Here is a 57,381-nt window from a genome sequence, read left to right as displayed (position 1 = left end):
AGTTTTCATTGGTCAAAATGCGGCAGTCGCGGCTAACCCAGCTCGTAAGCGAAGGGAACAGGCTTGCCGGCTTTGCGCTAAAGGTCAATCAGAAGCTGGACGCCTATCTGTCGGCTACGCAGCTGGGGATCACGCTCACCTCGCTGGGTCTCGGATGGATCGGAGAGCCTGCGATATCGGAGCTTCTTGTCGCCCCGATCATGCACAGCATAGGGTTTACGGATGAACGAGTCATCACCACGATCTCGGTTGCGGTCGGCTTCTGCATCATCACGTTCCTGCATATTGTATTAGGGGAGCTTGCGCCGAAATCGCTGGCCATTCAGAAAACCGAGGGCACTGCGCTGATTCTGTCGGCGCCGCTGCTCTGGTTTTACCGGATCTTTTTGCCCGTGATCTGGGTGCTTAATGCATCGGCGAACCGCATCTTGAAGCTGGTCGGAATCGAGCCTGCCAGCGAGGCGGAGGCTGCGCACTCGGAAGAAGAGATCCGCATCCTGATGAACGAGAGCGCGAAGAGCGGCGTTATCGACCAGAATGAAATGCAGCTGATGGACAACCTGTTCGATTTCTCCGATTTGAAGGCCCGTGAAATCATGCTGCCAAGAACCGACATGATCTGTCTGTTCACGAATTACTCCCTAGAAGAGAATCTGCGAATTATCACCGAGACGAAACATTCCCGCTATCCGGTCGCAACCGACAACAAGGACCGCATTATCGGATTCGTCCACATTACCGATCTTCTGCTGGCCGAGCCTGACAAGCAGCGCAATCTTGCGGCGCTGGTCCGACCGATTATGGACGTTTCCGAGTCGATGGAGATCAGCCAGGTTCTGCGCCAAATGCAAGCCAGACACGAGCAGATGGCCCTTGTCGTGGATGAATACGGAGGAACGGCAGGGATTCTGACCGCCGAGAAGATTCTTGAGGAGATCGTCGGGGACTTGTATGATGAGTTTGAGGACGAGCGCCCGGAAGTGGAAGTGCATGACCATTATATCTCCGTAGATGGACGCATGCTTATTGAGGACGTGAATGATTTGACGGGGCTCTCGATTGAAGAGCAGAATATCGACTCCATCGGCGGTTGGCTGTTCAACGAGCTGGAAGGCAACCCCGTCGTAGGGAGGAAAGCAACGTTTGACGGCGTTGTGTTTGAAGTCGAGGAGTCTACCCGTCTGCGCGTAACCCGAGTCATTATTCATCAGAAGCCGGAGGGCAGTCTCTGATAGCACGGCTAGATTCTATGGATTAGGAAGTGGACTATGTCGATTAAGCAGCTGATATTTATCGCGCTGGGGCTCTTGTTGTTGTACGGTATGTTTACGGTGGGAGCGCCGTTTTTATTGGCGATCGTCATTGCGATTTCCCTGGAGCCGCTCAATCGGCTCCTGATCAATCGGCTTCGATTCAAGCGCCTGGCTGCAGTGACGGTGACAAGCACGCTGTTCCTGCTGCTCCTGCTTGCACTCGCGTATTTGATCGGAGTGCAGGTGTTCAGCCAGCTCGTCGAGTATTGGAGCCGGGCACCGCAATATTTTGAAAGTGCGAACGAGTTTTTGCAGCATACGATTATTCAAGCACAGGACGCGTTAAACGGCATTTCGCCAGGGCTGGCGGACAGCCTGACACAGTTTATGTCGAATATTTCATCTTATGTCCAGTCGCTGGTCAACTCGGTATCTTCGGCCTTTTTGTCCTTCGCCAAGTCCTTGCCGAATCTGTTTGTCACGTCCATCGTATTTTTTGTCGCTGTGTATATGTTCGCCTACAGCCTGGACACGATGCGCGAAAAAGTACTGTCTCTGTTTGACGAGTCGTCCCAGTCGCAGGTGAATGAAGTGCTGCTCAGCTTGAAAAAATCCATTTTCGGATTTTTAAGGGCACAGCTTATCCTCAGCTTGTTCACATATGTCATTACATTGCTCGGACTATTGGTGCTGGGGATCAATTACCCGCTCGCCATTGCGCTCCTGGTTACGATTGTCGATATCCTTCCGATTCTCGGCGTCGGCTCCGTCTTGGTGCCGTGGTCGATCTACCAGCTTGTCGTGGGGGATATCTTTACGGGAGTCGGCCTTATCCTTCTATTTATCCTGATTACGGTCATTCGCCGGGTACTGGAGCCGAAGGTGATCGGGGATGCCGTGGGCATCGGCGCATTGCCTGCGCTGATCAGCATGTATGTCGGCTTTAAGCTGGTCGGCGTGATCGGGTTCTTTATCGGCCCGCTCGTTATCATTATTTACGCCGCTATGCGCAAGGCCGGCTTGTTCCAAATTAAAATCAAGTTTTGACACAGCTGCACCAATAGACAACCCTTTTCGCGGTAATTTTTCGCGGGAAGGGTTTTTTTGTCATTTTGAAGTTCATTTTCTGGGCGATTGACATATGTTAATTACGAAGAACCCTATAAGAAGAACCGCTACCGTAAATAGAGAAGGAGGTATCCCCTTTGAAGGCAAATCCAGAGGAGCGTGTATATTCCGTATTCCATTCCCCGTTTGATCCTTGCCCCCCCAAACCGTACAGAACGTATGTCGTGCCGGTCAATCAATTTATTGTCTTTCAACCGCCGGGCCTGCCGCAGTTCAGTCCGGCCGAGGCGTTAAGGCATGGAACGCTGTGGCCCGCACTGTACAGTCCGTACACATCACGTAAATTTAAAGGAGAGTGAAAGGCCGTGACTGATGGAAGACCTCAGGCCGGAGATCCGAAGTACTACGAATTGCTGGAGCAGCTGCAGGCATTGGACTTTGTCCTTGTCGAGCTGAACCTGTACCTAGACACCCATCCTGATGATCTTAAAAGCATTGAACAGTTCAATAAGCTGACACAGGAGCGAACGATCCTCGCGAAGCATTTCCAGGAGTTGTACGGACCACTCCAGAATTTTGGCCGTGCTTACTCCAAATATCCGTTCGAATGGGCTCAAGGGCCATGGCCTTGGCAGGTGTAGGAGGGTATACCAACGGGCTGCAGCCGATGGTGTGCCGATTGTTGCATGCAGCCCGTAGAAACGCGTAGAGCTAATGAAGGAGGCGTAAAAGAGTCCATGTGGGTATATGAGAAGAAGCTTCAATATCCGGTGCGGGTAAGTAAATGCGATCCGAGAATGGCGAAATTTCTGATCGAACAGTACGGAGGAGCGGACGGAGAGCTTGCAGCGGCGCTGCGTTATCTCAATCAGCGTTATACCATCCCGGATAAGGTGATCGGCTTGCTCAACGATATCGGGACGGAGGAATTTGCCCATCTGGAGATGATTGCCGCGATGGTGTTCAAGCTGACGAAGGATGCGACCGTGGAGGAGCTTGAGGCGGCAGGTCTCGGCGCACACTATGCGAATCATGACAATGCACTGTACTATGAGAACGCAGCCGGGGTTCCTTGGACCGCAAGCTATATTCAGGCCAAGGGTGATCCGATCGCCGATTTGTATGAGGATATTGCGGCGGAAGAGAAAGCGCGCGCTACATATCAGTGGCTCATCGATATGACAGATGATGTGGATTTGCAGGACAGTCTTAAATTTTTGCGTGAGCGCGAAATTATCCACTCGATCCGGTTCCGTGAAGCGGTGGAAATCATTAAGGATGACCGAGCGACCAAGAAAATCTTCTGAGGATAGGGCTGCATGCAGGGTATGAACAGAACGCAAAAGACAGGCCGGAGGGCAAATATGCCCCTCATGCAGCCTGTCTTTGTCATGTGCATAGCGTTAGCGGTATTTTCTTAGACGATGGCACCAGTCTCAAAGCCCAACTGAATCAATCCGGTCAGCTGGCCGGGTGGAGATAGGGCAAGCTGACTTTGAATGTCGTCCCGCGTCCGAGCCGGCTCTCCACCTCGATAGCCCCGCCATGGGAGTCAACCAGCTCCTTGGCGATTGCAAGCCCCAGCCCCATGCCGCCCTGGTGACGGGCGCGCGCTTGGTCGGTACGGTAGAAGCGATTAAAGAGATACGGAAGATGTTCCTCGTCAATCCCCGGGCCCGAATCCCGGATATCGATACGAAGCCGCTTCGAGTCCTCGTCTTCATGAAGCGAAACGTAGATGTCCCCGCCTTCCGGCGTGTACCGGATCGCGTTGATCAGAAGATTCAGAAATACTTGGGTGATCCGGTTCGGATCGACCGGAACCGTCGTATTGGCCGTAGTGCTCGTGAATCGTACAACCAAAGCCTTGTCCTCGGTTTCGGGCGAGATCCGTTCGATAAGCCGCTGCAGCAGCTTGGTCATATCACAAGGCTTCACGTCCAACGGGAGCTTGCCTGCCTCCGCAAGGGACAGCTGATGCAGATCACCTACCAGCCGGGTCAGTCGAATCAACTCGTCTTGAACCGGAAGCAGGCCTGTAGGCTCGATCGGTTGTCCGGACTGCTGCAGAAGATCGAGCTTGCCGCGGACGATGGTCAGCGGGGTGCGAAGCTCATGGGCGACATCCGCAACCAAATTGCGGCGGACAACCTCGGCCTGATTCAGCTTGGAGGACATGCCGTTAAAGGCAAGCGCCACCTTTCCGTATTCATCCTTCGAGACAACCGGAGCCTGGATGCCGTATTCGCCTTGGCCCAGGCGGTCAATGAACGGGATCAGCGCCCGAAGCGGCGACGTCAGCCTTCTGGATATCCAATAGGCTGCACCGAGTGACAGCAGCACGAACAAGAGCGCGCCGCCTCCCAGCAAAATCGCGATGGAGGTCGGCGTACCGATCCGCAGCTTGGTCAGATTGGCCACATCCGTATCATAGTAATAGAGCTTCCCGATGAGCTTTCCGTCGGCCGTAAGCTCCCGCATGACGCCCAGGTTCCGGATCAGTTTTGGCTGGGCTGTCCCTTGGTGCAGCAGTAAGGTTTGGTCCGGCGATACGAGCAGAATGCTTTCCTGGTGACCGGTTTTCCGCACGGGCTCCTGCGCGCTTGCCTCGGTCTCTACACCGGCGAAGCTCCCCCCGTTCTCTGTATAGTAACGTGTCAGGCTCTCCGATATTTCCAAGAGCTCCTCCTTGCGGGAATGCTGCAGCATCACGTCCATGGAGTCGCGTATTACGATATAGGTCAGCATAACGAATACCGCGCTCATCCCTACGATGAACGAAGCAATGACGAAGAAGATTTTACGTCCTGCGCTCATGGCTGCTCAAACCGATAGCCGAATCCGTATACGGTTTTAATATAGACGGGGGCTGCCGGGTCATCCTCGATCTTTTTACGAATCCGGCTGATATGGGCATCCGCGGTTCGCTCGTCATTGTAGATGTCATCTTCACCTGCCGCTTGCAGCAGCTGCAGTCTGCTGTATACGACCTCCGGCCTTGCAGCGAGGGTAAGCAATATTTTGAACTCGGTCGGCGTCAGTTGCAGCTCCCTTCCGCCCTTCCACACGCGGCACGAGGATTCCGAGATTGTGAGCTCTCCCCGTACCAGCTTGTCTTCATGCACCATGTCCTGCTGATCCATTCGGCGCAGCACCGATCGAATTCTGGCCGCAAGCTCCCGTAAGGAAAACGGCTTCGTCACATAATCGTCTGCGCCGACCTCCAGCCCGATCAATTTATCCGTCTCCTCGATCCGGGCCGTCACCATAATAATACCGACCCGGCTCGTTTTTCGAAGCTCCCGGCATACCTCGATCCCGCTCATTTCCGGCAGCATCCAGTCGAGGATGACCAGGGACGGCTTAAACTGCTTGGCTTTGTCAAGCGCTTCTTTCCCGGAGGCAGCCGTTATAATCCGAAATCCCTCCTGACGGAGGAAGGGCTCCATAAACTCGATAACCTTGCGTTCGTCATCCACGAGCAGCAGCGTGTGCGACATTGTGCGTTTCCCCTCCTATGTTGGGCCAATGGTAGGCGTAACCTTGATTTTCCCCCATTATATACGGTTTCCAGCCGACTTTGGAAAATTTCACGCAACCCGCAAAGGATCGTCACAGGTTCGCAACATGACGGTGATAGGATGATGGCATGAATCATACCGATGATCAAGAAAAGGAGCAGGATGATGAAGGAAAAAGTGGTTTCAAAGGGAAGGGAGACCTTCTTTGGCGGGACGTTCGTCGGATTGGCCTGGCTGCTTACGGTCTGTATCGCGGTTCAAACCTTGCTTGCAGGTCTGGCGCTGTTTCGTGATGGATCGATGTGGAGAAGCCATGTCATGTTTGTTCATATCTTTGAGATCGTGCCGCTGCTCATGCTGATCGCCGGATTCGCGGGGAGCATGGCGGCTCGTTACAAGTGGAGCTCGCTGGCGCTGCTTTTGCTCGTTTTCGCACAGTATTTCACGGCCAATGTTCCGGCAGCAGGGGCATTGCACCCTGTCATGGCGATCTTCATGTTCTGGCTTTCGGTAGAGACGGCTCGCGCTGCCAGACGAAGCCTGCGAAGGGGGAAGGAGACCGGGGCATGAGAGGCTTTCCGCTTCTAATCATGGCCTTGGCTTGCGGGTTTGCAGGAGGTGCCGCATTGAATCATATGATTGCGATTGCCGGCCGCCTGCTCTTCGAAAGCGATATGCACCTGCCTCGAGGTCTGGGCTTTCTGCCGATGATTACATCGATTCTGTGTGCAGTCACCGTCATGGTCTGGCAGCCGGGCAGGAAGAAATGAATCGGCAAACGAAGGGGGTCATCCCTCTACAGCAAGCGACACCCATACCAGCAAAGCATACACCAGCAGAGGGAGTGCGATCCCTGCAGTCATCAGGAGCCAGATGAACGGGGTTCGAACCATCTCGCCTACAACCTGCAGAGGACTGCGGATATAACGTTCTTTGCGAAGACGGCTGATCATCTTCTTCAAGATGGCGGCCTGTTCGTCTTGTTCGTAGCGGCTAAGCTCCTTCAGCAGCTCCGATTCCAGATTGTGAATGTGCTGGGTCTGGGAAGATTCGTTCTGCAAGGACATCTTCTTCATCCTTTCGTTATTCCTCTATAGGTTATAACCACAACAAGTCCTTTGTAGTTACGATTTTTTTATGCCGTGCGCAAGAAATGTCGTTTGCAGTTGAGAATGCCTTCCTTTATGATGAGGGGAGACAGAGACAAATCATAGGAGTGAAAGGAAGGACCAGACTTGGAAAAAACCGCAACGTTGATCAAACCGGAAGCGATGATTTTCGACATGGACGGAACCCTGTTCCAAACGGAGACGCTTTTGCTGCCCGCCTATCACAAGCTGTTCGACATTTTGCGTGAAGAGGGCCATTACGAAGGCGAAACGCCGGATGAGGAGCTCATGCTTAGCTGCCTGGGGATGCTCCTTCCGGATATTTGGAAGAAAGTCCTGCCAAGCGGTACGCCGGAGGCTCACCGGAGGGCGGACGAGCTGCTGCTTCAGCTGGAGCTTGAAGGCTTGGAGAATGAGGCCGCGGTTCTGTACCCTGGCGTTAAGGAAACGCTGGAGGAGCTGCACCGCCGCGGCGTCCGGCTGTTCGTGGCCAGCAACGGACTGGAGCATTATGTGAAAGGCATTGCCGAAGCAAGAGGAATCATGCCGCTTTTTGAAGGAATATACAGTGCAGGCGAGCATCAAACATCGACGAAGGTCGACCTTGTTAAACTGCTGCTCGATCAGCATGACATCGGACATGCTTGGATGGTCGGCGACCGTTCATCCGATGTTGAGGCAGGCAAGGAGAACGGACAGACGGTCATCGGCTGCCACTATGCCGGATTCGGAGCGGATCAGGAGCTAAAGGGAGCGGATGTTGTCATCCATTCGTTCTCACAGCTGCTCCGTCTGCACGATCAGGCGGAGTAAGACGGACGATGAATCGAAACAAAAAGGCTGTTTCCAAGAGGGTCTTCTTGGACAACAGCCTTTTTGCCGTTCTGCTATTGCTCAATGTCCGCATGATATCCGGTTAAGCATTCTTTGCCGACTTTCTGTGGTTGTATACATACAGCGCATATTCAAGCGGTCTCAAGATGGATACGCGGTAAGCTTCGAGATCTCCGACCTGCGAGAACACTTCCCGGGAAGGCTTCGGGTTGACCTCGATCAGAAGGACTCTGCCCGATTTATCGACCGCCAAGTCGAGGGCGATCTCGCACAGTCCCCCATACTGACCGTCGAGAAATTGCGCGATGTCCACTCCCAGCTGACCGGCATCCTCCCGGACCTTGAGCCGTTTGGCCGGATCCGAGATCCACTTCTCCAGCAGCTCCTCCATCATGGCGGCACGGCCGCCGCCGTGCAGATTGGAGGTTACGCTTTTTGGCGGCCCGACGCGCCCGACGCAGCCGGTCACTTCCCACTGGCCGGATCCGTTTTTCTGAACGAGCATCCGGTAGTCATGCACCCGGCCGTCCGGGAGCTCCAGATGGAGTCCCTCCTGAACCAGGTATCGGTCCTTCACGCCCCAGCCTGACAAGTATTGGCCAAGAAAACCTGAGGGCATCCGCTTCGGCTTGATGATGGTGCGGTTGGCGTTACGGCCGCGGACTTCATAGGTGCCGGGGACCCCGGGAATGCGGGAAATCTTCAGTATGCCGCGTCCGCCGGTGCCGTTGATCGGTTTAAAATAGACCGTATCATGCTCCTTCAGCATTCGGTGGACGTCATTCACGCTCTGTACGATCCGCGTATCCGGCAGATGCGGGCGGAAACGCTTCTTCGTATATAAAATCTGATGAATGGTCCATTTGTTCCGAAGGGGCCGATTGAGAAACAGCAGATGCCTGTAGCGCGCGCGGAACCGCAGCAGCTGCTGGAAGCGGGCGCTTTTTTGAATACGGCATCGGTCGAAGATCATATGCGGAAACGGCCGCCATCTGCGGCCCCACCTGCGGGATGTTGGATCATATTCCATGGCGTTGATCAAGCCTTGCGCCGAATTGACGTCCGCGGGGGTGAACACAAATAGATCGAGCCCGAGCGATTTCCCTTCCTTGATCATATGCTCGTAGATATGCCGCTCTTCCAGTCTTTTTCGGTCATCGAGGTAAAGCGTCATGATTCCTAAGACAGGTTTGGACACAAAAATTCACCTTCTTGAATAGATTCAGACATCACAGCGAAAGGAACTTGAGGGAGCGCCCATGACTCCGTTCAAAACCAGCGTAGGCTTGCCGGTGGGGCCGAGTTCGATTTCAGTCGCTTGGAGCCCTGCCTGAAAGCATATTTTGAGGCTTGCGATATGGTCGGCGGCCACCTTGCAGCGAAGCCGCCCGAGCCGGCTCAGCTGAGAGCGGATCAGGGAAGAACCGATTCCTCTGCTTCGGTAGAGCGGATGAACGGCAATCAGACAGGCGCTCTCCCCGTAATCCTCTGCATAACACATCCCAATCGGAATGCTGCCCACATCGCCGCGAACGGTGGCGGCGATGATGGAGGTGCCGGGCTTCTTCAATTGTTCGTAGGTCAGCGAGCTGAGGCGCTGAACGCCGGTGAGGGTTAAACGCTTATTGCCGTATCGCCGGAAAAAGTCCCGGCACTGCTGCCGGACATACGGCCATTCATCCGGGCGCGAGAGTGAGAGCTGCGTGATCTCCACATGATCCCTCCTTTCGTGGAATCGCCGATTGGTCCGGCGAACCGGACCTATCGTTGATTGATTAGATAGCTGGAGTACTGGAATATTCGCTCCAGCGATTTTTTGCGAATGGCAGGCTCATCAAACTTCATCGGTCTTGAGTTGGCTTCGAAGAACCAGAGGATGCCGTCGCTGTCGATGCCCAGGTCCATAGACATTTCGCCATGTGCATAGCCGGAGCATTTTTCGATTTGCCTAGCGATATGCAGGGCGGCTTTACGGACTTCGCCCAGGATCGTTTCGGCCTGCTCCTGGCCGAATACGATCGGCAGCAGCTTCTCGGGGTCCTCAATCGTTCCTCCGCGCGGAACATGGGTGGTAATGCTCTTGGCGCCGGCCATGCGGGCGCCGATTCCGGTTACAGCCCAATTGCCGGACTCCGTCTTCTGGACGAGTATGCGCAGATCGAATGCCCGGCCGTGCACCTGTGCAAGCTCGATGCCCTGCTGGATCAGATACGAGCTTCCCTTCGTTTCTTGATAGATCCGGTTCCACAGCCGCTCGATGGAGGCTGCCTTGTAGGTCGTGCTGTTCTTGTGGTTTTGAATCTGGATGCGGTAAGGGAGCGGGCGGTTTTTCTGGAATCGTACGCTCATGATGCCTTGCCCGGCCTTGCCGTCCTCCGGCTTCAGATACAGATAGGGCTTTCTCCGGATCATCTCATGCAGCGTGGGGAATCCTTTGAGACGTTTGGTGAGCGGCGTCCATTGCTTGGTCAGGCGCGATTTGTTCAGCCATGAGAACAGCCGCCACTTATTGAAGAAGTACGGATTGTAGAGGTCGATTCGCGGATGCTGCTGGATCTCCTTGATTTTTCGCCGTACCCATGGAAGAGCTTCGTCGTCGCGGTTGGGAATCCGATTATAAATGACCTGGGGCAGAGGACATAGCTTCTGCTCCCAGGATTGATCGGCGCTGTTGAACATATAGCCTTTAACTGTCGGGGACTGAAGCTTGAGATCACGCACGGTCACGACATAGACCAGAAAGCCCATATCTCTGCCGGTCTTGATGATTTCTTGAAAGTTCTGACGGTTGCCCCTGAACAGGTTCTGCGGATCATGCATGGTCAGTATCGCTACGACCGGTTTCCCATCTCCTTCAAGTCGACTGGTCACGAGTCATTCCCCCTGTGAAATCCGGCCAGATGCATACTGTACTCCATCACATGATCAACCGACGCTCTGCCTTCTCCCTTGAGCGCAGGATGATTGAAGATCGATCTGCCCGGCTTGGAATTCGCCTCAAACATCCATATTTTCCCGCTGTCATCAATCCCGATATCAAATCCGATTTCACCCAGCAGATGAGCGTGGTGGTTTTCAATAGCCTCCGACATGGCAATCGATGCTTCTTTGGCCCGTTCAAGCACTTCATTCGCTTTTGAACCGAAGGCTCGGGAGAGCGCTTGCTCCGGGGTCAGCAGGGAGCCGCCGTTTTTGATATGCGTCGTCACGCTGCCTCTTCCCGCTTTCTTGGCTCCAATCCCGACAGGGGTCCAGCGGTTTCTGCCGTTTTTATGCATATGGAACCGGAAATCGATCGGGCAGCCGTCGATTTCGATCAGCCGGATTCCCTGCTGGATCACGTAGCTCTTCAGCTTGGACCCGTGCTTGGATTGAAGCATCCGCATCAGGCTGCCGAAGCTCGGAAACTTTAGCAGCGTATTGCCGCCGTTGCCGTGGTATCTGGCGTAATATCCCTTTTTCGGGAGATAGGTTAAGCGGTAAATGCCAAGGCCCAGGCTGCCGGCGGACGGCTTGTAGTAAACGAAATGATGGCGCTCCATCATATCCTTGATCCGCTCCGGGCTCGGATTGTTATAGGTTTCCGGCAAATATTTGCCGGCCTGCACGTCGCCGTCCAGCTTTGAATAGATATCGGATTTATTAAAGAAGCACCAATTGAAGAATTTGATATTCCGTTTGAGGAACCGGTCTCTTAATTGATTGGTAAAGGGCGAAAAGTCGGTTTTTCGGCTTGGAAGCCGGTTATAAACAACATCCGGCAGCGGCACCGTTTTACGGACAAAGCCGCCGCCCGTGCCCAGCATATAGCCCTGCACGGTATTTCGCTGCCAATTGATGTCCCGCGGGGTGAAGGCATATACGAACACCTTCTTGTTGCCCTCCCGCAGAAGCTGGCGGATATACGAGGTGCGGGCACCGAAGGGATTGGAAGGATTGTGAGGGCCGTCGGACAGCACGCCGACCACCGGGCCGAGCTCGACTTCTCCGTCGCGCGGTGAATGGATATAGACCGGCCCGGACCTCGGTACATGGAGACTGTTCCGCGTGCCGGCACTCACATAGATATGCTTTCCCGATCGGTCAATCGGCTTCACCACCGCGTTCACCGAGTCGGTGCCGATGCGGAGCCTGATCGTTTTCCTGCTCGAGAGCCCCAAACTTTTCATTAAGGAACCGGACAAAAAGACGACTTTTTCGGGCTGCTGCGAGAAATGAATATTACCGAAATTCAAACTCATGTATTTACCCTCCTAAGTTGTCGAAGCAATAAATAACGGGCATATTGAATCGGATGTTCGACGGACCGCCGGGCGGCCTTGGAATCCCCTGTCAGCACGAATGCGCGCCGGCCCGGCTTGGAATTTGCCTCAAGGATCCACACCTTTCCCCGGGTATCCACCCCGAAATCGATCCCGAGCTCTCCAAGCCGGCCGAAGCCTTCCTCAAGAAGAGGGGGAATCCGGGCGGACAAATTCCAGATGGTGTCCATAATCGCCCGCGCCTTCTCTTCACCGAATTCGGATATTAGATAAGGAAGGGCCGGATAGGCTGTGCCGCCTCCATGTAGGTTGGAGGTCATTCCTTGCTCGGCGCCTTGGCGAACCGCAATGCCCGTTATGGACCAGATGCCCCGGTCATTTTTTTGAACGAGTGACCGGACGTCAAAGGGGTTCCCGTCTTGGTTATGAAGCTGCAGGTAGGGTTGAATGATAAACCTGCGCCTTCCGGTAAAGCTTCTCACCCAGGTGTTCAGCTCCTGTGCCGGAATGGTCTGCCGGAATATCGTATTGCTTCGGTCTCTTCCTTGCAGCAAGGCGGTATGGTTCTCTTTCAAGGATATATATAATGAATGGCGCCCATGGGAGCCTCCACTGGGCTTCATAAAGATGCTGCCGTTCAGCGCAAGCAGAGCTCTGCTTAGCGAATCGGCCCCGGTATAACGGATCGTTGCCGGCAAATGAGGCCTCAGCAATGGGGAGCGCTTGAGCAGCTGATGCACCTTCGCCTTGCCCGGCAATCCGCGTGACCATAGTTTGGACCCCTGCTGCAACAATCGGCTGATCCATTCGCCGGCGGCTGCCGATTCTTGGCCGCTGCCGTGCAGGCAACGGTCATAAATGACGTCAGGCAGCGGGAAGCTTCCGCTGATCCAGCCGTCGTCCGGATGGAAGCGGTAGCCCTTGATGCTGACTGCCCGGTTGCCGGCGGCCTGAGCAAGCGGAAGGCCGGCGTCCTCATCCGGACAAAAAACAAATACCTTCATTCCGAGCTTCTCCGCTGCCAAGCTGAGTTCCCTTAAATAATGCTTCTCGGCAAAGGGAGGCGAGCCCGGTCTGCGGCATACCATGACACCGATGGTGCCGTTTATGCTAGAAGACATAGGTTTCTCCTTTTAAAAGCCCGTCAAGTATTGACAGTATTGAACAAGGCGGACGGCCGAGGGCCTTACCTTGGAGGTGGCGCTCAGCGGAGCGTTCTCGCTTTTGGAGGGCTTGGAATTGACCTCCAGCAGCCAAATCTGCCCTTTCGTATCGATCGCCAGATCGATGCCCAGCTCTCCGAAGTGGTACGGGAGCGCCGCCTCTAATCCGTTGGCGATGTCAAGAGCCGCCCTGTTCATTCTGGCGGGCGCGGTCTGCTTCAGTGATTGCGGGATGCCGCTCATCGCCAGCGCATCCTTAACGGGGGATAATGTGCCGCCCCGGGCAAGGTTGGAGACAAAATGATTGCCGCCCGCAATGCGCGCGACGACGGAAGTAACCGCCCATTTTCCGCTTTTGTCTTTGTGGACAAGTGCCCGGAAATCGACATTGCGGCGATTGATTCGGATCAGATCCAGCCCCTGCTGGATCTGGTAACGCGTTTTTTTAATTTTGCCGGATAAGCTGCGGAACAGCTTGGAAAGCGAGGAGTAGGAGTGTTTACTGATCCCTTCAAGGGAGGTGGTCATCGTCTGATAGGTGCCGTTCCCTAAGCGGGTAATCCGAATAATTCCTTTGCCAAGGCTTCCCCGAACCGGTTTGAGGAAGACAGTCTGATAAGCGTTGCACATTTTTTTGAGCATCGAGTAGCCGCCGAGCAAATAGGATTCAGGTAAATATTTTTGCAGCTTCGGGTCAGGTGCAAGCGCCTCGAAGACATCGGATTTATCCAGGAACTTTTCATTGAAGATATGTGTCCCGAATCGCGATTTTACTTCTCTCATAAAATGCTGTACGCTAGGACTGTTCTCCAGTTTGCGGGTAGACAGCCGGTTATTGATGACGTCAGGAGCCGGAACGGTTACCTTTTTCCAACCATCATGATAGGAAACGGCTTCGAGCGTGGAAGGGTTGGTACCGATCATGTCAGGGGTGAAAAAGTACACATAAGCGCCCAGCTTTTTGCAGGCGTTTACCATTTCCAGGCAGAAGGAAGAGATCGATCCGAACGGTTTGGCGGGGTCATCTGGCTGATAGCGGCTGACCATGACGCCGATAAGCGGACCGAGCCTCAGTATTCTTTCCGCGGGGAAGTACTTGACACTCATGAAGGAGCTTGGAAGAAGTCCGGATTTGTTGAATAACGTAGGGTTCAGGCGAAGCGACTTGGATTTTCCTCCCGGACTGACGCGTATTTCCTGCTTGAAGGAGCCGAAAGCAAGCTGTATCGGTGCATCTGTTGGAATTCGGAGCTGTCTAATAAGCCGGTCCCCCAGCTTGATATCGTTCTCCGGCAGCCCGGCTGAATGGATCAGCGATATCGTGGTTCTGGTGCGGGACATGGATTTCGATTTGGACATCTTGGATCTCCTTCCGACAAACAACTGGATGTCTAGGTGAACAGACGAAGACTTCATCTGATCATTTGCATGTAATGCATCATATGAGGACATATATCCCTTGGTGATTGTACTGCTCGTGAAAAAGGAGTGTAGGAAATGCCGAACTGGCTGTTTATTTTGGTGAACGTGGGGGTCGCTGCATTCGTCGGCGGCATCACGAACCACTTTGCGATCAAAATGCTGTTTCACCCGCGCAAAGAGGTCACCTTTCTGGGCCGCCGCCTGCCCTTCACCCCGGGACTGATTCCGAAGCGGAAGGATGAAATCGCCGAATCGCTAGGATATGTGGTCTCGGATTATCTCGTGACCAGCGAAGGCCTGCAGGAATTTATCCGCAAGCCGGCATTCCGCGGCAAGGTTGAGGAGGCAATCAGCCGTAAGCTTCAGGAATGGAACGGCTCGGAGGACAGCATTCACGAATTGGCGCTGAAGGTATGGAGCGCGGAGGAATGGGAGGAGCTCAAGCTTCGGGCGGAGCAGGCCGCTCGCAGACTGACGGCCAAGGGAGCGGCTGCGGTCTGGCAGGAGTATAGGCTGCATGAGAAGCCGCTGAAGACGCTGATTCCCGGCTGGTCGAAGGAAACATTGGAAGGCTGGGGCGAAAAGGCGGCCGATATCGTGCTGAAGGAGCTTGGGAGTACGCTGATGTCAGCCGAAGGCCAGCGCATGCTGACTAAAATGGCTTCATCCTTAATGGATAAAGCCGGCGGTTTTCTCGGTACCATGGCAGCGATCTTCGTAGATGAGGAGAAGATGGTGCAGAAGCTGACGCCCATGCTCATTCAACAGCTGGAGAGCGAGAAGGTCCGCGAGGCGGTAGCGGACATGATCGCAAGGAAGCTGGCGGAATACGGAGAAATGCCGCTTGGCGAGCTGATCGAACAGGCTGCGGGTGAACCCGGCTTAGCCTTGATCAGCCGCAGACTGGATGAGAGCCTGCCATGGTCCGAATGGCTCGAGCGGCTGGGGCAGCTGCGCCTGGCTACGATCATCGGCCCGCGAATGCCGGCAATTGAAGCAGTGCTGCCGGGCTTATTGGATAAAGGGCTCCGGTTCCTCGAGCGCAGTATTCCGGTAGCGATGAAGGCGGTGAATCTTCCGCAGCTCGTTCAAGAGCAGGTGCAGAAATTTCCCGTCGAACGGCTGGAGCAGGTCATTCTCAGCGTATCCGGGCGGGAATTCCGGGCGATTACTTGGCTGGGGGTCCTCCTTGGCGGATTCATCGGGTTGTTTCAATCGCTGCTGACGATGCTCTGGAGGTAAGGAATCGGCAAGTAAGCAATGCGAATCTTTAGGCGGTGAATAGACCGCCATATATTTGGAGGGAATCGAACATGAATATTTATGATAAAGCGCATGATTTGGCAAAAGCGATGAAGGAAAGCCAGGAGGTCCAGGAGATTACGGCAGCGATGAAGCTGGTGGAGGCAGACCCTGACAGCAAGCGGATGCTGGATGATTTCCGCCAGCGGCAAATGGAGATGCAGCAGCGCATGATGTCCGGCGATATGCCGTCGCAGGACGAAATGGAGAAGATGGAGAAGTCGTTCGAGGTGCTGAGCTTGAATCTGAACATCCGCCGCCTCTTCGATGCGGAGCGGCGCCTGAGCATCATCATCGAGGATGTAAACAAGATCATTTCGGACAGCCTGGCGCATTTGTACGCCCCGAATCAAGCCTGAGCCGATCCGTTTTTTGCGAATCCTCGAAAAAAACTGAAAACTTGTCTCATAAATCGCAGCTTCTCCTCATAGAGTAGGAATATAGATTTCAAGAGTAGAGGAGCTGCGAAACGTCCATGAAAAAGAAGAGAAACAAATTCAAGCACACGGCGTATCTGCTGATAGCACTCGGCATGCTTGTATACGCCCTTCCCAGCATTTCGTTCTCCGGAGGGTTCTCATGGGTATCTCTGTTCGGCGCGGTTTGGGCCGGGTTCGCCCTGCTTGTCATCGCCTCGCATCTGTATTACCTGATCGGCGTTGATGAAGCGAAGCAGAAGGCGCTTGACGAGATCCGCAAGGAGAAGATGCGGCAGTGGGAGCTGAAATGGCCGGAGGAGCAAAAGGGCCAGGAAGCCAATTAAGCCGCAGAAGCGGTCAGCCTGGCGGGAACTTGCGGGCTTTGAGGACTGCAATCGACGACCGTTGAACAAAAAAATGAAAAGAACTCCCCTGTACGGTGTTACGATGCATTTGGCATGCTTTGCTCCGGCAGGGGAGTTTTTTTGTGCGTTGCGAAGCGTTTGCCGCGACGATATGTATCCTGAGCACATGCGATCATGTCAAAACGCCACACACGCAACCGAGGCTGTCGTCTTGCAACGTTGACTGCTGCAAAGGCAAGCAGCCGTTCCGGTTCGGAATCCCGCGAAAAAATGGAGGGCATAGTTCCCGGCAGCATGACAAACCTCCCGGAAATCGCATGGTAAAGCCTTGCGATTATGTTATACACCTAGTTATGTTTAGGCTGCACCCGTGATATAATAGATACAGTATGGTACAGATAGGGACTAGGGGGTATAACAGTTGAACGCACGTGATGATACGATTACCAAGCATGAGCAGCTGGTTCAACATATTGAAAGCCTGAAGATCGGAAGTAAAATTTCCGTTCGCCGGCTGGCCAAAGAGATGGGCGTTAGCGAAGGGACCGCCTATCGGGCGGTGAAAGAGGCGGAGAGCCTTGGGATCGTTGTCACGAAGGAGAGAATCGGCACCGTTCGCGTCGAGCGCAAGCCCCGGAACATTTCCGAGCAGCTGACCTTCGCCGATGTGGTGGAAATTGTGGAAGGCCACGTCCTCGGCGGCGCACAGGGCCTGAACAAAAGCCTGCACAAATACGTGATCGGCGCCATGAAGGTGGAGGCGATGATCCGATATATCGATGCCGGAAGCCTGATGATTGTCGGCAACCGGGAGGACGCCCACTCCCTTGCACTGGAACAGGGGGCAGGGGTGCTGATTACCGGCGGGTTCGGAACGAGCCGTGAGGTCAAGCAGCTGGCGGATCAGCTGGACCTGCCGATCATTTCCTCCCGGCATGATACCTTTACCGTAGCCTCGATGATCAATCGCGCTATTTTCGACCGGTTAATCAAGAAAAAAATCATGCTGGTTGAAGACATCGCTTTGGAAAAGCCGAGAAACCATCAGCTGAAAAACTCAGTGACCGTGAAGGAGTTTAAACGGATCACGCAGGAAACGGGCCAGAACCGCTATCCGGTCACGGATGAGTGGAACCGGGTGATCGGCATTGTCGGGGTTCGGGACGTTGAAGGCATGGCGGACACGCAGCCGATCGAGAAGGCGATGACGCGAAATCCGGTGACAGCCGGCATGAAAACGTCGCTTGCATCGGCCGCCCAGATCATGATGTGGGAAGGCATCGATTTTCTGCCGATCGTGGACAAAAACCGCAAGCTAATTGCCACGGTCACCCGCAAGGAGGTGCTCGGCGCGCTCCGTGATGCGCGAAACCAGCCTCAGCTCGGCGAGACGTTCGATCAGCTGATCTGGAACGGCATTGCGGAGGACCGGGATGAGGAAGGACATCTGTTCTTCCACGGTTTCATTACGCCCCAGATGGCGACGGATCTGGGTACGATTTCGCAAGGAGTGCTGACGACGGTGATGAGTCAAGCTGCCGTCAAGGCTGCTAAAGATATCAGCGGCTGGGATTACGTCCTGGATCATCTGTCCACGTATTTCCTCCGGCCGGTCCAGATCGAGGATCCGATTCTAATTATGCCGAAGCTGCTGGAGATCAGCCGCAAAACGTGCAAGATGGAGGTTGAAATCCAGCACCAGTCCAGTACGATCGCCAAGGCGGTCATGACGATGCAAGCGATTGATCACGGATAGGAAAAAGGATCGCGTATAGGAAAGCACGGATAAGAAAGCTATACGATCGCTGGCAGGAAAGGCTAATGAACCGGCGGCGTACGGAAACATTCGGGAGAGTGGAAGCAGCAAAAGGGCATCTCGCAGGTTAAATCAACCTTCGGGATGCCCTTATTGATGTACAAGCAGGTCAAGCATGTGTAGAAGCTGCCTGGCTTGCGGTGGGATATACTAGGCTACACGGCCATCAGCCTTCGGCGCGTGCTTTCCTCAATCTGCTGTAATAGGACCGGCTTCGGATTCCGGCAAAAAGGTTAAAGGCGCCGAGCACCAAAAACGCCGCTTCGACGATGACGGCCGGGGTCGATCCCCTGAACAGGAACATGCAGACGAGCGACAGCGAGATGAGCATAATGCCCATGTACAGATTCATCATGGCCATATGGAAGCCGCGGTCGGCCGGATCGGCAACGCGCCGGGCCCGAATGCTGTACAGCGCGGCGGCGATGACGGACAGCACCAGGATGATGAACAGGGCATAACGGATAACGGTTATCATGGAAAAGCTCCTTTTTTGGTTCACAACATGTCCGCTTGGAACGCAGCATGTCGATCCGATTCAATCTTGGCAACGATATTGTATCATGATCCGGTCGACTTTGCATCCACGGGGGTGACGGTGAACCAGATCTGAAGCACGCCATCCACAACGAGCATGGTTCGGATCTGAACCTTGTAATCCTTCTCTCTGACGGTATAAATCTTGTCATTGAGCAGGGAGCGGGTAAGCTTGCTATCCGTGTCGATATCGAAGACGCTGCGTCCGCGAAGAACCGCGAGATCTTCCGACATCAGCTTGACGATCTCTTTCGAAATCAGTGGATCGAGCGGCGCGCTGACATTCTCCTCGCTTCGGATTTTAATTTCCCGAATGACGGTGGTCTGCTTGTTGTACTTTTTTAACGTCGCGATATCATCCTCATATTGGGTGATCTGAAGCTGCTGGGCTAGATTCGTCTCCCACAGCTTATTGTAGGCTGCATGATACAGGGAGTTGTAGACGATGCTGCCGACGATCATCCCCAGCACGAAGATGGAAGCGGCTTGATAGAAAGGGCGGAATCGGTGGGGAGGAGGCACTCGCATAGGCTACCCCTTGTTCGAGCACACCCATTTGACCAGCTCGCTGCCCATATGTGCTCCGAGAAATGCAAAGCATAGATATAGAATCTGCTTGATCGCAGGCGAAAGATTGCCTCCGAGCATGTTGCTCTCAATAACCCGCATCGGATCGATGGTGCCCCCGATTGCCGCGGCCAACGCCCATATTTTGATTCGGTCGGCGATCTCCATCATCGTATGGGTCGGGGGCTGAAGGGACAGGACGGCACCTATGCCTCCTACCATGGCTCCTCCCAGCACGATGCCGAAGGCTATGAAAAAGTCAAGAATCGCCTTGGATAAAAACACGCCCATACTCTTTATCCCCTTTCTTCTCGTGGCGGTGCTGCCGCCACTTGCGACTGCCTGTCCGCAGGCGCTCTAGTTTCATTATATGGGCGGGCCTTGTGGGATTATGATAAAATGATATAAGGACTTTTTAATGAACATGATCTGTTTGTTCGATTGATATAAATGAACCGGCGAAAGGAAGGCGTTACGATGAGCTCTTTCGTGCATTTGCACGTGCATAGTGAATACAGTTTGCTCGATGGAGCGGCACGTATCGGCGACCTGGTGCGGGAAGCTGCGGAGCTTGGAATGAAGTCGCTGGCGCTGACGGATCATGGCGTCATGTACGGCGCGATTCCGTTCTACAAAGCTTGTCTGGCCCATGGCATCAAGCCGATCATCGGCTGTGAGGCATATATCACGGCAGGCTCCCGCAAAGAGCGGGGAAGCCGGAAGGATCAGCCGATCTATCACCTGATTCTTCTGGCCAAGAACGATATCGGTTACCGCAATCTGATGAAGCTGTGCTCCATCGGCCATCTGGAAGGCTATCATTACAGACCGCGGATCGATATGGAGGCGCTGGCAGCCCATCATGAAGGCATTATCTGTCTGAGCGCTTGTCTAGGCGGGGAAGTGCCGCAGCATTTGCTGCATGGGCGGGAAGCGGAGGCCAGGGCGGCCGCGCTTCGCTACCAGGCTATCTTCGGAGACGATTTCTATCTGGAGCTTCAAGACCACGGGCTGCCGGAGCAGAAGCGGGTCAATCCGCAGCTGATCGCGCTTAGCCGCGAAACGGGCATTCCGCTTGCGGCTACGAACGATGTTCACTATCTGACGCAGGAAGATGCCGAGGTGCAGGATGTGCTGATCTGCATCGGCACAGGCAAGACGGTGGAGGATGAGGACCGGCTGCGGATCCCGACAAGCCAGCTGTATTTGAAGGACGGCCGGGAGATGGAGCGGCTGTTCCCGCATGTGCCTGAAGCGATCGCCAACACGGCCCGAATTGCGGATCAATGCAGCCTTGAGCTGGAATTCGGAAAATCCATTTTGCCGGAGTACCGTTCCCTTCCGGAAGGGACAAGCTCCGCGGAATATTTAAGGCAGCTGTGCGAGAACGGGCTCCGGGACCGATACGAGAATACCGAACGCTGGCAGTCCCCCGAGCTTAAGGAGCAGCTGGAGCAGCGTCTGAGCTATGAGCTGGACGTGATCGAAAGAATGGGCTTCAGCGATTATTTTCTGATCGTGTGGGACTTCATCGCGTATGCGCATCGCCAAGGCATCGCGGTCGGACCGGGCAGGGGCTCCTCCGCGGGCAGCCTTGTCGCTTATACGCTCCGGATCACGAACGTCGATCCGATGAAGTATAAATTGTTGTTTGAACGGTTTCTGAATCCCGAGCGGGTCACGATGCCGGATATCGATATCGACTTCAGCGACGAGCGGCGGGATGAAGTTATCGATTATGTGGTGAACAAATACGGCCGGGAGCATGTCGCCCAGATCATTACGTTCGGTACGATGGCAGCGCGTGCAGCTGTACGCGATGTGGGACGCGCGCTCAACGTGCCGTTCGGCGACGTGGATAAAGCGGCCAAGCTGATCCCGAACCATCTGGGCATCAGCATTGCCAAGGCGATGGAGCAAAGTCCGCAGCTGAAGGAGCAATACGAGACAAGACCGAAGGTGCGCGAGCTGCTCGACATGGCGATGAAGGTCGAGGGAATGCCCCGCCATGCCTCTACGCATGCGGCGGGCGTCGTCATTTCCCGCGATCCGCTTACCGATGCCGTTCCGCTTCAGGAGGGCAGCGAGCGGACCGCGCTGACGCAGTATTCCATGGAGCATCTGGAAAGCGTCGGACTGCTCAAGATGGATTTTCTTGGCCTGCGCACCCTCTCCATTATTGAACGGACGCTGAAGTGGATCCAGGAGCATCGGGAGGAGGCCCTGGACCTGACGCAGGTGCCGGACGACGATCCGCTTACGTACGAAATGCTCGGCAAAGGCGAGACAACGGGCGTGTTCCAGCTGGAGTCCGCCGGCATGCGCCGGGTCCTGAAGGAACTGAAGCCTTCGGCCTTCGAGGATATCGTGTCCGTAAACGCACTGTACCGTCCGGGTCCGATGGAGTTTATTCCGAAATACATTCAGGCCAAGCACGGCCGGATCGAGGTGGAGTATCCGCATCCGGATCTGATCCCGATCCTCGGCGATACGTACGGGATCATCGTGTACCAGGAGCAGATCATGCAGATTGCCTCAAGCATGGCGGGCTTTACGCTCGGGGAGGCGGATTTGCTCCGCCGGGCCGTATCGAAGAAGAAACGCGAGGTGCTGGACCGGGAGCGGAGCCATTTCGTTGCAGGCAGCCTCAAGATGGGATACGGCGAGGACGACGCTAACCGCGTGTACGATATGATCGTGCGCTTCGCGGATTACGGCTTCCCTCGGGCGCATGCGGCGGCGTACGGCGTGCTCGCTTTTCAGACGGCCTATCTGAAGGCGCACTACCCGGTTCAATTCATGGCTTCGATGCTGACGGCCGTCATGGGCAGCCACCGAAAGGTAGCCGAATACGTGCTCGAAGCGCGGCGGATGGGCATCGAGGTGCTGCCGCCGGATGTCAATGAGAGCGGGACCTATTTCACGCCGGTGCCGGTGCCCGCAGGATCGGCAGGCGCGGAGCGCGGGCCGGAATCGGCGGAGCCATCCGCAGGGAGTATCCGCTTCGGGCTGGCCGCGATTAAGAACGTCGGCACCCAAGCGGTCGAGAACATTGCGGCCATCCGCAAAGAGAAGCCGTTCGAGAGCCTGCTGGACTTCTGCCGCCGCGTCGATCTTCGCGTATGCAATAAACGCGTGATCGAATCGCTCATTCAAGCCGGGGCGTTCGATTCCCTGCCGGGCCACCGCTCCCAGCTCGTCGCGATGCTTGACGAAACCGTGGAAGCGGCCGTCAAGTGGCGCAAGGAACGCGATGACCTGCAGATTCAGCTGTTCGACTTCGTTGAGACGCCGAACTGGGATATCGAATATCCCGATATTGCGCCCTATTCTCAAGGCCAGCAGCTTGAATTCGAGCGGGAGCTGCTCGGGATGTATCTGTCCGGGCATCCGCTCGACGGATTCGACGAGATTCTGGAGGAGACCGGGGCGGACCGGCTGATGGAGCTGCACGAAGCGCAGGATGAATCGATGGCAGCAGTAGCCGGCATGGTGGTCTCCCTGAAGACCATCACGACGAAGCAAGGGAAGGCAATGGCCTTCATGGAGTGCGAGGATCAGATCGAGCGCTGCGAAGTGGTGCTGTTTCCGGAAGTGTGGAAGCGAAGCGCGCACCTGATCGAGAAGGGGGCCCTGCTGGCCATTCGCGCCAAGGTGCAGCTGCAGGATGAGGGCTTCAAGCTGCTTGCCGAAGAGGTGGCGCCGCTTGAAGCCGGGACGCTGCGGCAGCTGGTGCAGCGCAGCAAGGTCCGCGCGGCAGGCGGCGGACGAAGCCGTCCGCAGCAGACCTCCGGCGGCGGCATGCCCCGGCGAGAGGCTGCCGCCGAGCCGCCGGCCCCGGAAGCGCCGAGCCGCCGGCCAGGCGCTTCCGCTGCAGGGCTCGCTCCGCAGCCGGATGCGGGCGCATCGCCGGCGACGGCGAAGCCCCGCGAGGCCGCGAAGCGAGCCGCCCGCCCGGACCGGCTGAGCCCGTCAAGACCCGAGCAGCGGGTCTTTATCAAGATCAGCCGGGAGGCCGAGAAGCCGGAGCTGCTGGTGAAGCTGAAAGAGCTGTTGCAGCGGCATCCGGGGGACATGCCGACCGTACTGTTCTACGAGCGGAGCCAGAAGGTGCTCGCCCTGAGCGACGCGTATCGGATTAACCTCTCCGATGAGCTGAATGCCCAAATGATAAGCATGCTGGGCGAAGATACCGTAAAGGTTCGGTAAGCCTGAAAAAATAAGAACGTTTCATATCCCTCCCGCATACAATTAGGACACTACAGCAAAGTGGCCGAGTACTCCCTGGAGGTGATCCGGGCACAGGATTTTGCCCATCCACCTATGGAGCTATCGGCTGATCGTAAGCGGGAGGGATTATTATGTCACTGGACTTGGCAGAGAGCATGCTAAGCCGCAGGGGGGTCAGCATTACCGCCATTGCGGACATCGTATTTCAGCTGCAGCAGCGGTATCATCCGGGATTAACGCTGGAACAGTGCGAGGACAGCGTCCGCGCCGTTCTTGGCAAGAGAGAAGTGCAGTATACGTTGTTTACGGGAATTGCGCTCGATGAATTGGCGGAGAGAAAGCTGCTGCCGCAGCCTCTGCAATCGATCATGGAGAACGACGAGCCGCTGTACGGGGTCGATGAAACGATGGCGCTCGGGGTCACCAGCATTTATGGAATGATCGGGTTGACAAGTTTCGGATATTTGGATAAAGAAAAAATTGGCGTTATTGAAATATTGAATGAAAAAATGGATGGAATTCATGTATTTCTCGACGATTTGGTGGCAGGCATCGCAGCAGCGGCGTCCTCGCGGATCGCGCATAACAATCCCGATGCGGCAAGCTATTCCGCGAGTTCTGACGAATGACCGCGAGCCCTGTCGTTTAAGGGTCGGCGGCCGGTCAGGCCGCTTTTCAGCCCCCTGCTCTCTTTGTTGAGGTAAAAACTGAAGTATGTTATCATTATCCATTATATCGGCTCAGGATATGCCTGTGGAACGAGATTAGGGGGATCTGAAAGGCATGTGGACGGTTATCTATATTGCGCCAACTGCGAAGGTGGCGGAAATGATCCAAACCAGGCTGACGGAAGAAGGTTTTTTGGTTAAAAGCCGTCCTGTGAATTTATCCAAACAGCAGTTTGAAATATTGGTACCCTCCGGAGAGCTTGAGGAAGTACAGGAAGTGTTGAATTCGATATTGCACCCATAGGATATATGGGCTACATAGCGAAGCATGTGTACGGATCGGCGAAGTGTTATCTACGGCGGCCATTCAAATTTAGGGCTGAAGAGGTGTAGTTGTGTTCAAAGACTTATTTCAGAAAAAAAGGAAATACGCAACGATCCCATCAGAGCGACTTGGGACGGCAGGGCAGCCTCAGGAAGGCGAACGCCCGAAACGTGAAATTCCGGAAGGCCTGATGAACAAATGTGCCAAGTGCGGCACGATTCAATACAGTAAAGAGCTTGAGAAGAATCTGAAGGTGTGTCAGGAATGCGGCCATCATATGCGTCTGAACGCGTTAGAGCGGATCGGCATGACGCTGGATGAGACAGGCTTCGAGGAGTTCGACGCCGATATGATATCCGTGGACCCGCTGAAGTTTCCGGGCTATGCGGCCAAGCTGGAGCAGCAGACGATGAAATCTGGTCTTCGGGACGCGGTCGTTACCGGCCAGGGAACCATTCTGGGGCAGCCGGTCGTGGTGGCTGTAATGAGCTTTGATTTTTTCACGGGCAGCATGGGATCGGTCGTAGGGGAGAAAATTACCCGGGCGATCGAGATCGCAACGGACAAGCGTCTGCCTCTGATCATCTTCTCGACGTCCGGCGGAGCCCGGATGCAGGAGAGTATTCTGAGCTTAATGCAAATGGCCAAGACGAGTGCAGCTCTGGCGAGATTCAATGAGCAGGGCGGGCTGTATATTTCCGTTATTACGGATCCGACCACCGGCGGCGTATCCGCAAGCTTTGCAACGCTTGGCGATATTAATATTGCTGAACCGGGAGCCGTATTCGGCTTTGCCGGCCGTATCGTTATCGAACAGACCATTCGCCAGAAGCTGCCGGATGATTTCCAGACGGCGGAGTTCAATTTGGCGCATGGTCAGCTTGACATGGTTATTCATCGGAAAGACATGCGTTCCATGCTGGGCAAGCTGCTGGAGATGCATGCTGTGAAAGGGGGATTCTAATGTCAGGCGTACTGCCTTTTGAAACGCCTCTTGCAGAAATGCGCAAGAAGATTGAAGAATTGAAACAGTTCGGTCAAGAAAAAGGGATTGATTTCACGGATGAAATCGCCCGTCTTGAAGAACGATATAGCCGATTGGAGGAAGAAATTTATTCCTCGATATCCCCGTCACAAAAAATGCATCTGGCCCGCCATCAGCAGCGGCCGACATCGCTTGATTTGATCCAGCTGATCTTTACGGATTTCATCGAGCTGCACGGCGATCGGCTGTACGGAGACGATCTGGCGGTCGTGGGGGGACTTGCGAAGCTGAACGGCGTGCCGGTAACGGTGCTGGGCCAGCAGCGGGGCAAGGATACGAAGGACAATATCGCCCGATTCTTCGGAAGTCCGCATCCGGAGGGCTTCCGCAAAGCGCTGCGGCTCATGCAGCAGGCGAACAAGTTCAATCGTCCGATTATCACTTTCATTGATACGAAAGGCGCATATCCGGGTAATACAGCTGAAGAGAGAGGCCAGTCCGAGGCGATTGCCCGCAACCTGCGGGAAATGTCGACATTCGGCGTGCCAATTGTTTGTGTGGTCATCGGCGAAGGTGGAAGCGGCGGTGCTCTTGCGATGGCCGTAGGCAACCGTGTCCTCATGCTCGAGCATGCGATCTACTCGGTAATCTCGCCGAACGGCGCCGCTTCCATTCTGTGGAAGGACGCTTCCAAGGCGGACCAGGCGGCCGAGGCGATGAAGATCACGGCACAGGACCTGCTGGAGATGGAAGTGATTGAAGAGATCATTCCGGAGCCGAAGGGCGGTGCCCATCGCAATTACGAGGAGACGGCCAGCGCGATCCAAAGCGCCCTGATCCGGCATTTGACCGAGCTGTCTGCGATGGATGCTTGCGAATTGAAGGAAGACCGGTACCGGAAGTTCCGTAAAATCGGCGAATTCGATTTCGCAAAAAACGAGCAGCAGGATGCCATCATGTAAATGTTTGCAAGTTTGACGATATGACAAAGTTCCTATACAAATGAAACTTTTTGTAGTAAATTTAGTTGTTGGAAAAAGAGATATAGAGAACCTTGAAAAACGGAGGAAACCCAAATGCGCAAAACTAAAATTGTATGTACCATCGGTCCTTCCAGTGAATCGTTGGAAAACACCAAGAAGCTCATTATGGCCGGCATGAACGTGGCTCGCCTGAACTTCTCCCACGGTGACTTCGAGGAGCACGGCAACCGGATCAAAAATATCCGCCAGGCTTGCGAAGAACTGAACAAAACGGTAGCGATCCTGCTTGATACCAAAGGACCGGAAATCCGTACCGGTAAGCTTGAAGTGGAACCGATTGAGCTTGTACAGGATGAGTACATCACCCTTACGACCGAGGAAATCCTCGGCGACAAGAATCGGATTTCCATTACGTACAAAGAGCTGCCGAATGACGTTCAGGTTGGATCCACGATCCTCATCGACGACGGTCTGATCGGTCTGACCGTTGTAGAAATTCAGGGCACGGAAATCCGCTGCCGCGTCGTCAACGGCGGCACCATTAAGAGCAAAAAAGGTGTGAACGTACCTGGAGTCGCGATCTCTCTTCCAGGCATTACGGAAAAGGACGCGAGCGACATCGTATTCGGGATCGAACAGGGCATCGATTTTATTGCGGCTTCCTTCGTTCGCAAAGCAAGCGACGTGCTTGAAATTCGCGAGCTGCTCAAGAAGCACAACGCCGAGCACATTCAGATCATCTCGAAGATCGAGAACCAGCAAGGCGTTGACAATCTGGATGAGATTCTGGAAGTATCCGACGGCTTGATGGTTGCCCGCGGCGACCTCGGTGTCGAAATTCCGGCTGAAGAAGTACCGCTTGTTCAGAAGCGCATGATCGAGAAATGTAATCTTGCAGGCAAGCCGGTCATTACCGCTACGCAAATGCTGGATTCCATGCAGCGCAACCCTCGTCCTACCCGTGCGGAAGCTAGTGACGTGGCGAATGCGATCTTCGACGGCACGGATGCCATCATGCTGTCCGGTGAAACGGCTGCCGGTAAATATCCGGTCGAATCCGTTCTGACCATGTCCCGCATTGCCGAGAAAGCGGAATCCGCGCTGAACTACCGCGAAATGTTCCTGAAGCAGCGCATCGCGCAAGAAACCAGCGTAACGGAAGCGATCAGCCAATCGGTTGCCATCTCCGCGCTGGATCTGAACGCCAAGGCGATCATTTCGTCCACGGAATCCGGCCAAACGGCGCGCATGGTATCCAAATACCGTCCGCAGGCGCCGATCATTGCCGTAACGACACAGGACAGAACGCTGAGACGCCTCGCTCTGACTTGGGGCGTAACGCCGGTTAAAGGCGAGCTGGCTACGTCGACAGACGAAATGTTTGATTACGCTTTGCAGGGCGGTGTGAAATCCGGCCTGGTGAAGGAAGGCGATCTGGTTGTGATTACGGCAGGGGTACCGCTTGGCCGTTCCGGCTCGACCAACCTGCTCAAAGTAGATTCAATTCCTGCGCAGAAATAGTTCTGTACAGAAATATTCATATTCAGGATCCCTTAGGGAGTCTAACGATAGCCGCGTTAGAAGCAATGGACGATTTTCGAGCCATTGCTTCTTTTGCATAGAGAGGGGGTGTGCATATTGACGAAAGGCTCCATATCCAAGCTCAGCCGCTGGTTTCACACATCCTTCCGGGTGCGCTATCAGGAAACCGACCAAATGGGCGTCGTCTATCACGCGAATTACTTGAACTGGTTTGAGATCGGCCGCACCGAAATGATCCGGGAGCTGGGATTTTCCTACCGGGAGATGGAGGAGGCAGGCGCCTTGCTGCCGGTTGTCGATCTGGACGTAAAATATCATCAGCCTGCCCGCTATGATGATCAGGTAACCGTATTTACCCGGATGATTGATTTCTCGCCTCTTCGAATACATTATGAGTATGAGGTTCGAAGAATGTCCGGCGAGGTGCCGTCCGATCCGGATGACGCCACGATGATGGCGCTGCCCGGCGAGCTGTTGACTTCGGGCACAACCCGCCACGTATGGTTAAATCGCGAATGGAAGCCGTCCAGACTGGATAAAAACGTGCCAAAGCTGTATGATGCATTGAAGGACACCCTTTTGGGGAGGAAGGAGTAGCATCATGATGAAATGGGTACTGGCGGCGGTCATTTTCGTACCGGCGATCGAAATATTCGGCTTCTCATTCGTAGCGGAGCGGGTCGGCGGCATGAACACCCTGCTGCTGACGCTGCTGACCTCGGCCATTGGCGTCGCCATGATGAGGTTTGAGGGACGGAAGGCGATGGAGGACGCAAGGCAGAGGATGAATGCGGGGATGGTTCCCGGTTCCACCATGGCCGATGGCCTGTGCATTTTCCTCGGCGGTCTGCTGCTGATCCTCCCGGGATTTGTGACGGATATCATCGGCTTTACCCTCGTATTTCCTTTAACCCGTCCGCTTTACAGGCTTTTGCTCCTTGCGTGGATGAAGAAAAATATGAAGAACGGCAAAATCACGATTTTTCGCAGATAAATGAACAGGGGTCGATCCCTTCCGTAGATGCTGTTGCTCTACAGGGGGAACGGCCCCTGTTGTTCTTATATCCTTTATGGCGGTTGCTGCGAATAATTTGAATAGGCCTGATACCGCGCCGCTCGCTAATGGTATGGCGGTTCAGCGACGCTGCCACCGTACCTCCGTGGACACCGCCATCGCGACTGACATCGCCACCACTATCGCTATCGCAACCGCTACCGAATAAGGATCGATTCCTGCATCATCGGCTCAATCATGGCCTTTTTTTCGCTATGCTGCGGTATGATTTGGCTTGCTGGCTCACGAGTGGCTTCATCGGAAACGTCCGCCGATAATATAATTTCGCAAGTCTCTAAAGACATGGGCTCTATGGAATGCATCCAAGATGACAAGGGCAATCGGGCCGATAATCAGCCCAAGAATGCCGAACAGCTTGAGCCCGATAAACATCCCGAGCAGCGCCGCGAGCGGGTCCAAGCCGACACTGCTGGCAAGCACCTTCGGCTCCAGAATCTGGCGCACCACGAGGATGACGCTGTACAGGACCGTAAGTCCAATGCCGAGCGTAAGATCGTCGGACATAAAGGCATACAGGGACCAGGGAATCAGGACGATGCCGACACCGAGGTATGGCAGCAGATCGATGAAGCCGATCAGCAGCCCGATGGTGAATGCGGACTTAACGCCGAGCGCATACAGCGTGATGATCACGATGCAGGCGGTGATGGAGATGAGAATGAGCTGGGCCCTCGCAAACCCGAACAGCGCTTTTTTCAGATCCGAGAAGATGTAGGCCATAGGCTTGCGGATCACGTCAGGAACGAATCGAAGGATGGCCCGGTTATGACGCTCCCAGCTGTTGCTGAGGAAGAAGGTGGACATGAGGACCACGATCAGGATCGTTCCCATATTCGGCAGCGAATAGATAATTTGCAGGATTCCGTTAAAAATGCCGGTGATCAAACCCGTCACGGCATTTCCGATCGTCTCGGTCGTTCTGCTTATATTTTGGTTAATGGTGTCATGATAATTGGGGTTATTCTGGTAGAAAAGACTAATCTCATTCACAATATTTTGAAAGCTGTCGCTGCGCGTCCAGCCGGTGATCCATTCCATCCACGAGTCGATATGCAGGTCGAACGATTGGGACAGCGTGATCAGTTCTTTCACCAGACGGGTAACTGCAGCCGTCAGGATCAGCATCGCCGCTCCGAAATAGACGATGATGGACAGCGTGACCGCAATGAAGCGCGGCAGCTTGACTTTTCGCTGGAGCACGTTAACCAGCGGGTTCATGGCGTAGGCGATGATCCAGGCCAGCAGGAAGGGATAGAGAAGGGGCAGCAATACATAAATCAGGTAGACCGTGATGAAGAGAGCGGACAGAACCCACACTCCCCGGCCGATCCGTTTGAGCAGTATTCGTTCCAAATATATGAACCTCCTTTCCAGGCTTGTCAGCAGACAAGCGGACCCGTACACATTTATAGGTATGCAAGGAGGAGAAGGTTTTAGGCTAGGAAGTTTCGAATTCAATAAACCCCGGCGGATCGCCGCTTTTTATCCCGATTCTTTTCAAAATTCGACAATGACAAAATTCACAGTTATAATGGAATTGTAAGTGATTTCAAAAAAAAGTTTATGGTGTCGATAAAACATTTTGATGCGGCGAATGTCTCCGCTCTTGTTCACATATCAGACAAAATCCAGTATGATATGAGAAGGTTTTATGACAAGGACCATAGCATTTTTTTTGCGTGTTCTTTTTTATCCGACTTCATGAAAATGTTTTCATGAATGTCAAAATAGTACCGTTTATCCCGATCATAAAGGAGAGATGATGCATGACAGCTACTAAGGGTTTGGAAGGCATTGTAGCTACCACTTCTTCGATTAGTTCGATCGTCGACGGCGTTCTGACTTATCGGGGATATAATATTGACGATCTCGCAGAGCATGCAAGCTTTGAAGAAGTGGCTTATCTGCTCTGGTTCGGCAAGCTCCCGAATGCGGAGGAACTGAAGGCGCTGAAGCAGGACCTCAGCGATTATGCCGCAATTCCGGATGAGCTCATCCAGCAGATCAAGTTGTATCCGAAGGACGCCAACACGATGGCATCGCTCCGCTCGGCGGTTTCCGCGCTTGCGCTGTATGACGAAGCCGGCGACGATATGAGCCGTGAAGCGAACGAGAAGAAAGCGGTTAAACTGCAGGCGCAGCTCCCGACGATCGTCGCTGCAATCGCGCGGGTTCGTCAAGGCAAGGAACCGGTCGCGCCGAAAGCCGGCGTATCCGTGGCCGAGAACTTCCTGTATATGCTCAGAGGCGAACAGCCTGACGAAACGTCGATCAAGGCCCTGGATCAAGCGCTCGTGCTCCATGCCGATCATGAGCTTAACGCTTCAACCTTTGCGGCCCGTGTAACCGTAGCCACGCTGTCGGACATTTATTCGGGCGTTACCTCCGCGATTGGCGCTTTGAAGGGGCCTCTGCATGGCGGCGCGAATGAAGCCGTTGCCAAAATGCTGAATGAAGTCGGCTCCATCGACCGGGCGAAGGCTTACATCCAGGAGAAGCTGGACAACCGTGAGAAGATCATGGGCTTCGGTCACCGCGTTTACAAGAACGGAGACCCTCGTGCGAAGCATCTTCAGAAGATGTCGCGTGAGCTCGGAGAAATGAAGGGCGACACATCCCTGTACGACATGTCCGTCGTGATCGACGAAACGGTAACGAGCCAGAAGGGATTGAAGCCGAACGTCGATTTCTATTCCGCATCGGTTTATACCCAGCTTGGCATCGAGCAGGAGCTGTTCACGCCGATCTTTGCCATCAGCCGCGTGTCGGGATGGACAGCGCATATTCTTGAGCAGTATGAAGGCAACCGGATCATCCGTCCGCGTGCCGAGTACACCGGCCTTACCGATCAGAAATATGTGCCGGTAGAGCTTCGCTAACTTGCAGGAAATCATGTACAATAGGCATAGAGAACCGCTCAAACGCGAGTTGATCGCCTTAAGGCGGAGTTCTCTTTGCCTATTCGTCCGGTATTCGTATAACGAAGCTCCGGGCTAGAGACAAGAACCAAATTTTAAGGAGGAACTCATACTCATGAAATTGGAAAAATTCGCACTACCAACCGAAGGCGAAAAAATCACCATCGACAACGGCAAGCTGCAGGTTCCAAACAATCCGATCATCCCTTTTATTGAAGGTGACGGAACAGGGCGCGACATCTGGAAAGCTTCCAAGCGCGTGCTTGACGCCGCTGTAGAGAAGGCATACAACGGATCCAAGAAGCTTGCCTGGTATGAAGTGTTCGCAGGTGAGAAAGCTTATAATACATACGGAGAATGGCTTCCTAACGATACGCTCGAAGCAATCCGTGAATACATCGTTGCCATCAAAGGACCTTTGACGACGCCAATCGGTGGCGGCATCCGTTCCCTGAACGTTGCTCTGCGCCAAGAGCTGGATCTGTACACTTGCTTGCGCCCGGTCCGCTACTTCAACGGCGTGCCATCCCCGGTTAAACGTCCTGAACTCGTGGACATGGTTATTTTCCGCGAGAACACGGAGGATATTTATGCCGGCATTGAGTACAAGGAAGGCTCCGAGGAAGTGAAGAAGGTGATCAAGTTCCTCCAGGAGGAAATGGGCGTTCATAAGATCCGCTTCCCGGAAACGTCCGGTATCGGCATCAAGCCTGTATCCTCCGAAGGCTCCAAGCGTCTTGTGCGCGCAGCTGTGGAATACGCGATCAAGCATGGCCGCAAATCCGTAACGCTGGTGCACAAAGGCAACATCATGAAGTTCACCGAAGGCGCCTTCAAAAACTGGGGCTACGAAGTGGCTGAAGCCGAGTTCGGCGATAAAGTGTTCACTTGGGCACAATATGACGTCATCAAGGAAAAAGACGGCGTAGATGCAGCGAACGCAGCACAGAAGGCCGCTGAGGAAGCCGGCAAAATCATCATCAAGGATGCGATTGCCGACATCGCGCTCCAGCAAGTGCTTACGCGTCCAACCGATTTCGATGTCATCGCAACGCTGAACCTGAACGGCGACTACTTGTCCGACGCGCTTGCAGCGCAAGTAGGCGGCATCGGTATCGCTCCGGGAGCGAACATCAACTACGTGACAGGTCACGCGATCTTCGAAGCTACTCACGGTACGGCTCCGAAATATGCGGACAAAGACGTTGTAAACCCTGGTTCCGTTATCCTGTCCGGCGTTATGCTGCTTGAGCATCTGGGATGGCAGGAAGCTGCGGATCTGATTTACAAAGGTATGGAAACCGCGATCAACAACAAAACCGTAACCTATGACTTTGCACGTCTGATGGAAGGCGCAACGGAAGTGAAATGCTCCGAGTTTGCGGACGAAATCATTAAAAACCTGTAAGGGGGAGAGCCATCATGGCGATTACTCGTAAAAAGATTACGGTTGTAGGTGCTGGCTTTACTGGTGCGACTACCGCACTAATGCTTGCTCAAAAAGAACTTGGTGACGTCGTTCTGCTCGATATCCCGCAGCTTGAAAACCCGACCAAGGGCAAGGCGCTCGACATGCTTGAGGCCAGTCCGGTTCAAGGCTTCGACAGCAACATCGTCGGCACATCCAGCTATGAGGATGCGGCCGGTTCCGATATCGTCATCATCACGGCCGGCGTTGCGCGCAAGCCTGGCATGAGCCGTGATGATCTCGTGAATACGAATGCGGGCATCGTCAAGTCCGTATGCGAGAACGTGAAGACCCATGCTCCGAATGCGACCGTCATCATTTTGAGTAATCCGGTGGATGCGATGACCTATGTAGCGTACAATACGCTCGGCTTCCCTAAGAACCGCGTCATCGGTCAATCCGGCGTGCTCGATACCGCTCGCTACTGCACATTCATTGCGCAGGAACTGAACGTATCCGTTGAGGACGTTCGCGGCTTCGTGCTGGGCGGTCACGGTGACGACATGGTTCCGCTCGTTCGCTACTCCAGCGTCGGCGGCATTCCGATCGACACGCTGATTCCGGCTGACCGGATCGAAGCCATCGTGCAGCGCACCCGCGTGGGCGGCGGCGAGATCGTCAACCTGCTCGGCAACGGAAGTGCTTACTACGCGCCGGCTGCATCCCTTGTGCAAATGACGGAAGCGATCCTCAAGGATAAGAAGCGGATCCTTCCTGTCATCGCGCTTCTGGAAGGCGAGTACGGCTACGATAACCTGTTCATGGGCGTTCCGGCCATTCTTGGCGGCGACGGCATTGAGAAGGTGTTCGAGCTCGAGCTCACGCCGGAGGAGAAGGCGGCGCTCGACAAGTCGGCCGAATCCGTACGCAGCGTTACATCGGTCATTTCCCTTTAAATCCGGCAAGGGTTCACAAATTTGCCTCTAAATCCAATCCCGTCCCGATATTCGGGGCGGGATTGCTTTTCATTGGATGGTCTGTCCAGTATAATAAGGACGATGATTCGTAAATGACATATATCACACTTTGAACGATGGAGGAATTTGATTATGTTGACGGTAACATTTTTCCTGCATATGGTTGGAACAGCAGCGCTAGGGTTCTATTTGATTCTGCCGTTTGTTGTCGGCGGCATTCAGAAGCTGTCTCTCGCTGCTCAAGAAGGCGCCGTGAATACGGTTCGGGTAGCGAACCGCTTTGCCCAGTATGGACTCGTGCTTCAACTTCTTACAGGCGGTTACATGATGTCACAAGGCGACTATTCCGTGCCTTGGATGATAATCGTGACCATTCTTCTTCTTGCTATGTTCGCAATTGGTGGAATTATGAGCAAGCCGCTGAAGAGCGCGCTGGCAGGCATTCGCGAGAAGAAAGAAGTGAAGGAAGAGACAAGCAAGCTTGGAACGCTGAGCGCGCTGCTGGCACTGCTTCTGCTTGTAATGATCTTCTTCATGGTGTACAGCCATATCATCTAAAATTGCTACATAGAACCAAGAAGGTGCTGTCCCCTGCGTGGATTTTTCTACAGGGACGGCTCCTTTCCGTTTATGGATAAAAAAAGGTGGAGAACAGGCTAGTTCTCCACCTTTTTGGTTTTCTTATGAAACGTTTGATCATCCCGCATTCGGGTAAATATCATATCGAAGGCTTTTCACTCGTATAAAGAGCCGAGTCGTACACATCCTATGAAAGGTTGTCTTACAGTCCGTGTCCAAAAAGTCGGATTTTCAGCACCGAGGCTTATGCTTCCGAAGTGCGTTTTTTCAAAACGCTTTAGCGAATCCTTCCGAAGTGCGTTTTTTCAAAACGCTTTAGCGAATCCTTCCGAAGTGCGTTTTATTCAAAACGCTTTAGGTTAAATGAAGCTGGGGACTGAGGAGCGGAGCTAAACGTTTTCGCAGAAAACGCCTTCGAAAGCATCAGCTGTTTTGGGTACGTGAGCACTTGAAATGTTTCCGCAGGAAACATGCTTCGGAAGCATCTACTTAGGCCCGGCTGAATTCAAGATTCGATGCCGAGTTACTCCTTGACTCACTTCGTGATCAAAAGACGACTTTTTGAACAACCTCTACAGCTAACCTGAAAGGAGACATGTGAACATGACACAAGACCAACAAAAACAGACAATGCCCCCTCAGCACCAGAATCATCGGCCGGGTTCCGAGACGGAGATGCACCCGCAGCCGGAGTTCGAAAGCAATGCGTATAAAGCGGCCGGCAAGCTGGAGGGAAAGGTGGCGCTGATTACCGGCGGAGACAGCGGAATTGGCCGGGCGGTAGCGGTTCACTATGCCAAGGAGGGCGCCGACGTATCCATCGTTTATTTAAATGAGCATCAGGATGCCGAGGAAACCAAACGGCAGGTTGAGCAGGAAGGGAGAAAGTGCATCCTGATTGCAGGCGATGTCGGAGATGATGCCTTTTGCCGCGATGCGGTGAAGGAGACGGTGGAGAAGCTGGGAAAACTGGACATTCTCGTGAACAATGCCGCTGAGCAGCATCCGCAGAAGAAGATTGAAGATATTACGAAGGAGCAGCTGGAGCGCACGTTCCGTACGAACATATTCGGCATGTTCTTTATGACCCAGGCGGCCATGACGCATCTGTCTAAGGGCAGTGCGATTATTAATACCACATCCATTACGGCTTACCGGGGAAGCCCGCAGTTGTTGGATTATGCTTCGACGAAGGGAGCGATCGTAGCCTTTACGCGGTCCCTCTCCATGAACGTCGTCGGACAAGGGATCCGGGTCAACGCGGTAGCACCGGGACCAATCTGGACGCCGCTCATCCCGTCAACCTTCCCTGCGGATCAGGTCAGCGAGTTCGGCTCGACCCAGCCGATGAAGAGACCGGGGCAGCCGGAAGAACTGGCGCCTGCATACGTCTATCTCGCCTCTTCGGACTCTTCATACGTTAGCGGGCAAGTCATTCACGTGAACGGCGGCGAAGTGATTAACGGTTAGGCTGGAGGATACCGAACCCTAATCTTTGAGCATCAGCGGATGATCAGGCGTAAAGCCGGGGCGATCATCCGCTGTTTTTTGCTGAGGTGCGCGGAACACGGTTAAACGGCGGTTACGGTGAAGCTGACGTTAACGCAATGGATACGTTCGGCGCTGGATTCTATGGCTTTAGAGGCGACGGATCCGGATGGAAGGGTGCCCGAATCGCGGATGGCGTGAATCCGGGACAGCGTCAGCCGAGTCTCTGCCGAGCGTCTGCCGGAACGTTGGAACGGATGATGGATTCGGGCTCATCGTCGCCGATCCTATCGCCGTATCATATCACCTCCTTCTCTATTAACATATGCGAGGTTTATAGATTGGTATGGTTATTCAATGCATGTAAACGGCACATTTCCAGCCATGCGTTCAAATTCAAAGTAAACCCTTTCATGGCCGGTTTGTTGTGATATGATATACCTTGGGACTAACCAGGATACCTTAGCGGCAAGCTGGTCATCGAAAGAGAGGTTGAAAATCAAGTGATGAAGCATTTTGAAGAAAGCATGTACAAACTGATTGTGGAGACGTCCACGAATCTTCCGGGAGATGTCCGCAGAGCGGTAAACCGCGGACGCGCTGCAGAGGATGCGGCTACGCGCGCGGGGCTCGCCTTGGCAACGATCGCTCAGAATATCGAAATGGCCGAGCAGGAGGTATCGCCGATCTGCCAGGATACGGGAATGCCGACCTTTATCGTACATACTCCTGTAGGCGCCAACCAAATCGAAATGAAGAAGGCCATATATCAGGCCGTCGTCCGCGCAACCAAGGATGGCAAGCTCCGTCCGAACTCGGTCGATTCCTTGACAGGAGCCAATAGCGGGGATAACCTCGGACCCGGAACGCCGGTCATTCATTTCGAGCAGTGGGAGCAGGACAAGATCGATGTCCGTCTCATTCTGAAGGGCGGCGGCTGCGAGAACAAGAATATTCAATACAGCCTGCCAACGGAGCTTGAGGGTCTCGGCAAAGCGGGCCGTGATTTGGACGGCATCCGCAAATGCATTCTTCATTCGATCTACCAGGCCCAAGGACAAGGCTGCAGCGCAGGCTTTATCGGGGTCGGCATCGGCGGGGACCGGACAACAGGCTATGAGCTGGCCAAGCAGCAGCTTTTCCGTCATCTCGACGATGTGAATCCGAACGAGGATTTGGCAAAGCTGGAGGATTATATTCTCGAAAATGCAAACAAGCTGGGCATAGGCACCATGGGCTTCGGCGGCGAAGTTACGCTGCTGGGCTGTAAAATCGGCGTCATGAACCGTCTGCCTGCGAGCTTCTTTGTCTCGGTTGCGTACAACTGCTGGGCGTTCCGCCGACAAGGTGTCATGATTGAGCCGGCGACCGGCGAAATTGCGGAGTGGCTGTACGAAGCGGGCAACGAGGTACGGATGAATGCAGCGAGTGAAGCAGCCGCTGCGTCGGCAGGCTCTGCCGCGGTGCAAGGGCAAGGACGGGAGATCGTTCTGCAGACGCCGATCAGCGAGGAGCAAATCCGCAGCCTCCGCGTCGGCGACGTCGTTGTGATTCGCGGGGAGATGCATACCGGACGGGATGCGTTACATAAGTATCTGATGGATCATGACGCACCGATCGACCTGAACGGCGCGGTCATTTACCACTGCGGGCCGGTTATGCTGAAGGACGAGGAAGGCTGGCATGTGAAGGCGGCCGGACCGACGACAAGCATCCGCGAGGAGCCTTATCAAGGGGAAATCCTCAAGAAATTCGGCATCCGGGCGGTTATCGGAAAAGGCGGAATGGGTCCGAAGACGCTTCAAGCCTTGCAGGAGCACGGCGGCGTATATTTGAACGCCATCGGCGGCGCGGCCCAGTATTATGCCGAGTGCATCAAAAAAGTGAACGGCGTGGATTTCATGGAGTTCGGCATTCCCGAAGCGATGTGGCATCTCGAGGTCGATGGATTTGCCGCAATCGTTACGATGGATTCGCACGGAAACAGCCTGCATGCGGATGTAAGCAAGGATTCCGCCGCCAAGCTGGCCATGTTTAAGGATCCGGTCTTTTCATAATTCATAATGATGAAGCAGCATCGATTGGCTTTATGCCGATCGGTGCTTTTTGCATTTAGAGATTGCTGGCGGGAGGGATCCCCTTCGTCTTACGGATTTAACGTTGCAGGATGACGGGGACAAGGTTTATGATGGGAAGCAAATACATCGAATGCAAGGCACAAGAGGAAAGGGAGAGAGCATGAAGCAGTTTCGCAACCGTCTAACCCTGATCATGCTGGTATTGATCGGTTTATCCATGCTTGGCGCCGGTCTGGCCATGGTAAAGGTATTTAAGCAATCCCATATTCAGCTGCTGGAGGACAATATGATCCGGGAGATCCGGCTTCTGCAGACGATGATGGATTTTCCGGATACCGACAGCCCGGATGCCGTCGAGTATTATACGAACCGTTCTCTTCAGCTTGAAGAGCTGTCTGATGCAAGGGTTACGTTTATAACGAAGGATGGACGGGTGATCGGAGATTCCGAGAGCAACCCCGTGACCATGGATAATCATGCTTACCGCGAGGAAGTCTTGGAAGCGGAGAAGACCGGCAAAGGGAGCACCATCCGCCGCAGCAGCACGCTGGGGCAGGACATGCTGTACGTCGCGCTGCCCGTTAAGGTCGGCGATTCCTTCGATGGCTTCGTGCGACTGTCCCTCAGCCTCAGTCAGGTCGACCAAGGCGTCCGGCAAGGCTGGACGGTGATGGGCATTGGTCTTGCGATTCTGTTCCTCGCAGCGAGTCTTCTGAGCATTCGCGTGGCGAAGGGGCTGACGTCGCCGCTCGAGAAAATCACGAGAGTCGCCAGACGCATTGCGCGTTTGGAGTATGATGCGCGGGTGAATATTAACCGTAAGGATGAGATCGGCCAGCTGGCGCAAGCGATCAACGGGATGGCCGACAGTCTTCAGACCCAAGTTCGGACGATCCGGGACAATGAAGATTTGCTCCAGAGCGTCCTGAACAACATGACAGGCGGGATCGTCATGGTGAACGGATCGGGCCATATTATGCTCATCAACCGGGCGGCCGAGAGAATGCTGGGCGTTGACGCCGAAGTGATTACCGGAAAATCGTATCGGGAGCTCAAGCAGCATTACGAGCTCACGAAGCTGATGAAGGAAGGGCTCGAGAACCGTAACAGCTTCCATGAAGAACGGAATCTGTATTACCCGGTCGAATCGATTGTCCGGCTGGACGGGGTCCCGATGGTGCAGGAGGATGGGGCCTACCGGGGCATGCTATTCCTGCTCCAGGATGTAAGCGACATCCGCAGATTGGAGAGAATGCGAAGCGAATTCGTGGCGAATGTATCGCATGAGCTCAAGACACCGCTTGCGGCCGTTAAGGGGTTTGCCGAGACGCTTCTTGGCGGCGGCGTGTCGGATGAGAAGACCGCCAGATCGTTTCTCCAAATCATCTATGATGAATCCGAGCGGCTCAACCGGCTGATCGGCGATATTCTGGAGCTGTCTTCCATCGAGTCCAAGCGCGTTCAGATGGACTATTCGCCGATCCATCTGCAGGCATTCTTCGAGACGATATCCGAGATGATGCGCACGGTGGCGGAGAAGAAGCGGATCAGCCTCGAGCTCGACGTGCCAGAAGAGCTGTTCATGGAAGGCGATGAGGACAAGCTGCGCCAAATCTTCATGAATCTGTTATCCAATGCGATCAACTATACGCAGGAGGGCGGCAGGGTCAAATTGACGGCACGGGAAAAACTGCATAACGGCCAGTCCGAGGACATCGTCCAGTTCATTGTAAAGGATTCGGGGATCGGTATACCGAAGAAGGATCTTCCGCGTATCTTCGAGCGGTTTTATCGGGTGGACAAAGCGAGATCCCGGGGATCAGGCGGTACGGGACTTGGCCTATCGATCGTTAAGCATCTGGTGGATATGCATCACGGCCGGATCGATGTGGAAAGCGAGCTGGGCGTTGGGAGCTCCTTCATCATCGAGCTTCCCGTTCTTCAGGAACACGAGGAAGCGGGAATTTAACACAGCGTTAACATTCAGTTTATATACTGAAACAAGTAATCCAATCCATACACAAGGCGGGGTTAATATTGACTCAACGTTTACTTGTTATTGAAGATGAGCCTACACTGTCTCGTTTGTTATCGTACAATTTGACGCAGGAAGGCTTTGACGTCACCGTTGAAGAGCATGGGACGGCAGGTTACGAAAGAGCGTCGCAGGAGGAGTTCGACCTGATTCTGCTCGATGTCATGCTGCCGGGCATGAACGGCTTTCAAATTTTAGAGAAGCTTAGAGGCAAAGGCATTAAGACGCCGATCATTATTCTCACGGCGAAGAATGCAGAGGAGGAAGTCGTGCAAGGCCTGAAGATGGGGGCGGACGACTATATTACGAAGCCGTTCGGCGTTTCCGAGCTGCTGGCCAGAGTTTCGGCCGTCATGCGCAGAACGTCTGGTCAAAGCGAGGAAGCGAAGGTTTCGGAGCAGCAGGCGAACGTGATCTCGCTCGGACAGCTCGAAATCTTCCCCGAGAAATATGAGGTGCGGCTCGGCGGGCAGAGCATTAATCTCCGTCCGAAGGAATTCGAGGTGCTGCTCTATTTGGCGAAGAAGCCGGGCGTCGTCTTGACGCGGGACGATCTGATGAACGTCGTCTGGGGGTTCGATTATATCGGCGGCCAACGCACCGTTGACGTCCATGTCAGCTCGCTCCGCAAAAAGCTGGAGCTCGATCCGGAATCCGTGCATATCGATTCGATTCGCGGCGTCGGGTATAAATTGGTTGTTAATACGAATAAAGCTTCCCATCATTCACTGTAAATGATGCGGAGGCTTTTTTTATGCCAGCTGTTAAAGGAAGCTAACGACACTAGCAACTCTATCGGATGCCAATCCCCGCTTGCTGCGGGGTTATTTAGTTCCAGGGGATCGTTTTTCTGAGACTTTGGTTACATATCCAGCCAAGATTGGCGCGCGATTTACACGGCGTTAACATACCGAATATATACCGATAACAATCCTTCGATATGATGCGTCTAAAGAACCATTAGGAGAGGATGGAGCCGATGACGCTGCTTCGGAAAACACCGGGACGACAGGTCACTCAAGGGGATCAGGCGGTTCAAGGGAAACGAGTGGATCAAGGGAATCAAGCAGGTCAGAATCAACGAACGGTTCAAGCGGCTGGGGCGCCGAATGCGGTTCATGGAATCGCGGAAGCTCTCGAGGATCTGACGGAGCAAACGAATCAAATGAATCGAATGAATCAAGCCAGTCAGGCGGAGGAGCGGTTACAGGATCCGGAAGCGAGGCTAGCGCCGCAGGCATCGGGCGAGCTGAAGGAGCCGTCCATGATGGAATATATTCGAACCGTGCCTGAAATCAGCGAGACCGAGACATGCCTTGATGTGCTGGAGCTGTTGATGGGCAACCCGGGCATCCCGTGCGTAATCTACTGCAATACCCCGGGGAACCCGTCCGGGCTGATTATGAGAGACGCCTTCTTTCAGCGGATGATGGGCAGGTTCGCAGTGGATTTATATTACCCGAAGCCGGCGTTCCAGTTCGCGGATTTGAGTCCAACCATAGTCGAAGCGGATGAAACCGTCTCCGAAGTGTTAAACCTGGCGCTGCACCGCCCGGATGACAAATTTTACGATTGCATCATTGTAAAACAGCAAGAAGTGCTGGCCGGCGTGCTCACCGTTCGGGACCTTATGAACTTGTCCGGTAGGCTGCAGCTGGATGCGGAGCGGAAGAGAGAGCTGATTCTGACTGGAAGCTACCGACACACGAGCAATATCGAGGCTTCGCTCGATGATGTTAAGGCAGCCGCGGACAAGACGAGAGCTGAATGTGTCCGAATGCGCGAATTTTCCGAGACCGGGGCGGACAAGCTGGAGCGGGTATCCTCGTCCTATGCGGGGCTGATCGGGGATATGACCCGGCGCGGCGATCAAGCCGAAGAGCTTGTGCGCCACGCAGGCCGCATCTCCTCCATTACGGGCACGATAACCGAGCTTGCCAATCAGAGCAGCCTGCTGGCGATGAACGCGTCAATCGAGGCGGCCCACGCCGGAGAGCATGGACGGGGCTTTCAGGTTGTAGCAGGCGAGGTCCAATCCTTGGCGAAGCAGACACGGAAGCTGGCGGGCGACATCTCCGAGCTGCTAGAGCATATCCAGCAGCTTGCTGCGGATACGGCAGCTGCTGCGGGATCGGCGCTAAAGGAGCTTCAATCCTGCGAAGGCGACGTCGAAGAGGGAACCCGTCTCTTTTATGAAATGCAGCAGGCGGTTCATGAAGTGGAATTGTCCGGGAGCCAGGTCTATGAGCTGGCGGTTAATACGGTACAACGCGTGCACCAGATTAAGGAAGAGCTGGCCGGTATGAACGCTTCGTTAGAGCCGAGGGCGGAGCAATAAGATGTGAATCTGCAAGTCTAGCATTCTATTATAAATTTTACACTGCGTTTACATTTCTGAAAAACTGCAATTACATTAGGGGATTAAGATCTATATTGTAAGACGGTTAGTAAAGACAACAACCATTTTGAAGGAGTGGATTCGTTTGTTTAGAAAAAGGGGTCGTAAACCAGCAGGCATTCTCGTTCTGGTGCTGATGCTGAGCGCCATTCTCGCAGCTTGCGGAGGCGGAAACAGTACAACGGGCAGCGCGTCGGGAGAAACGAACAGTAACGGCAGCTCTGCTCAACAAGAAGAAAGCAAAACGACGGATGCTTTGTCCGGAACGATTGAAATCGATGGATCCAGCACGGTGCATCCGTTGACAGAAGCGATCGCTGAGGAATTCGGAGCAGCAAATCCGGACGTACGCGTTCCAATCGGAACCGGCGGTACAGGCGCAGGCTTCAAGCGCTTTGCAACCGGCGAAATCGCAATTGCGAATGCATCCCGTCCAATTAAAGATACAGAAGCGGAAGAGCTCAAGAAGAACAATGTTGAATACAACGAAGTTCTGGTTGCTTATGACGGACTGTCCGTCGTTGTCAATCCGGATAATGATTTTGTAGATAAGCTTACCGTAGATGAGTTGAAGAAAATCTATGAGCCAAACAGCAAAGTAAAAACATGGGCGGACGTACGTGAAGGCTGGCCTGCCGAGGAGATCAAAATCTACTCCCCTGGTACGGACCATGGAACCTTCGACTACTTCACCGAAGCCATTAACGGCGAAGCTCAATCCAGCCGTAACGACAGCCAGATTACGTTCAGTGCCGACACGAATGCCGTTGTACAGGGTGTTGCCGGCGATAAGAACTCTATCGGATATTTCGGATTTTCCTTCTACGAAGAGAATCAGGACAAATTGAAGCTGGTTCCGATCGACAACGGTACTGCAACAGTAGCGCCAAGCATGGAAACGATTAAAGACAACAGCTATGCTCCATTGTCCCGTCCGCTTTACATCTACGTAAGCAAGAAGGAAATGGAACGTCCTGAAGTGAAGGCTTTCGTAGACTTCTACCTTGAGAATGCCGGAAGCTTGGCGGGCGAAGTTGGCTTCGTTCCTCTGCAAGATGAGCAATATGAAGAGGAAAAAGGCAAGCTGGCCCAATAATTGAACGGTTATTCCAGGTAATAGAAAGGGAAGAGGAGAATGAACAAAACATCATCCGTGGCGGGTGCACCTAAGCAAATGACGTTTCGTCGCAGCAAAACGCGCCTCTCCGATAAAATCATTCCGATTCTGCTCGGCATGTGCGCACTGCTATCGGTCGTCACCACCATCGGGATTGTATATACACTGTTACAGGAATCCATCATCTTCTTTAAGGAAGTGCCGGTGTGGTCCTTCCTGACAGGAACGACATGGAGTCCGATTCTCCCTCCAAAAGAATTCGGCGTGCTGCCCCTCCTGGGCGGCACACTGCTGATTACAGGCATTGCGATCTTATTCGCAGTGCCTATCGGCTTGGCATGCGCTATTTATTTGAATGAATACGCTCCTGCCCGGGTTCGGGGGGTAGTCAAACCGGTACTTGAGGTATTGGCCGGAGTACCGACGATTGTTTACGGTTATTTTGCATTGGAAGCCGTCACGCCATTCCTTCAAAAGATTTTTCCCGATATGGGCATATTCAATGCGCTTAGCGCAGGGATCGTCGTCGGCGTTATGGTGCTGCCGATGATCTCCTCCCTGAGCGAGGACGCCATGCGGGCTGTGCCGAAAACGTTGCGCCACGGCGCCTATGCGCTCGGGGCTACCCGCTTTGAGGTAGCGCTGAAAATCGTGCTGCCTGCAGCCTTGTCCGGGGTCGTGTCTTCGTTCGTCCTGGCTTTCTCGCGGGCGATCGGCGAGACGATGATCGTTACCGTAGCCGCGGGGGCAACGCCGCAGCTGACATTGAACCCGCTGGAGAGCATCCAGACGATGACCTCGTACATCGTTCAGGTCAGCATGGGTGACGTACCGCGCGGTACGATCGAGTACGGTACTATTTTTGCGGTAGGTTTGACGCTGTTCGTCATTACCTTCTTGCTTAATATTTTGGCGCAGTGGGTCGCTCGCCGCTTCAGGGAGGAATACTAGATGGAACGTTTGAATCTGGGAGACAGCAAGAGAATCAACCGAAGACGCATTAGTGACCAAACCCTGCATATGATTTTTCTCGCCTGCACCAGCATCGGCATTCTTGTCCTGATGGCACTCATCGGCACGATCGTGATGGACGGAATTCACCGGCTGTCGCCGGACTTATTCACGAATTATCCTTCCCGGATTGCGGACCGGGCCGGTCTGAAGTCGCCGATTGTCGGCACGATTTATTTGCTGCTCCTGATGGCTCCGCTATCCTTCATCCTGGGCGTCGGGGCAGCGATCTTTCTTGAAGAATATGCGGGACGCAGCCGCTGGGTTCGGCTCATTCAGCTGAATATCAGTACGCTTGCAGGCGTTCCTTCTATTATTTACGGCATTCTGGGCCTGGCGATTTTCGTCCGCGGCATGAATCTTGGACGCAGCTTGCTGTCCGGGGTCCTGACGATGACGCTGCTTGTCCTTCCGATCATTATCGTAGCGGCACAGGAAGCGCTCCGCGCCGTTCCGAAAAATCGGCGGGACGCCTCCTATGCGCTTGGCGCGACGAAATGGCAGACCGTATCCAAGTCGGTCCTGCCGTCGGCGATGCCCGGCATCATGACAGGGGTCATTCTGGCTTTGTCACGGGCAATCGGGGAAACCGCACCGCTCATTATGATAGGCGCCTTAACGTACGTAGCCTTTTTGCCGGAAAATCTGCTGGATTCCTTCACCGTAATGCCGATCCAGATCTTCAACTGGATATCCAGACCAAGTGAAGCATTCCACGAGCTGGCGGCATCGGGTATTATTCTGCTTCTCATCATGCTGTTCATTATGAACATTGCAGCGGTATGGATCCGGAATAAGTATTCGAAGAACATCTAAGACGCGCAAGAGACGATAAGGCAGATCGAATCGTAAAAAAGGAGACATGAATAAAATATGGAAGCCATCATACAGATTGAGAAACTGAACCTATACTACGACACGTATCATGCGCTCAAAAATGTCGATCTGGACATACCCGAAAAAACAGTCACCGCATTCATCGGACCTTCCGGCTGCGGTAAATCGACGCTGCTTCGGACCTTGAACCGCATGAATGACATGATTCCGGCAACCCGGATCGAGGGCAGCGTGCGGATCGGCGGCACCGAAATTTACGGCGAGGACGTTCATGTGGAAGCCCTGCGCAAGCAGGTCGGCATGGTGTTCCAGCAGCCGAATCCGTTCCCGAAATCGATCTATGACAATATTGCCTACGGACCGCGCCTGCACGGCATCAAGAGCAAGTCCGATCTGGACGGCATCGTTGAGCAGAGCTTGAAGCAAGCTGCGCTGTGGGAAGAGGTCAAGGACTATTTGAAGCGTTCGGCGCTGAGCCTTTCAGGCGGTCAACAGCAGCGTCTGTGCATCGCGCGTGCGCTGGCCGTTCAGCCGGATATCCTTCTCATGGATGAGGCGACCTCTGCGCTTGACCCGATCTCGACCCTGAAGATTGAAGAGCTGGTTCAGGAATTGAAGAGCACTTATACAATCGTTATGGTTACGCACAACATGCACCAGGCCGCTCGGGTATCTGGCCAGACGGTGTTTTTCTTGAACGGTGAGGTGGTGGAGTCGGCTAGCACCGACGTTCTCTTCTCCACGCCTTCGGATGCCCGCACCGAGGATTATATTTCCGGCCGTTTCGGTTAATGGTTCAATTATCATCTTCTTAAGCATAGATAGGAGGAGCACCACATGATCCGGAGAATTGAGTTTGACCAGCAGCTCGACGAGCTGAAAACATTACTGCGCGAGATGGGAAAGCATATGGAGGAGGCACTGGCCTTGGCCGTACAGTCTCTGCAGACCCTGGATGCGGACAAAGCCCAGCGCGTCGTTGACAACGACGTCCAGCTGAACGCGATGGAAGAGCAGATCATGGACATCGGCTCGCGCCTGATCGTCACCCAGCAGCCGGTGGCGAAAGATTTGCGGCGCATTCTGGTCGCCTTCCGGATCGCGAGCGATCTGGAGCGGATGGGGGATCTGGCACGCGACGTTGCCAAAGTCACCCTTCGCCTCCAAGGCCAGAAGCTGATCAAGCCTTTGGTGGATCTGCCGCGCATGTCGGATCAAGTGCGGGCGATGGTATCGGAATCCATCGAATCCTATCTGACGGAGAATACGGACCTGGCTTATAAAATGGCCCAGGACGATGATCAGGTGGATCATTTGTACAGCATTATTTTGCAGGACCTATTCGCTCACCTGACCTCGGATCCGGATACGGCGAATCAAGCGATGCTGCTGGTCATGGTTGGCCGGTACATCGAACGCATTGCCGACCATGCGACCAATATCGGGGAAAGCACGGTTTATCTGGTGACGGGACACCGTCCGGACCTGAATCAATAAGATGCTTTAAAGAACGGGAACGCCGGCTATATGCCGGCGTTTTTTTATGCTACGGCCTGCCATTAAAGCAGCAACCGCAGATTTAATGCAGATCCCCCGGATTTATCCGAGCGTCTATTAGGAAGCATTCTTCATTTTTTAAGTAAGACGGGAGGATCATTCGGAATTTAGCGGTAACCTATGTTATCATGAGGTAAGGAAGAATTATGGGTGCGAGGTGTTCTATGGACAAGCTGATCCTGATTGATGGAAACAATATTATTTACAGGGCGTTCTTTGCCATGCCGCCGCTGACGAATGCGAGCGGCCAGCAGACGAACGCCGTTTACGGTTTTACAACCATGCTGCTTCGCCTGATCGAAGAGCATAAACCAACACATATGATGGTGGCCTTCGATGCGGGCAAGGAAACGTTTCGGCATGCGGACTATCAGGATTACAAGGGCGGCCGCCAGAAGACGCCGCCGGAGCTGTCCGGACAATTTCCGCTGCTGAAGGAGCTGCTTAAAGGATTGGGCGTTTCCCAATTCGAGATCGGCGGATATGAAGCCGACGATATTATCGGAACGATTACGCGCCAGGCCGATGAAGCCGGCCGGAAGGTGATGGTCGTGTCCGGGGACAAGGATATGCTGCAGCTGGCATCCGAGAATACGACGATTGCGATGGTCCGCAAGGGCGTCACCGAAATCGAGTACTACGGACCGGAGCAGATCAAGGAGCGTTACGATCTCACCCCCGAACAGATCATTGATCTGAAAGGCCTGATGGGCGATGCCTCGGACAACATTCCCGGCGTTCCTGGCGTCGGCGAGAAGACGGCGCTTAAGCTGCTGCATGAATTCGGTTCGGTAGAAGAGGTTGTCGCCCGCTCTGGCGAGCTGAAGGGCAAGATGAAGGAAAAGATCGAGGAGCATGCCGATTCGGCGATTCTAAGCAAAAAGCTGGCGACGATCTTCCGCGAGGTACCGCTTGAGCAGACATTGGACGATATGGTGTTTAATGGTCTCAACGAGGAGACAGCCGGCCCCGCGCTGGCGAAGCTGGAATTCAAATCGTTGATCGAACGGCTTGATCTCCGCACGAGCGGAGGCGGCTCGGAAGCCGAGTCGGAGCCGCAGGCTCAGATCGACGTGACGATCGTGGATGAAGGAAAGCTTGCGGAGCTTGCAGGTGTACTGGAGCAGGTCAGCATCCTGCATGTGGAAACCCATGGCGATAACCCGCATCATGCGGAGGTGATCGGCGTGGCGCTGGCCACGGAGGACCGCCAGTTCTACATTCCGTTCGACGTGCTGAAGTCGGAGGCGGCGGAGCCGATCCGGACGTGGCTGGCCAGCAGCGACATTCCAAAACGCGGGTATGATCTTCACCGGATCGACCTGGCGCTTCATTGGCAGGACATCCCTTTTGCCGGCGCGGCGTTCGACGTTCATCTGGCCGGGTATTTGCTTGATCCGACAGAGGCGAACCAGAGCCTTAGCGGATTGGCTGCGAAGTACGGCCTGTCGTACCTGCAGGCGGATGAGGATGTGTTCGGGAAAGGGGCAAAATACAAGGTACCGGACACGGACAAGCTCAGCGAGCATATGGCCCGCAAATGTCTGGCTGCCGCCCAGCTGATTCCGCTCCAGGAGAAGGAATTGGCCGATAATGAAATGCTTCCGCTGTTCTATGATCTGGAAATGCCGCTGTCCCGGATTTTGGCCGATATGGAGAAGCAGGGCATTGCCGTCAATGTGGAGGATCTGAAGGAGCTCGGGCGCGAGTTCGAGGCGCAAATCGAGCGGCTCGTTCAGGAAATTTACGAGATTGCAGGAACGGAATTTAATTTGAATTCTCCGAAACAGCTCGGCGAAATTCTGTTCGTTAAGCTGCAGCTGCCTGTCATCAAGAAGACCAAGACCGGTTATTCGACGGACGCCGAAGTGCTGGAGAAGCTGGCGCCGTATCACGATATCGTCCGGCTGATTCTCCAATACCGGACGCTTGCCAAGCTTCAATCGACGTATGTTGAAGGTCTGTTGAAGGAGATTTCCGGGAAGACGGGCAAGGTGCATACGTATTACCGTCAGACTATCGCCGCCACGGGACGGCTGAGCAGCCAATATCCGAACCTGCAGAATATTCCGATCAGGCTGGAGGAAGGACGGAAGCTGCGCAAAGTGTTTGTGCCTTCCGAGCCGGGCTGGAGCATTTTGGCCGCGGACTATTCGCAGATCGAGCTGCGCGTGCTTGCCCATATTTCGGACGACGAGCGGCTGAAGGAAGCGTTCCTGCATGATATGGACATTCACACGAAGACGGCCATGGATGTATTCGGCGTCGGCGTGGATGAGGTTGATGCCAACATGCGCCGGTCCGCGAAGGCGGTCAATTTCGGCATTGTGTACGGCATCAGCGATTACGGCCTGTCGCAGAACCTGAACATCACCCGGAAGGAAGCGGCGGCTTTCATCGACCAGTATTTCGAGGTGTTCCAGGGCGTTCGCCGCTACATGGACGAAATCGTTAAGGAAGCCAAGCAGAACGGTTACGTGAAGACGCTGCTCGAACGCAGACGGTACCTTCCCGAGATTAATGCAAGCAACTTCAACCTTCGTTCCTTTGCCGAACGGACGGCGATGAATACGCCGATTCAGGGGACGGCCGCCGATATTATCAAGCTGGCGATGGTTCATATGGATGCCGCCTTGCAGGAGCGCAAGCTGAAGAGCCGCATGCTGCTGCAGGTACACGATGAATTGGTATTCGAGGTGCCGGAGGATGAGCTTGAAATCATGAAGGAGCTTGTGCCTGAGGTGATGAGCCATGCGCTAGCGCTGTCGGTTCCGCTGAAATCGGAGGTCAGCTACGGCACGAACTGGTACGAGGCGAAGTAGAGTCTCTGCTGGCCGATGGGGCAAGGCAAGGTGGTGCCGTTAGGAGCTGTAGAAAGCGATACAGCTGCATTCGTCGAGGGCGATGTGGAGTAACGCGGCGAGGCACGCGGGTACGATGGTTTTAGCGTTGCGCAGCTACGCGAACGAAAGTGCCGGTCGGTCCGTGGATTTACTTTGGCGGCACCGTTGTCGGCATCGCCTGTCTTGAAGTCAGCGGCAGCAGGTCGGCGGGACCAAAGTCATTTAGGATAAAATGCCACAGGTTTCCACCCCAGGTGGGTGCCGCTCCATCCCATCTTCCGGTATAATGAGGTAGAGGTGAAGTTATTATGCCGGAATTGCCGGAAGTCGAAACAGTCAAACGAACCCTTAATCAATTGATTAAAGGCAAATATATAGATCATGTGACCGTAAATCTGCCGCGAATCATTCAGCGGCCTGACGATGTGGATGCTTTTGCATTTATGCTGAAAGGCCATACGATTGAAGGTGTCGAGCGCAGGGGGAAGTTTCTGCGCATCTTGCTGGACGGGCTTGTGCTTGTCTCACACCTTCGGATGGAAGGCCGCTATGGGCTCTACCGGAAGGATGAGCCCGTAGAGAAGCATACCCACGTCATTTTTCATTTTTCGGACGGTACGGAATTGAGATACAAGGACGTGCGCCAATTTGGCACGATGCATCTGTTCGCACCGGGCGAGGAGTTTAACCATCCGCCGTTATCGAAGCTTGGCTATGAGCCTCTGGACGATACGCTGACTCCGGATACTTTCAAAGAAGTGATCGGCAGCAAGAAGACGAAGATCAAAGCGGTGCTGCTGAATCAGGCATATGTCGTCGGCATCGGAAATATATATGTCGATGAATCCTTATTCCGGGCCGGCATTCATCCGGAGATCCCGGCCAATAAGCTCGGGGACGATGAACTGTCCCGGCTGTACCATTCGATTGTGGCCACCCTGTCCGAGGCGGTAGAAGCGGGCGGGGCCTCCATTAAGTCCTATGTTAACGGTCAGGGCGAGATGGGCATGTTCCAGCACAGTCTCAAAATCTACGGCCGGAAGGACGAGCCCTGCTACGGCTGCGGCGGTCCGGTCTTCAAGACGGTTGTCGGCGGAAGGGGCACGCATTACTGCCCTTCATGCCAGCCGGACAGGAAGTAAGGAACTGGGCGTGCACCCCTTCTTTTCTCCACTCATATAATGAGGAGACAATTGGGAAGCTGATCAGGCTATTAGCTGCCATGAAATAACGGCTAAGCGAAGGCTTGATGGGTTCTGCGAAGGAGGGAAGAGAGGGTGCTCAGTCATTTTTTCTCGCCCATACTGCTGGCTATGGCGCTAAGCTTGGACGGGTTTGGGGCAGGGGTTACATACGGTCTGCGCAAAACCAAAATCCCGCTGCTGTCCGTTCTTATTATCTCGCTGTGTTCGGGACTCGTGCTTGGCGTCTCCATGCAGGCGGGGGCGCTGCTCCAGCGGTTTTTGTCCCCGTCAGCGGCATCGGTGATCGGGGCGGCCATTCTGATTCTGCTCGGCTTATGGTCGTTATATCAGCAGGTTTGGGGAACAAGAGATCGCAAGGTAAGGGCGCATGGAATCGATCAGGGGATTGCGCACTACGGAACGGACGGACCGCGGGCTGACGAACAGTCGGGCGTGAACCGGGAAGAACATGCGGGTGGCGGCGAAGCTCTGCAGAAGGCGGTTTTCTCATTTGAAATCCGCAAGCTTGGCCTCGTCATCCAAATTCTGCGGAGCCCTGTCCAAGCGGATATGGACAATTCCGGGAGCATCTCTTCATGGGAAGCGATGTGGCTAGGCATTGCGCTGTCGCTCGATGCATTCGGAGCCGGTCTTGGCGCGGCGATGCTCGGTTTTTCCCCGCTCGGCACGGCTTCAGTGGTCGCACTATTCAGCGGGATCTTTCTAATGCTGGGGATGAGGGTCGGACTGCGGTTTGCATCAAAGAACGGCATGCGTCTGATCTCGTACCTTCCCGCGTTATTGTTAATCATCATGGGTATAATGAAGCTGTTATGAGGTGAAGTCATGAATATCGGTTTAACCGGAGGAATCGCAACAGGCAAAAGCACCGTGTCCTCCATGCTGACCACGAAGGGGGCGCTTCTCGTCGATGCGGATGTCATCGCCCGGGAAGTCATGCTCCCGGGTCATCCGGTGCTGGCTGAGGTGACCGCTCATTTCGGACAACATATTTTGCTGGAAGACGGAACGCTCAATCGAAAAAAGCTGGGGGAGATCATCTTTCGGGACCCCGAGCAGCGGGAAGCGCTGAACCGGATTACCCACCCGGCCATTCGGCAGGAAATCCGGGACCGGACGGAAGCCTACGAACGCGATTATCCAGACCGCCTTGTCGTGGCGGATATCCCGCTGCTGCTGGAGGCGCGTGAACAGTATTCTTTTCTGGAACAGATTGTCGTCGTCTATGTTCCCAGAGAGCTGCAAATCCGGCGACTGATGGATCGTGATGCGCTGACGGAAGGACAAGCCGCGGCCCGTCTCGGGAGTCAGATGGATATTGAAGCCAAGAAGAAGCTTGCGGATATCGTTATCGACAATAGCGGAACGCTGGACGAGACGAAGCAGCAGGTGGACAAGCTGTGGAACAGGATGGTTCGGGTATGAAGTGGCTCCGTAAAAAAAGAGTGCTGCTTCTGCTGTTTGTATCTTTTGTCGGGCTGCTGTTTCTGAGCTCGAATTGGATGACCTTGCTGTACCCGATCGAGTACAGGGACGAGATTCGAAAGCATGCGGACTATTATGATGTCGATCCGTTTCTGGTTGCCTCCATTATCCGTGTAGAGACGAACTTCAAGCCCGGCAAGGAATCCAAAAAGGGAGCGCTCGGGATTATGCAGCTGATGCCGGATACAGCTAACTGGGCGATGGAAATGGCCAAGCTTCCTTCCGTGACGCTGTCCAGCGTCAAGAATGAAGTGGACACGAACATTCAGCTCGGAACGTGGTATATTCAGAACCTGCATCAGGAAATGGACGGCAATCCGATTGCGGCTATCGCTGCGTACAACGCCGGTCCGGGAAACGTTAAGAACTGGATCAAAAAGGGCATGTGGGACGGCACGTACGAGAACGTTAAGCGGATTCCGGTCGGAGAGACGCGGCATTATGTGCAGCGTGTCATTTATTATTATAATCAATACACGAGTGTGTATAATGATCGATTCTAAGCCTATACGAAGAAAAGAGCGTTGACAGCTCTTATCAAGCCGCCAACACTCCTTTTGAGTAAGAATCAATTATTGACCGGAGAATTGACCAGCCAATTGTTGCTCGGCCAGGGTTACCAGGCGCTTCGTGATGTAACCCCCGATCGAACCGTTCTCGTAGGAAGTCATGTTACCTTGGTATCCGTCTTGTGGGATGGAGATACCAAGCTCTTGAGCTACCTCGTACTTCAACTGCTCAAGAGCAGCGTTTGCGCGAGGCACAACCAGGTTGTTGGAGTTGTTGTTGCTTTGTGGCATTGTAGTTCACCTCCTTGAGTTGGTAAAAGTATTATGTCTCCGGTTTCGCATTTTCATAACAACAAAGACAGAACATTTTTTGGTAATTTTTGCAGTCCGATTGGATGAAGACTTTCGTGTAGAGGAAGTGACATGATTTTATGAAATGCCCATATTGCGGCTATGCCGGTACGAAGGTGCTTGACTCGCGTCCGGCCAACGAGAATAAATCCATCCGGCGCAGGAGGGAATGCGAGCAGTGCAGCCGTCGTTTTACAACGTTTGAGATGGTGGAAGAAACGCCGCTGATCGTCGTGAAGAAGGATGGCAGCCGGGAAGAATTCAGCAGGGAGAAGGTGCTGCGCGGTCTGATTCGGGCCTGCGAGAAGCGTCCGGTCTCGGTGGATCAGTTGGATATGATCGTATCCGATGTGGAGAAGGCGCTCCGAAATACGGCCGCTGCCGAGGTGGAGAGCCGTCAGATCGGTGAGCTGTTGATGGAACGGCTGTATCCTGTCGACGAGGTGGCGTATGTGAGGTTCGCTTCGGTATACCGCCAGTTTAAAGATATCAATATGTTCATGAAGGAGCTGAAAAGTCTCCTCTCCAAAGATACGGACGAACATAACCTCTAAGAGCGCCTGCAGCCCATGTGCTGCCGTGGGCGCTCAAGGTCCCTTGTGTCTTGTATTCCGTGTTAAGTGACGTTATATTATGAAGCAAAATGCTGCATCTGTTCTTCGAACAAAAAGTCCAGAAAATATGTTGACAGGCCTGCAGAAATTTTATATGATATAGAAGTCGCTTACGGGGCCTTAGCTCAGCTGGGAGAGCGCATCGCTGGCAGCGATGAGGTCAGGGGTTCGATCCCCCTAGGCTCCATACTATAAAGAAAGTCCTTGGATTTCCAAGGACTTTTTTGTTTTTATTGGGCTTGGGCGAATTTATAATACGTTTCCAGTGTGACGAAGGTGATAGCCCAATTTTTGTATCAAAGTGGAAATATAATAGTCGTCTTACAAGGTATCCATTGAAAACGCTTAAGGTCTGTTATCCTCTGTCCAGCGTCATGCTTCGGTAATGTTTAGGGGAGGTACCCATGATCTTTTTAAACATTTTGGAAAACAGCAGAGGGTCGCTATAGCCGACAGAACGAGCGATATCGCCGATCGACAGCTCAGCGTTTCCCATCATTTTGCATGCCATATCGATCCTGTAGCGAATCAAATAATCCTGAATGCTTACGTTCATTTGTCGCTTGAATAATGAGCATAAATAGCTTCGATTCAGCCCGATAAAATGTGCAATGTCCTCGATGGTGATTTTTTGGGAAAAGTTCATTTCGATAAAATCCTTCACCTGCTCAACGTAAATTTCCGCCCGGCTATCCTTCTGAATCGGGGGCGTTTCGGGTCCGGATTCCACCAACAACGATAACATCAGATAGAGCAGCCCCGTTAGTCTGGTTTCGCGGGCTTTATGGCTTTCACTCGATTGAGCCATCCACTGCAAATACTGATAGATCCTATCGTCTCTATCATAATAGAGGATCGGAGATGAAGGGGTTAGCCCTGCTTGCTTAAGGAGCGATTCGGCCAGCGTGCCGTCAAATCCGAACCACCCATATGACCAAGGGTTCACTTCATCGGCCTGATAATAGGTTACGACATTGGGGCAAATCAGGAACCCCTGGCCTTTCCGGAGGCGATACCTGCTTCCCCCTACCTCGAAGATTCCTTCCCCATTGAAAATATAATGGAGCAAATAGTGAGTTCTTATAGCGGGCCCAAAATAATGACCAGAGATACAATCCTCTATGCCAAATTGAGTGAGATGCAGTTCGGTGTGTTGTTTACTTCTCGGCAAATACTCAATCACAATCAAAACCCCTCATGATATAATACCTATCATAATAACATAACTAGCGAGCACCGTGCCATGTACGAAATATCTGTTGTGCTATATCATTTTATGGGTCTGCCGCATTTCTGCAATAACCTGATCAATCCTTAAACCATGTTTTTTTGATTCAGGATATGTCATAAGCAGGTGGTCAAGGCAGCTATATCATGCATGAAGCTTCAATGGAAGAGAAAGAGAGGATGTAACAATGGGCGTAACGGTGCAAGAGCAAACAGGGTTGTTTCATTTACAGTCATCCGACATGAGCTATTTGATTCAGATCGTGGACGGTTATCCTGTACATGTGTATTGGGGAGGCAAACTGAAGCAGCGGGAGAAGATGAGCGATCTGCTGATTCATACTCCCGCGGGAGCTGGATTGGACCGGTTGCCGCAAGAATACCCGCAGTACGGCAGCGGAGACTTCCGTAATCCGGCTTACCAAGCCGAACTTGAGGATGGAACGCGGATTACCGAGCTCAAGTATGACGGCTACCGGATTCTGAAGGGAAAGCCGCATTTAATTGGACTTCCGGCTGTTTATACGGAGGACGAATCCGAAGCGGATTCACTCGAGCTGATTTTAAAGGATACATACTCGGGACTTAAAGTAGTCCTTCTCTATACCATCTTTGCGGATCGCAACGTGATCGTTCGTTCAACGCAGCTCAGCAACGAGGGGGACAAGAAGCTGCGGCTTCGCCGTGCCCTAAGCGCAAGCGTCGATTTGACCGGCAAAGGCGATATGGAAATCATGTATCTTTCCGGAGCCTGGGCGAGGGAAGGAACTATCAGAAGAAGACCGCTAGTGCAGGGCGAAACCCGCATCGATAGCAAAAGAGGCATGAGCAGCCACCAATTCAACCCTTTCGCCGCGTTGGTCAGCAAGGAAACGACGGAAGATCACGGGGAGGCTTTCGGCTTCAGCCTTGTGTATAGCGGCAGCTTTGAAGCTGGAGCGGAGGTGGATTCATTCGGCTCAACGAGGTTTAGCATCGGCGTGAACTCTTTTGACTTCGCCTGGCAGCTGAATCCGGGGGACAGCTTTCAGACGCCGGAAGCGGTGATGGTATACTCCGGACATGGACTTGGAGAGATGTCGCGGACGTACCATCGTTTGTATCGTACCCGCCTTTGCCGAGGGAAGTATTGGGACGAAGAACGGCCGATTCTGGTCAATAACTGGGAGGCCACCTATTTTAACTTCGATGCGGACAAGTTGGTATCGATCGCAGAAGAGGGGGCCAAGCTAGGCATCGAACTGTTTGTGTTGGATGACGGTTGGTTCGGGAAACGGGATTCCGACAATTCGTCGTTG

57 protein-coding genes and 1 tRNA gene (2 of these 58 running past the window's edge) are annotated in these 57,381 nt (G+C 53.8%); 42 read left to right on the top strand and 16 right to left on the bottom strand.

The features are described from left to right. From J2Z18_RS06165 to J2Z18_RS06145, 5 genes are all read left to right on the top strand, one after another. On the top strand, window positions 1-1,232 hold the 3' portion of the coding sequence (locus J2Z18_RS06165; protein ID WP_028403857.1) for a hemolysin family protein. Its footprint begins 91 nt before the window's first position; the window shows 1,232 of its 1,323 coding nt (coding positions 92-1,323); its start codon lies beyond the left edge, outside the window; its stop codon occupies window positions 1,230-1,232. Window positions 1,233-1,268: 36 nt separating this feature from the next. Beyond that, on the top strand, window positions 1,269-2,300 hold the full coding sequence (gene ytvI, locus J2Z18_RS06160) for a sporulation integral membrane protein YtvI (protein ID WP_007127375.1): 1,032 nt from the start codon (window positions 1,269-1,271) through the stop codon (window positions 2,298-2,300). Window positions 2,301-2,458: 158 nt separating this feature from the next. After that, window positions 2,459-2,680 (top strand): spore coat associated protein CotJA, encoded by a 222-nt coding sequence (locus J2Z18_RS06155; RefSeq protein WP_007127376.1) that lies wholly within the window; start codon window positions 2,459-2,461, stop codon window positions 2,678-2,680. A 6-nt stretch (window positions 2,681-2,686) separates the two neighbouring features. Further along, complete coding sequence (locus J2Z18_RS06150) at window positions 2,687-2,962, top strand: spore coat protein CotJB (RefSeq protein ID WP_007127377.1); 276 nt, start codon at window positions 2,687-2,689, stop codon at window positions 2,960-2,962. Window positions 2,963-3,058: 96 nt separating this feature from the next. Further along, window positions 3,059-3,628 (top strand): manganese catalase family protein, encoded by a 570-nt coding sequence (locus J2Z18_RS06145; protein WP_007127378.1) that lies wholly within the window; start codon window positions 3,059-3,061, stop codon window positions 3,626-3,628. A 154-nt stretch (window positions 3,629-3,782) separates the two neighbouring features. Here the strand turns inward: J2Z18_RS06145 and J2Z18_RS06140 are convergent, their stop codons facing one another. Further along, on the bottom strand, window positions 3,783-5,138 hold the full coding sequence (locus J2Z18_RS06140; protein ID WP_210094381.1) for a sensor histidine kinase: 1,356 nt from the start codon (window positions 5,136-5,138) through the stop codon (window positions 3,783-3,785). After that, on the bottom strand, window positions 5,135-5,821 hold the full coding sequence (locus J2Z18_RS06135; RefSeq protein ID WP_007127380.1) for a response regulator: 687 nt from the start codon (window positions 5,819-5,821) through the stop codon (window positions 5,135-5,137). The genes J2Z18_RS06140 and J2Z18_RS06135 overlap by 4 nt, the downstream gene beginning before the upstream one ends. Window positions 5,822-6,007: 186 nt before the next feature. On the opposite strand from J2Z18_RS06135, the gene J2Z18_RS06130 reads away from it, so the two are divergent. Both J2Z18_RS06130 and J2Z18_RS06125 read left to right on the top strand, forming a co-directional pair. Next, complete coding sequence (locus J2Z18_RS06130) at window positions 6,008-6,412, top strand: DUF6220 domain-containing protein (protein ID WP_144868288.1); 405 nt, start codon at window positions 6,008-6,010, stop codon at window positions 6,410-6,412. Then, window positions 6,409-6,612 (top strand): DUF5957 family protein, encoded by a 204-nt coding sequence (locus J2Z18_RS06125; RefSeq protein WP_144868260.1) that lies wholly within the window; start codon window positions 6,409-6,411, stop codon window positions 6,610-6,612. Before J2Z18_RS06130 ends, J2Z18_RS06125 begins: the two co-directional genes overlap by 4 nt. An 18-nt stretch (window positions 6,613-6,630) precedes the next feature. Here J2Z18_RS06125 and J2Z18_RS06120 read toward each other — a convergent pair whose 3' ends face one another. Further along, window positions 6,631-6,918, bottom strand: coding sequence for a hypothetical protein (locus tag J2Z18_RS06120; RefSeq protein WP_244869080.1), 288 nt, complete (start codon window positions 6,916-6,918; stop codon window positions 6,631-6,633). Window positions 6,919-7,077: 159 nt separating this feature from the next. Here J2Z18_RS06120 and J2Z18_RS06115 point away from each other — a divergent pair, with 159 nt between their 5' ends. Beyond that, window positions 7,078-7,764 (top strand): HAD family hydrolase, encoded by a 687-nt coding sequence (locus J2Z18_RS06115; protein ID WP_007127384.1) that lies wholly within the window; start codon window positions 7,078-7,080, stop codon window positions 7,762-7,764. Between the two features lie 103 nt (window positions 7,765-7,867). Here the strand turns inward: J2Z18_RS06115 and J2Z18_RS06110 are convergent, their stop codons facing one another. Genes J2Z18_RS06110 through J2Z18_RS06085 form a run of 6 tightly spaced genes read right to left on the bottom strand, consistent with a single transcriptional unit; the run spans window position 7,868 to window position 14,569 of the window. Next, on the bottom strand, window positions 7,868-8,983 hold the full coding sequence (locus J2Z18_RS06110; RefSeq protein WP_144868258.1) for a YheC/YheD family endospore coat-associated protein: 1,116 nt from the start codon (window positions 8,981-8,983) through the stop codon (window positions 7,868-7,870). A gap of 24 nt (window positions 8,984-9,007) precedes the next feature. Beyond that, window positions 9,008-9,499: a GNAT family N-acetyltransferase gene (locus J2Z18_RS06105; RefSeq protein ID WP_144868256.1), complete on the bottom strand. Its 492-nt coding sequence runs from the start codon at window positions 9,497-9,499 to the stop codon at window positions 9,008-9,010. Window positions 9,500-9,546: 47 nt separating this feature from the next. Then, the gene (locus J2Z18_RS06100; protein WP_007127387.1) at window positions 9,547-10,656 is read right to left on the bottom strand and encodes a YheC/YheD family endospore coat-associated protein; all 1,110 of its coding nucleotides are present in this window, start codon (window positions 10,654-10,656) and stop codon (window positions 9,547-9,549) included. Next, the gene (locus tag J2Z18_RS06095) at window positions 10,653-12,026 is read right to left on the bottom strand and encodes a YheC/YheD family endospore coat-associated protein (protein WP_210094380.1); all 1,374 of its coding nucleotides are present in this window, start codon (window positions 12,024-12,026) and stop codon (window positions 10,653-10,655) included. The genes J2Z18_RS06100 and J2Z18_RS06095 overlap by 4 nt, the downstream gene beginning before the upstream one ends. After that, complete coding sequence (locus J2Z18_RS06090) at window positions 12,023-13,168, bottom strand: YheC/YheD family endospore coat-associated protein (protein WP_210094379.1); 1,146 nt, start codon at window positions 13,166-13,168, stop codon at window positions 12,023-12,025. Before J2Z18_RS06090 ends, J2Z18_RS06095 begins: the two co-directional genes overlap by 4 nt. A 12-nt stretch (window positions 13,169-13,180) precedes the next feature. Continuing rightward, window positions 13,181-14,569, bottom strand: coding sequence for a YheC/YheD family endospore coat-associated protein (locus tag J2Z18_RS06085; RefSeq protein WP_034272224.1), 1,389 nt, complete (start codon window positions 14,567-14,569; stop codon window positions 13,181-13,183). Window positions 14,570-14,707: 138 nt separating this feature from the next. Between J2Z18_RS06085 and J2Z18_RS06080 the strand changes: the two genes are divergently transcribed. The 3 genes from J2Z18_RS06080 to J2Z18_RS06070 all read left to right on the top strand — a co-directional run bounded on the left by J2Z18_RS06080 (window position 14,708) and on the right by J2Z18_RS06070 (window position 16,697). Continuing rightward, window positions 14,708-15,874, top strand: coding sequence for a DUF445 domain-containing protein (locus J2Z18_RS06080; protein WP_210094378.1), 1,167 nt, complete (start codon window positions 14,708-14,710; stop codon window positions 15,872-15,874). A gap of 71 nt (window positions 15,875-15,945) precedes the next feature. Then, complete coding sequence (locus J2Z18_RS06075; protein ID WP_007127392.1) at window positions 15,946-16,293, top strand: YlbF/YmcA family competence regulator; 348 nt, start codon at window positions 15,946-15,948, stop codon at window positions 16,291-16,293. A gap of 116 nt (window positions 16,294-16,409) precedes the next feature. Then, window positions 16,410-16,697: a hypothetical protein gene (locus J2Z18_RS06070; RefSeq protein WP_007127393.1), complete on the top strand. Its 288-nt coding sequence runs from the start codon at window positions 16,410-16,412 to the stop codon at window positions 16,695-16,697. A 98-nt stretch (window positions 16,698-16,795) separates the two neighbouring features. On the opposite strand, the gene J2Z18_RS06065 is transcribed toward J2Z18_RS06070, so the two are convergent. After that, entirely contained in the window at window positions 16,796-17,014 is a 219-nt protein-coding gene (locus J2Z18_RS06065; RefSeq protein WP_210094377.1) for a hypothetical protein, read from the bottom strand. A 125-nt stretch (window positions 17,015-17,139) separates the two neighbouring features. Here J2Z18_RS06065 and J2Z18_RS06060 point away from each other — a divergent pair, with 125 nt between their 5' ends. Next, the gene (locus tag J2Z18_RS06060; RefSeq protein ID WP_007127394.1) at window positions 17,140-18,474 is read left to right on the top strand and encodes a DRTGG domain-containing protein; all 1,335 of its coding nucleotides are present in this window, start codon (window positions 17,140-17,142) and stop codon (window positions 18,472-18,474) included. A gap of 226 nt (window positions 18,475-18,700) precedes the next feature. On the opposite strand, the gene J2Z18_RS06055 is transcribed toward J2Z18_RS06060, so the two are convergent. The 3 genes from J2Z18_RS06055 to J2Z18_RS06045 form a co-directional block, all read right to left on the bottom strand. Next, window positions 18,701-19,012 (bottom strand): YtpI family protein, encoded by a 312-nt coding sequence (locus J2Z18_RS06055; protein WP_210094376.1) that lies wholly within the window; start codon window positions 19,010-19,012, stop codon window positions 18,701-18,703. An 83-nt stretch (window positions 19,013-19,095) separates the two neighbouring features. Beyond that, window positions 19,096-19,599: a sporulation membrane protein YtrI gene (locus J2Z18_RS06050; RefSeq protein ID WP_028403866.1), complete on the bottom strand. Its 504-nt coding sequence runs from the start codon at window positions 19,597-19,599 to the stop codon at window positions 19,096-19,098. A gap of 3 nt (window positions 19,600-19,602) precedes the next feature. Then, the gene (locus tag J2Z18_RS06045; RefSeq protein ID WP_007127397.1) at window positions 19,603-19,929 is read right to left on the bottom strand and encodes a YtrH family sporulation protein; all 327 of its coding nucleotides are present in this window, start codon (window positions 19,927-19,929) and stop codon (window positions 19,603-19,605) included. A 186-nt stretch (window positions 19,930-20,115) separates the two neighbouring features. Between J2Z18_RS06045 and J2Z18_RS06040 the strand changes: the two genes are divergently transcribed. The 8 genes from J2Z18_RS06040 (at window position 20,116) to J2Z18_RS06005 (ending at window position 29,365) form a co-directional block, all read left to right on the top strand. Next, on the top strand, window positions 20,116-23,847 hold the full coding sequence (locus J2Z18_RS06040; protein ID WP_210094375.1) for a DNA polymerase III subunit alpha: 3,732 nt from the start codon (window positions 20,116-20,118) through the stop codon (window positions 23,845-23,847). Between the two features lie 152 nt (window positions 23,848-23,999). Next, on the top strand, window positions 24,000-24,497 hold the full coding sequence (locus J2Z18_RS06035; protein WP_007127399.1) for a phosphatidylglycerophosphatase A family protein: 498 nt from the start codon (window positions 24,000-24,002) through the stop codon (window positions 24,495-24,497). Between the two features lie 154 nt (window positions 24,498-24,651). Next, on the top strand, window positions 24,652-24,840 hold the full coding sequence (locus J2Z18_RS06030; protein WP_007127400.1) for a hypothetical protein: 189 nt from the start codon (window positions 24,652-24,654) through the stop codon (window positions 24,838-24,840). A gap of 91 nt (window positions 24,841-24,931) precedes the next feature. After that, window positions 24,932-25,825, top strand: a complete 894-nt coding sequence (gene accD / locus J2Z18_RS06025) for an acetyl-CoA carboxylase, carboxyltransferase subunit beta (protein WP_007127401.1) — start codon at window positions 24,932-24,934, stop codon at window positions 25,823-25,825. Continuing rightward, window positions 25,825-26,808, top strand: a complete 984-nt coding sequence (locus J2Z18_RS06020; protein WP_144877836.1) for an acetyl-CoA carboxylase carboxyltransferase subunit alpha — start codon at window positions 25,825-25,827, stop codon at window positions 26,806-26,808. The genes accD and J2Z18_RS06020 overlap by 1 nt, the downstream gene beginning before the upstream one ends. Window positions 26,809-26,922: 114 nt before the next feature. Next, on the top strand, window positions 26,923-28,350 hold the full coding sequence (gene pyk, locus J2Z18_RS06015) for a pyruvate kinase (RefSeq protein ID WP_007127403.1): 1,428 nt from the start codon (window positions 26,923-26,925) through the stop codon (window positions 28,348-28,350). A 117-nt stretch (window positions 28,351-28,467) separates the two neighbouring features. Next, window positions 28,468-28,968, top strand: coding sequence for an acyl-CoA thioesterase (locus tag J2Z18_RS06010; protein ID WP_210094374.1), 501 nt, complete (start codon window positions 28,468-28,470; stop codon window positions 28,966-28,968). 4 nt (window positions 28,969-28,972) lie between these two features. Beyond that, window positions 28,973-29,365: an FxsA family protein gene (locus J2Z18_RS06005; RefSeq protein ID WP_007127405.1), complete on the top strand. Its 393-nt coding sequence runs from the start codon at window positions 28,973-28,975 to the stop codon at window positions 29,363-29,365. Between the two features lie 315 nt (window positions 29,366-29,680). On the opposite strand, the gene ytvI (J2Z18_RS06000) is transcribed toward J2Z18_RS06005, so the two are convergent. Next, entirely contained in the window at window positions 29,681-30,799 is a 1,119-nt protein-coding gene (gene ytvI, locus J2Z18_RS06000) for a sporulation integral membrane protein YtvI (RefSeq protein ID WP_028403871.1), read from the bottom strand. A gap of 413 nt (window positions 30,800-31,212) precedes the next feature. Between ytvI (J2Z18_RS06000) and citZ the strand changes: the two genes are divergently transcribed. From citZ to J2Z18_RS05905, 19 genes are all read left to right on the top strand, one after another. Further along, window positions 31,213-32,325 carry a citrate synthase gene (gene citZ, locus J2Z18_RS05995; protein WP_028403872.1) on the top strand — a complete coding sequence of 371 codons (1,113 nt, stop codon included), beginning with the start codon at window positions 31,213-31,215 and terminating at the stop codon, window positions 32,323-32,325. 154 nt (window positions 32,326-32,479) lie between these two features. Continuing rightward, window positions 32,480-33,772 (top strand): NADP-dependent isocitrate dehydrogenase, encoded by a 1,293-nt coding sequence (icd, locus tag J2Z18_RS05990; RefSeq protein ID WP_007127408.1) that lies wholly within the window; start codon window positions 32,480-32,482, stop codon window positions 33,770-33,772. A 14-nt stretch (window positions 33,773-33,786) separates the two neighbouring features. Next, window positions 33,787-34,728, top strand: coding sequence for a malate dehydrogenase (gene mdh / locus J2Z18_RS05985; RefSeq protein WP_007127409.1), 942 nt, complete (start codon window positions 33,787-33,789; stop codon window positions 34,726-34,728). A gap of 153 nt (window positions 34,729-34,881) precedes the next feature. Next, window positions 34,882-35,307, top strand: coding sequence for a hypothetical protein (locus tag J2Z18_RS05980; RefSeq protein WP_007127410.1), 426 nt, complete (start codon window positions 34,882-34,884; stop codon window positions 35,305-35,307). A gap of 624 nt (window positions 35,308-35,931) precedes the next feature. Then, entirely contained in the window at window positions 35,932-36,798 is an 867-nt protein-coding gene (locus J2Z18_RS05975) for an SDR family oxidoreductase (RefSeq protein ID WP_007127411.1), read from the top strand. A 524-nt stretch (window positions 36,799-37,322) separates the two neighbouring features. Beyond that, the gene (locus tag J2Z18_RS05970) at window positions 37,323-38,873 is read left to right on the top strand and encodes a fumarate hydratase (RefSeq protein ID WP_007127412.1); all 1,551 of its coding nucleotides are present in this window, start codon (window positions 37,323-37,325) and stop codon (window positions 38,871-38,873) included. Between the two features lie 181 nt (window positions 38,874-39,054). After that, window positions 39,055-40,863 (top strand): two-component system histidine kinase PnpS, encoded by a 1,809-nt coding sequence (gene pnpS, locus J2Z18_RS05965; protein WP_007127413.1) that lies wholly within the window; start codon window positions 39,055-39,057, stop codon window positions 40,861-40,863. 68 nt (window positions 40,864-40,931) lie between these two features. Next, complete coding sequence (locus J2Z18_RS05960) at window positions 40,932-41,663, top strand: response regulator transcription factor (protein ID WP_007127414.1); 732 nt, start codon at window positions 40,932-40,934, stop codon at window positions 41,661-41,663. 245 nt (window positions 41,664-41,908) lie between these two features. Continuing rightward, window positions 41,909-43,267 (top strand): methyl-accepting chemotaxis protein, encoded by a 1,359-nt coding sequence (locus J2Z18_RS05955; protein WP_007127415.1) that lies wholly within the window; start codon window positions 41,909-41,911, stop codon window positions 43,265-43,267. A 145-nt stretch (window positions 43,268-43,412) separates the two neighbouring features. After that, on the top strand, window positions 43,413-44,423 hold the full coding sequence (locus J2Z18_RS05950; RefSeq protein WP_007127416.1) for a PstS family phosphate ABC transporter substrate-binding protein: 1,011 nt from the start codon (window positions 43,413-43,415) through the stop codon (window positions 44,421-44,423). A gap of 39 nt (window positions 44,424-44,462) precedes the next feature. Continuing rightward, window positions 44,463-45,395, top strand: coding sequence for a phosphate ABC transporter permease subunit PstC (pstC, locus tag J2Z18_RS05945; protein ID WP_007127417.1), 933 nt, complete (start codon window positions 44,463-44,465; stop codon window positions 45,393-45,395). Next, window positions 45,396-46,271, top strand: a complete 876-nt coding sequence (pstA, locus tag J2Z18_RS05940; protein WP_007127418.1) for a phosphate ABC transporter permease PstA — start codon at window positions 45,396-45,398, stop codon at window positions 46,269-46,271. 57 nt (window positions 46,272-46,328) lie between these two features. Beyond that, window positions 46,329-47,084 carry a phosphate ABC transporter ATP-binding protein PstB gene (gene pstB / locus J2Z18_RS05935; protein ID WP_007127419.1) on the top strand — a complete coding sequence of 252 codons (756 nt, stop codon included), beginning with the start codon at window positions 46,329-46,331 and terminating at the stop codon, window positions 47,082-47,084. 45 nt (window positions 47,085-47,129) lie between these two features. Continuing rightward, on the top strand, window positions 47,130-47,789 hold the full coding sequence (phoU, locus tag J2Z18_RS05930; RefSeq protein ID WP_007127420.1) for a phosphate signaling complex protein PhoU: 660 nt from the start codon (window positions 47,130-47,132) through the stop codon (window positions 47,787-47,789). Between the two features lie 224 nt (window positions 47,790-48,013). Continuing rightward, entirely contained in the window at window positions 48,014-50,671 is a 2,658-nt protein-coding gene (gene polA, locus J2Z18_RS05925) for a DNA polymerase I (protein ID WP_007127421.1), read from the top strand. Between the two features lie 329 nt (window positions 50,672-51,000). After that, window positions 51,001-51,834, top strand: a complete 834-nt coding sequence (gene mutM, locus J2Z18_RS05920) for a DNA-formamidopyrimidine glycosylase (protein ID WP_210094373.1) — start codon at window positions 51,001-51,003, stop codon at window positions 51,832-51,834. A gap of 135 nt (window positions 51,835-51,969) precedes the next feature. Then, window positions 51,970-52,713, top strand: a complete 744-nt coding sequence (locus J2Z18_RS05915; RefSeq protein WP_007127423.1) for an MntP/YtaF family protein — start codon at window positions 51,970-51,972, stop codon at window positions 52,711-52,713. Window positions 52,714-52,722: 9 nt separating this feature from the next. Next, window positions 52,723-53,322: a dephospho-CoA kinase gene (gene coaE / locus J2Z18_RS05910; RefSeq protein ID WP_007127424.1), complete on the top strand. Its 600-nt coding sequence runs from the start codon at window positions 52,723-52,725 to the stop codon at window positions 53,320-53,322. Continuing rightward, window positions 53,319-53,885: a lytic transglycosylase domain-containing protein gene (locus J2Z18_RS05905; protein ID WP_028403886.1), complete on the top strand. Its 567-nt coding sequence runs from the start codon at window positions 53,319-53,321 to the stop codon at window positions 53,883-53,885. The genes coaE and J2Z18_RS05905 overlap by 4 nt, the downstream gene beginning before the upstream one ends. A 69-nt stretch (window positions 53,886-53,954) precedes the next feature. Here the strand turns inward: J2Z18_RS05905 and J2Z18_RS05900 are convergent, their stop codons facing one another. Beyond that, complete coding sequence (locus tag J2Z18_RS05900) at window positions 53,955-54,182, bottom strand: alpha/beta-type small acid-soluble spore protein (RefSeq protein ID WP_007127426.1); 228 nt, start codon at window positions 54,180-54,182, stop codon at window positions 53,955-53,957. 140 nt (window positions 54,183-54,322) lie between these two features. On the opposite strand from J2Z18_RS05900, the gene nrdR reads away from it, so the two are divergent. Then, window positions 54,323-54,796 carry a transcriptional regulator NrdR gene (nrdR, locus tag J2Z18_RS05895; protein ID WP_007127427.1) on the top strand — a complete coding sequence of 158 codons (474 nt, stop codon included), beginning with the start codon at window positions 54,323-54,325 and terminating at the stop codon, window positions 54,794-54,796. 174 nt (window positions 54,797-54,970) lie between these two features. Next, a tRNA-Ala gene (locus J2Z18_RS05890) sits at window positions 54,971-55,043 on the top strand. Window positions 55,044-55,211: 168 nt separating this feature from the next. Here the strand turns inward: J2Z18_RS05890 and J2Z18_RS05885 are convergent. Continuing rightward, window positions 55,212-56,039 carry an AraC family transcriptional regulator gene (locus J2Z18_RS05885; protein ID WP_210094372.1) on the bottom strand — a complete coding sequence of 276 codons (828 nt, stop codon included), beginning with the start codon at window positions 56,037-56,039 and terminating at the stop codon, window positions 55,212-55,214. 232 nt (window positions 56,040-56,271) lie between these two features. Between J2Z18_RS05885 and J2Z18_RS05880 the strand changes: the two genes are divergently transcribed. Beyond that, on the top strand, window positions 56,272-57,381 hold the 5' end (the start) of the coding sequence (locus J2Z18_RS05880) for an alpha-galactosidase (protein WP_007127430.1). 1,119 nt of this gene lie beyond the right edge of the window; the window shows 1,110 of its 2,229 coding nt (coding positions 1-1,110); it begins with the start codon at window positions 56,272-56,274; its stop codon lies off the right edge, out of view.

Source organism: Paenibacillus lactis, assembly GCF_017873605.1.
GTDB lineage: Bacteria > Bacillota > Bacilli > Paenibacillales > Paenibacillaceae > Paenibacillus_AQ > Paenibacillus_AQ lactis.
This window is presented reverse-complemented; position numbering and strand designations above follow the sequence as displayed.

Excerpts from the sequence above, each read along its gene's own strand:
- ytvI (WP_007127375.1), top strand. The coding sequence starts at position 1,269 with ATGTCGATTAAGCAGCTGATATTTATCGCGCTGGGGCTCTTGTTGTTG.
- J2Z18_RS06145 (WP_007127378.1), top strand. The coding sequence starts at position 3,059 with ATGTGGGTATATGAGAAGAAGCTTCAATATCCGGTGCGGGTAAGTAAA.
- J2Z18_RS06140 (WP_210094381.1), bottom strand. The coding sequence starts at position 5,138 with ATGAGCGCAGGACGTAAAATCTTCTTCGTCATTGCTTCGTTCATCGTA.
- J2Z18_RS06135 (WP_007127380.1), bottom strand. The coding sequence starts at position 5,821 with ATGTCGCACACGCTGCTGCTCGTGGATGACGAACGCAAGGTTATCGAG.
- J2Z18_RS06130 (WP_144868288.1), top strand. The coding sequence starts at position 6,008 with ATGAAGGAAAAAGTGGTTTCAAAGGGAAGGGAGACCTTCTTTGGCGGG.
- J2Z18_RS06125 (WP_144868260.1), top strand. The coding sequence starts at position 6,409 with ATGAGAGGCTTTCCGCTTCTAATCATGGCCTTGGCTTGCGGGTTTGCA.
- J2Z18_RS06120 (WP_244869080.1), bottom strand. The coding sequence starts at position 6,918 with ATGAAGAAGATGTCCTTGCAGAACGAATCTTCCCAGACCCAGCACATT.
- J2Z18_RS06095 (WP_210094380.1), bottom strand. The coding sequence starts at position 12,026 with ATGAGTTTGAATTTCGGTAATATTCATTTCTCGCAGCAGCCCGAAAAA.
- J2Z18_RS06090 (WP_210094379.1), bottom strand. The coding sequence starts at position 13,168 with ATGTCTTCTAGCATAAACGGCACCATCGGTGTCATGGTATGCCGCAGA.
- J2Z18_RS06085 (WP_034272224.1), bottom strand. The coding sequence starts at position 14,569 with ATGTCCAAATCGAAATCCATGTCCCGCACCAGAACCACGATATCGCTG.
- J2Z18_RS06080 (WP_210094378.1), top strand. The coding sequence starts at position 14,708 with ATGCCGAACTGGCTGTTTATTTTGGTGAACGTGGGGGTCGCTGCATTC.
- J2Z18_RS06075 (WP_007127392.1), top strand. The coding sequence starts at position 15,946 with ATGAATATTTATGATAAAGCGCATGATTTGGCAAAAGCGATGAAGGAA.
- J2Z18_RS06070 (WP_007127393.1), top strand. The coding sequence starts at position 16,410 with ATGAAAAAGAAGAGAAACAAATTCAAGCACACGGCGTATCTGCTGATA.
- J2Z18_RS06065 (WP_210094377.1), bottom strand. The coding sequence starts at position 17,014 with ATGCTGCCGGGAACTATGCCCTCCATTTTTTCGCGGGATTCCGAACCG.
- J2Z18_RS06055 (WP_210094376.1), bottom strand. The coding sequence starts at position 19,012 with ATGATAACCGTTATCCGTTATGCCCTGTTCATCATCCTGGTGCTGTCC.
- J2Z18_RS06050 (WP_028403866.1), bottom strand. The coding sequence starts at position 19,599 with ATGCGAGTGCCTCCTCCCCACCGATTCCGCCCTTTCTATCAAGCCGCT.
- J2Z18_RS06045 (WP_007127397.1), bottom strand. The coding sequence starts at position 19,929 with ATGGGCGTGTTTTTATCCAAGGCGATTCTTGACTTTTTCATAGCCTTC.
- J2Z18_RS06040 (WP_210094375.1), top strand. The coding sequence starts at position 20,116 with ATGAGCTCTTTCGTGCATTTGCACGTGCATAGTGAATACAGTTTGCTC.
- J2Z18_RS06035 (WP_007127399.1), top strand. The coding sequence starts at position 24,000 with ATGTCACTGGACTTGGCAGAGAGCATGCTAAGCCGCAGGGGGGTCAGC.
- J2Z18_RS06030 (WP_007127400.1), top strand. The coding sequence starts at position 24,652 with ATGTGGACGGTTATCTATATTGCGCCAACTGCGAAGGTGGCGGAAATG.
- J2Z18_RS06020 (WP_144877836.1), top strand. The coding sequence starts at position 25,825 with ATGTCAGGCGTACTGCCTTTTGAAACGCCTCTTGCAGAAATGCGCAAG.
- pyk (WP_007127403.1), top strand. The coding sequence starts at position 26,923 with ATGCGCAAAACTAAAATTGTATGTACCATCGGTCCTTCCAGTGAATCG.
- J2Z18_RS06005 (WP_007127405.1), top strand. The coding sequence starts at position 28,973 with ATGATGAAATGGGTACTGGCGGCGGTCATTTTCGTACCGGCGATCGAA.
- citZ (WP_028403872.1), top strand. The coding sequence starts at position 31,213 with ATGACAGCTACTAAGGGTTTGGAAGGCATTGTAGCTACCACTTCTTCG.
- icd (WP_007127408.1), top strand. The coding sequence starts at position 32,480 with ATGAAATTGGAAAAATTCGCACTACCAACCGAAGGCGAAAAAATCACC.
- mdh (WP_007127409.1), top strand. The coding sequence starts at position 33,787 with ATGGCGATTACTCGTAAAAAGATTACGGTTGTAGGTGCTGGCTTTACT.
- J2Z18_RS05980 (WP_007127410.1), top strand. The coding sequence starts at position 34,882 with ATGTTGACGGTAACATTTTTCCTGCATATGGTTGGAACAGCAGCGCTA.
- J2Z18_RS05975 (WP_007127411.1), top strand. The coding sequence starts at position 35,932 with ATGACACAAGACCAACAAAAACAGACAATGCCCCCTCAGCACCAGAAT.
- J2Z18_RS05970 (WP_007127412.1), top strand. The coding sequence starts at position 37,323 with ATGAAGCATTTTGAAGAAAGCATGTACAAACTGATTGTGGAGACGTCC.
- pnpS (WP_007127413.1), top strand. The coding sequence starts at position 39,055 with ATGAAGCAGTTTCGCAACCGTCTAACCCTGATCATGCTGGTATTGATC.
- J2Z18_RS05955 (WP_007127415.1), top strand. The coding sequence starts at position 41,909 with ATGACGCTGCTTCGGAAAACACCGGGACGACAGGTCACTCAAGGGGAT.
- pstC (WP_007127417.1), top strand. The coding sequence starts at position 44,463 with ATGAACAAAACATCATCCGTGGCGGGTGCACCTAAGCAAATGACGTTT.
- pstA (WP_007127418.1), top strand. The coding sequence starts at position 45,396 with ATGGAACGTTTGAATCTGGGAGACAGCAAGAGAATCAACCGAAGACGC.
- pstB (WP_007127419.1), top strand. The coding sequence starts at position 46,329 with ATGGAAGCCATCATACAGATTGAGAAACTGAACCTATACTACGACACG.
- phoU (WP_007127420.1), top strand. The coding sequence starts at position 47,130 with ATGATCCGGAGAATTGAGTTTGACCAGCAGCTCGACGAGCTGAAAACA.
- polA (WP_007127421.1), top strand. The coding sequence starts at position 48,014 with ATGGACAAGCTGATCCTGATTGATGGAAACAATATTATTTACAGGGCG.
- mutM (WP_210094373.1), top strand. The coding sequence starts at position 51,001 with ATGCCGGAATTGCCGGAAGTCGAAACAGTCAAACGAACCCTTAATCAA.
- coaE (WP_007127424.1), top strand. The coding sequence starts at position 52,723 with ATGAATATCGGTTTAACCGGAGGAATCGCAACAGGCAAAAGCACCGTG.
- J2Z18_RS05905 (WP_028403886.1), top strand. The coding sequence starts at position 53,319 with ATGAAGTGGCTCCGTAAAAAAAGAGTGCTGCTTCTGCTGTTTGTATCT.
- J2Z18_RS05900 (WP_007127426.1), bottom strand. The coding sequence starts at position 54,182 with ATGCCACAAAGCAACAACAACTCCAACAACCTGGTTGTGCCTCGCGCA.
- nrdR (WP_007127427.1), top strand. The coding sequence starts at position 54,323 with ATGAAATGCCCATATTGCGGCTATGCCGGTACGAAGGTGCTTGACTCG.